The organism is Vibrio sp. M250220 (assembly GCF_036533795.1).
In the GTDB taxonomy this organism is placed as follows: domain Bacteria; phylum Pseudomonadota; class Gammaproteobacteria; order Enterobacterales; family Vibrionaceae; genus Vibrio.
In genome coordinates this window covers 1-57,671 of sequence record NZ_JATABI010000005.1, presented here as the reverse complement: position 1 = coordinate 57,671, position 57,671 = coordinate 1, and the positions used below count along the sequence as shown (strand labels likewise).

The 57,671-nt window shown below is 44.8% G+C and carries 55 protein-coding genes and 2 pseudogenes (1 of these 57 running past the window's edge); 17 read left to right on the top strand and 40 right to left on the bottom strand.

All coding sequences use genetic code 11. From position 1 onward, the window contains the following. The 11 genes from lpxD to rpsB form a co-directional block, all read right to left on the bottom strand. Positions 1 to 664 carry the 5' portion of a UDP-3-O-(3-hydroxymyristoyl)glucosamine N-acyltransferase gene (gene lpxD, locus QTN94_RS03240; protein WP_331416117.1) on the bottom strand. The gene continues 368 nt to the left of window position 1, outside the view, so only the first 664 of its 1,032 coding nucleotides appear in the window; the start codon lies at positions 662 to 664; its stop codon lies off the left edge, out of view. 6 nt (positions 665 to 670) lie between these two features. Continuing rightward, the gene (locus tag QTN94_RS03235; RefSeq protein WP_331416118.1) at positions 671 to 1,180 is read right to left on the bottom strand and encodes an OmpH family outer membrane protein; all 510 of its coding nucleotides are present in this window, start codon (positions 1,178 to 1,180) and stop codon (positions 671 to 673) included. Positions 1,181 to 1,196: 16 nt separating this feature from the next. Then, complete coding sequence (gene bamA / locus QTN94_RS03230) at positions 1,197 to 3,608, bottom strand: outer membrane protein assembly factor BamA (RefSeq protein WP_331426846.1); 2,412 nt, start codon at positions 3,606 to 3,608, stop codon at positions 1,197 to 1,199. Positions 3,609 to 3,646: 38 nt separating this feature from the next. Then, on the bottom strand, positions 3,647 to 5,005 hold the full coding sequence (rseP, locus tag QTN94_RS03225) for a sigma E protease regulator RseP (protein ID WP_331426844.1): 1,359 nt from the start codon (positions 5,003 to 5,005) through the stop codon (positions 3,647 to 3,649). After that, positions 5,002 to 6,210 (bottom strand): 1-deoxy-D-xylulose-5-phosphate reductoisomerase, encoded by a 1,209-nt coding sequence (gene ispC / locus QTN94_RS03220; RefSeq protein ID WP_331416121.1) that lies wholly within the window; start codon positions 6,208 to 6,210, stop codon positions 5,002 to 5,004. The genes rseP and ispC overlap by 4 nt, the downstream gene beginning before the upstream one ends. A 41-nt stretch (positions 6,211 to 6,251) precedes the next feature. Continuing rightward, complete coding sequence (locus tag QTN94_RS03215) at positions 6,252 to 7,094, bottom strand: phosphatidate cytidylyltransferase (RefSeq protein ID WP_138973454.1); 843 nt, start codon at positions 7,092 to 7,094, stop codon at positions 6,252 to 6,254. 11 nt (positions 7,095 to 7,105) lie between these two features. After that, on the bottom strand, positions 7,106 to 7,861 hold the full coding sequence (locus QTN94_RS03210; RefSeq protein WP_138973455.1) for an isoprenyl transferase: 756 nt from the start codon (positions 7,859 to 7,861) through the stop codon (positions 7,106 to 7,108). Positions 7,862 to 7,956: 95 nt separating this feature from the next. Further along, on the bottom strand, positions 7,957 to 8,514 hold the full coding sequence (gene frr, locus QTN94_RS03205) for a ribosome recycling factor (RefSeq protein ID WP_138973456.1): 558 nt from the start codon (positions 8,512 to 8,514) through the stop codon (positions 7,957 to 7,959). 97 nt (positions 8,515 to 8,611) lie between these two features. Next, positions 8,612 to 9,343, bottom strand: a complete 732-nt coding sequence (pyrH, locus tag QTN94_RS03200; RefSeq protein WP_138973457.1) for a UMP kinase — start codon at positions 9,341 to 9,343, stop codon at positions 8,612 to 8,614. 225 nt (positions 9,344 to 9,568) lie between these two features. After that, positions 9,569 to 10,411, bottom strand: coding sequence for a translation elongation factor Ts (gene tsf, locus QTN94_RS03195; RefSeq protein ID WP_269376689.1), 843 nt, complete (start codon positions 10,409 to 10,411; stop codon positions 9,569 to 9,571). Positions 10,412 to 10,542: 131 nt separating this feature from the next. Then, a complete protein-coding gene (gene rpsB / locus QTN94_RS03190) occupies positions 10,543 to 11,271 on the bottom strand; it encodes a 30S ribosomal protein S2 (RefSeq protein ID WP_269376688.1) in 729 nt (242 codons plus the stop codon). A gap of 362 nt (positions 11,272 to 11,633) precedes the next feature. Here rpsB and map point away from each other — a divergent pair, with 362 nt between their 5' ends. From map to QTN94_RS03175, 3 genes and pseudogenes are all read left to right on the top strand, one after another. Next, positions 11,634 to 12,512: a type I methionyl aminopeptidase gene (gene map, locus QTN94_RS03185; protein WP_138973459.1), complete on the top strand. Its 879-nt coding sequence runs from the start codon at positions 11,634 to 11,636 to the stop codon at positions 12,510 to 12,512. Between the two features lie 103 nt (positions 12,513 to 12,615). Then, positions 12,616 to 15,237, top strand: a complete 2,622-nt coding sequence (glnD, locus tag QTN94_RS03180) for a bifunctional uridylyltransferase/uridylyl-removing protein GlnD (RefSeq protein WP_331416122.1) — start codon at positions 12,616 to 12,618, stop codon at positions 15,235 to 15,237. A 138-nt stretch (positions 15,238 to 15,375) separates the two neighbouring features. Continuing rightward, positions 15,376 to 15,534 (top strand): annotated as a pseudogene (locus QTN94_RS03175) (DUF3461 family protein); the annotation flags it as partial. A gap of 319 nt (positions 15,535 to 15,853) precedes the next feature. Here the strand turns inward: QTN94_RS03175 and pgpA are convergent. The 14 genes from pgpA to QTN94_RS03105 all read right to left on the bottom strand — a co-directional run bounded on the left by pgpA (position 15,854) and on the right by QTN94_RS03105 (position 28,438). Continuing rightward, complete coding sequence (pgpA, locus tag QTN94_RS03170) at positions 15,854 to 16,360, bottom strand: phosphatidylglycerophosphatase A (protein WP_331416124.1); 507 nt, start codon at positions 16,358 to 16,360, stop codon at positions 15,854 to 15,856. A 13-nt stretch (positions 16,361 to 16,373) separates the two neighbouring features. Then, positions 16,374 to 17,339, bottom strand: coding sequence for a thiamine-phosphate kinase (gene thiL, locus QTN94_RS03165; RefSeq protein WP_331426842.1), 966 nt, complete (start codon positions 17,337 to 17,339; stop codon positions 16,374 to 16,376). A 77-nt stretch (positions 17,340 to 17,416) separates the two neighbouring features. Continuing rightward, positions 17,417 to 17,884 (bottom strand): transcription antitermination factor NusB, encoded by a 468-nt coding sequence (gene nusB / locus QTN94_RS03160; protein ID WP_138973464.1) that lies wholly within the window; start codon positions 17,882 to 17,884, stop codon positions 17,417 to 17,419. Further along, complete coding sequence (gene ribH, locus QTN94_RS03155; RefSeq protein ID WP_078534915.1) at positions 17,884 to 18,354, bottom strand: 6,7-dimethyl-8-ribityllumazine synthase; 471 nt, start codon at positions 18,352 to 18,354, stop codon at positions 17,884 to 17,886. Before ribH ends, nusB begins: the two co-directional genes overlap by 1 nt. A gap of 188 nt (positions 18,355 to 18,542) precedes the next feature. Continuing rightward, the gene (gene ribBA, locus QTN94_RS03150) at positions 18,543 to 19,652 is read right to left on the bottom strand and encodes a bifunctional 3,4-dihydroxy-2-butanone-4-phosphate synthase/GTP cyclohydrolase II (protein WP_331416126.1); all 1,110 of its coding nucleotides are present in this window, start codon (positions 19,650 to 19,652) and stop codon (positions 18,543 to 18,545) included. A 59-nt stretch (positions 19,653 to 19,711) separates the two neighbouring features. Next, entirely contained in the window at positions 19,712 to 20,365 is a 654-nt protein-coding gene (locus tag QTN94_RS03145) for a riboflavin synthase (RefSeq protein ID WP_331416127.1), read from the bottom strand. Positions 20,366 to 20,367: 2 nt separating this feature from the next. Beyond that, complete coding sequence (gene ribD, locus QTN94_RS03140) at positions 20,368 to 21,474, bottom strand: bifunctional diaminohydroxyphosphoribosylaminopyrimidine deaminase/5-amino-6-(5-phosphoribosylamino)uracil reductase RibD (protein ID WP_331426840.1); 1,107 nt, start codon at positions 21,472 to 21,474, stop codon at positions 20,368 to 20,370. A 12-nt stretch (positions 21,475 to 21,486) separates the two neighbouring features. Then, positions 21,487 to 21,936 carry a transcriptional regulator NrdR gene (gene nrdR / locus QTN94_RS03135; protein ID WP_138973468.1) on the bottom strand — a complete coding sequence of 150 codons (450 nt, stop codon included), beginning with the start codon at positions 21,934 to 21,936 and terminating at the stop codon, positions 21,487 to 21,489. Positions 21,937 to 22,040: 104 nt separating this feature from the next. Further along, positions 22,041 to 23,291, bottom strand: coding sequence for a glutamate-5-semialdehyde dehydrogenase (locus QTN94_RS03130; protein WP_331426838.1), 1,251 nt, complete (start codon positions 23,289 to 23,291; stop codon positions 22,041 to 22,043). An 11-nt stretch (positions 23,292 to 23,302) separates the two neighbouring features. Further along, entirely contained in the window at positions 23,303 to 24,436 is a 1,134-nt protein-coding gene (proB, locus tag QTN94_RS03125) for a glutamate 5-kinase (RefSeq protein ID WP_269376678.1), read from the bottom strand. Between the two features lie 168 nt (positions 24,437 to 24,604). Continuing rightward, positions 24,605 to 24,994, bottom strand: a complete 390-nt coding sequence (gene crl / locus QTN94_RS03120; RefSeq protein ID WP_331426836.1) for a sigma factor-binding protein Crl — start codon at positions 24,992 to 24,994, stop codon at positions 24,605 to 24,607. 103 nt (positions 24,995 to 25,097) lie between these two features. Next, on the bottom strand, positions 25,098 to 26,345 hold the full coding sequence (gene frsA / locus QTN94_RS03115; RefSeq protein ID WP_331426834.1) for an esterase FrsA: 1,248 nt from the start codon (positions 26,343 to 26,345) through the stop codon (positions 25,098 to 25,100). 99 nt (positions 26,346 to 26,444) lie between these two features. Next, positions 26,445 to 26,909, bottom strand: a complete 465-nt coding sequence (gene tet(34) / locus QTN94_RS03110; protein ID WP_138973473.1) for an oxytetracycline resistance phosphoribosyltransferase domain-containing protein Tet(34) — start codon at positions 26,907 to 26,909, stop codon at positions 26,445 to 26,447. 239 nt (positions 26,910 to 27,148) lie between these two features. Next, on the bottom strand, positions 27,149 to 28,438 hold the full coding sequence (locus QTN94_RS03105; protein ID WP_331426833.1) for an NCS2 family permease: 1,290 nt from the start codon (positions 28,436 to 28,438) through the stop codon (positions 27,149 to 27,151). Between the two features lie 1,018 nt (positions 28,439 to 29,456). Here QTN94_RS03105 and QTN94_RS03100 point away from each other — a divergent pair. From QTN94_RS03100 to QTN94_RS03085, 4 genes are all read left to right on the top strand, one after another. Then, positions 29,457 to 30,926, top strand: coding sequence for an aminoacyl-histidine dipeptidase (locus QTN94_RS03100; RefSeq protein WP_331426832.1), 1,470 nt, complete (start codon positions 29,457 to 29,459; stop codon positions 30,924 to 30,926). Positions 30,927 to 31,209: 283 nt separating this feature from the next. Further along, on the top strand, positions 31,210 to 31,650 hold the full coding sequence (locus tag QTN94_RS03095; protein ID WP_269376670.1) for an ATP-dependent zinc protease family protein: 441 nt from the start codon (positions 31,210 to 31,212) through the stop codon (positions 31,648 to 31,650). Then, on the top strand, positions 31,650 to 32,555 hold the full coding sequence (gene rimK / locus QTN94_RS03090) for a 30S ribosomal protein S6--L-glutamate ligase (protein WP_331416134.1): 906 nt from the start codon (positions 31,650 to 31,652) through the stop codon (positions 32,553 to 32,555). The genes QTN94_RS03095 and rimK overlap by 1 nt, the downstream gene beginning before the upstream one ends. Beyond that, positions 32,515 to 33,603 (top strand): succinylglutamate desuccinylase/aspartoacylase family protein, encoded by a 1,089-nt coding sequence (locus tag QTN94_RS03085; RefSeq protein WP_331426830.1) that lies wholly within the window; start codon positions 32,515 to 32,517, stop codon positions 33,601 to 33,603. The genes rimK and QTN94_RS03085 overlap by 41 nt, the downstream gene beginning before the upstream one ends. A 564-nt stretch (positions 33,604 to 34,167) precedes the next feature. On the opposite strand, the gene QTN94_RS03080 is transcribed toward QTN94_RS03085, so the two are convergent. Both QTN94_RS03080 and QTN94_RS03075 read right to left on the bottom strand, forming a co-directional pair. Next, positions 34,168 to 34,911: a YggN family protein gene (locus QTN94_RS03080; RefSeq protein WP_269376655.1), complete on the bottom strand. Its 744-nt coding sequence runs from the start codon at positions 34,909 to 34,911 to the stop codon at positions 34,168 to 34,170. A 56-nt stretch (positions 34,912 to 34,967) separates the two neighbouring features. Continuing rightward, positions 34,968 to 35,444: a GreA/GreB family elongation factor gene (locus QTN94_RS03075; protein WP_331426829.1), complete on the bottom strand. Its 477-nt coding sequence runs from the start codon at positions 35,442 to 35,444 to the stop codon at positions 34,968 to 34,970. 78 nt (positions 35,445 to 35,522) lie between these two features. Here QTN94_RS03075 and QTN94_RS03070 point away from each other — a divergent pair, with 78 nt between their 5' ends. Continuing rightward, entirely contained in the window at positions 35,523 to 37,457 is a 1,935-nt protein-coding gene (locus QTN94_RS03070; protein ID WP_331426827.1) for a RecQ family ATP-dependent DNA helicase, read from the top strand. Here QTN94_RS03070 and dinB read toward each other — a convergent pair. Further along, on the bottom strand, positions 37,454 to 38,545 hold the full coding sequence (dinB, locus tag QTN94_RS03065; RefSeq protein WP_331426825.1) for a DNA polymerase IV: 1,092 nt from the start codon (positions 38,543 to 38,545) through the stop codon (positions 37,454 to 37,456). The genes QTN94_RS03070 and dinB overlap by 4 nt on opposite strands. 129 nt (positions 38,546 to 38,674) lie before the next feature. On the opposite strand from dinB, the pseudogene QTN94_RS03060 reads away from it, so the two are divergent. Further along, a pseudogene (locus QTN94_RS03060) lies at positions 38,675 to 39,768 on the top strand (GGDEF domain-containing response regulator). A 33-nt stretch (positions 39,769 to 39,801) separates the two neighbouring features. On the opposite strand, the gene nqrM reads toward QTN94_RS03060, so the two are convergent. From nqrM to bolA, 9 genes are all read right to left on the bottom strand, one after another. Further along, complete coding sequence (gene nqrM / locus QTN94_RS03055; RefSeq protein ID WP_006878001.1) at positions 39,802 to 40,035, bottom strand: (Na+)-NQR maturation NqrM; 234 nt, start codon at positions 40,033 to 40,035, stop codon at positions 39,802 to 39,804. A 22-nt stretch (positions 40,036 to 40,057) separates the two neighbouring features. Continuing rightward, on the bottom strand, positions 40,058 to 41,062 hold the full coding sequence (locus QTN94_RS03050) for an FAD:protein FMN transferase (protein ID WP_331416143.1): 1,005 nt from the start codon (positions 41,060 to 41,062) through the stop codon (positions 40,058 to 40,060). Between the two features lie 141 nt (positions 41,063 to 41,203). Then, positions 41,204 to 42,430, bottom strand: coding sequence for an NADH:ubiquinone reductase (Na(+)-transporting) subunit F (nqrF, locus tag QTN94_RS03045; RefSeq protein ID WP_331426822.1), 1,227 nt, complete (start codon positions 42,428 to 42,430; stop codon positions 41,204 to 41,206). A gap of 33 nt (positions 42,431 to 42,463) precedes the next feature. Continuing rightward, positions 42,464 to 43,060: an NADH:ubiquinone reductase (Na(+)-transporting) subunit E gene (nqrE, locus tag QTN94_RS03040; RefSeq protein WP_004415327.1), complete on the bottom strand. Its 597-nt coding sequence runs from the start codon at positions 43,058 to 43,060 to the stop codon at positions 42,464 to 42,466. Positions 43,061 to 43,067: 7 nt separating this feature from the next. Then, on the bottom strand, positions 43,068 to 43,700 hold the full coding sequence (locus QTN94_RS03035; protein WP_331426820.1) for an NADH:ubiquinone reductase (Na(+)-transporting) subunit D: 633 nt from the start codon (positions 43,698 to 43,700) through the stop codon (positions 43,068 to 43,070). Continuing rightward, a complete protein-coding gene (locus QTN94_RS03030) occupies positions 43,700 to 44,470 on the bottom strand; it encodes a Na(+)-translocating NADH-quinone reductase subunit C (RefSeq protein WP_331416146.1) in 771 nt (256 codons plus the stop codon). The genes QTN94_RS03035 and QTN94_RS03030 overlap by 1 nt, the downstream gene beginning before the upstream one ends. Then, a complete protein-coding gene (locus tag QTN94_RS03025) occupies positions 44,460 to 45,704 on the bottom strand; it encodes an NADH:ubiquinone reductase (Na(+)-transporting) subunit B (RefSeq protein WP_331416147.1) in 1,245 nt (414 codons plus the stop codon). Before QTN94_RS03025 ends, QTN94_RS03030 begins: the two co-directional genes overlap by 11 nt. A gap of 6 nt (positions 45,705 to 45,710) precedes the next feature. Beyond that, positions 45,711 to 47,051: a Na(+)-translocating NADH-quinone reductase subunit A gene (locus QTN94_RS03020; protein ID WP_269376644.1), complete on the bottom strand. Its 1,341-nt coding sequence runs from the start codon at positions 47,049 to 47,051 to the stop codon at positions 45,711 to 45,713. Positions 47,052 to 47,482: 431 nt separating this feature from the next. Continuing rightward, entirely contained in the window at positions 47,483 to 47,791 is a 309-nt protein-coding gene (gene bolA, locus QTN94_RS03015; protein WP_331416148.1) for a transcriptional regulator BolA, read from the bottom strand. 137 nt (positions 47,792 to 47,928) lie between these two features. Here bolA and QTN94_RS03010 point away from each other — a divergent pair, with 137 nt between their 5' ends. The 4 genes from QTN94_RS03010 to QTN94_RS02995 all read left to right on the top strand — a co-directional run bounded on the left by QTN94_RS03010 (position 47,929) and on the right by QTN94_RS02995 (position 51,697). After that, positions 47,929 to 49,059 carry a methyltransferase gene (locus tag QTN94_RS03010; protein ID WP_331426818.1) on the top strand — a complete coding sequence of 377 codons (1,131 nt, stop codon included), beginning with the start codon at positions 47,929 to 47,931 and terminating at the stop codon, positions 49,057 to 49,059. A gap of 60 nt (positions 49,060 to 49,119) precedes the next feature. Continuing rightward, positions 49,120 to 49,689, top strand: coding sequence for a YajG family lipoprotein (locus QTN94_RS03005; RefSeq protein WP_331416150.1), 570 nt, complete (start codon positions 49,120 to 49,122; stop codon positions 49,687 to 49,689). Beyond that, a complete protein-coding gene (locus tag QTN94_RS03000) occupies positions 49,689 to 50,234 on the top strand; it encodes a peptidylprolyl isomerase (RefSeq protein ID WP_331416151.1) in 546 nt (181 codons plus the stop codon). The genes QTN94_RS03005 and QTN94_RS03000 overlap by 1 nt, the downstream gene beginning before the upstream one ends. 71 nt (positions 50,235 to 50,305) lie before the next feature. Further along, positions 50,306 to 51,697 carry an AmpG family muropeptide MFS transporter gene (locus tag QTN94_RS02995; RefSeq protein ID WP_331416152.1) on the top strand — a complete coding sequence of 464 codons (1,392 nt, stop codon included), beginning with the start codon at positions 50,306 to 50,308 and terminating at the stop codon, positions 51,695 to 51,697. Between the two features lie 52 nt (positions 51,698 to 51,749). Here QTN94_RS02995 and QTN94_RS02990 read toward each other — a convergent pair whose 3' ends face one another. The 3 genes from QTN94_RS02990 to QTN94_RS02980 form a co-directional block, all read right to left on the bottom strand. Next, positions 51,750 to 52,412 carry a ChrR family anti-sigma-E factor gene (locus QTN94_RS02990; protein ID WP_138973497.1) on the bottom strand — a complete coding sequence of 221 codons (663 nt, stop codon included), beginning with the start codon at positions 52,410 to 52,412 and terminating at the stop codon, positions 51,750 to 51,752. Further along, positions 52,409 to 52,993: a sigma-70 family RNA polymerase sigma factor gene (locus QTN94_RS02985; RefSeq protein ID WP_138973498.1), complete on the bottom strand. Its 585-nt coding sequence runs from the start codon at positions 52,991 to 52,993 to the stop codon at positions 52,409 to 52,411. The genes QTN94_RS02990 and QTN94_RS02985 overlap by 4 nt, the downstream gene beginning before the upstream one ends. Before the next feature lie 65 nt (positions 52,994 to 53,058). Further along, positions 53,059 to 53,631, bottom strand: a complete 573-nt coding sequence (locus tag QTN94_RS02980; protein ID WP_331426816.1) for an LON peptidase substrate-binding domain-containing protein — start codon at positions 53,629 to 53,631, stop codon at positions 53,059 to 53,061. Positions 53,632 to 53,976: 345 nt separating this feature from the next. On the opposite strand from QTN94_RS02980, the gene QTN94_RS02975 reads away from it, so the two are divergent. From QTN94_RS02975 to csdA, 4 genes are all read left to right on the top strand, one after another. Then, positions 53,977 to 54,786 (top strand): nucleoside-specific channel-forming Tsx family protein, encoded by an 810-nt coding sequence (locus QTN94_RS02975; RefSeq protein ID WP_331426815.1) that lies wholly within the window; start codon positions 53,977 to 53,979, stop codon positions 54,784 to 54,786. A 110-nt stretch (positions 54,787 to 54,896) separates the two neighbouring features. Beyond that, positions 54,897 to 55,784: a 2-dehydropantoate 2-reductase gene (gene panE, locus QTN94_RS02970; RefSeq protein WP_331426813.1), complete on the top strand. Its 888-nt coding sequence runs from the start codon at positions 54,897 to 54,899 to the stop codon at positions 55,782 to 55,784. Further along, the gene (locus QTN94_RS02965) at positions 55,784 to 56,383 is read left to right on the top strand and encodes a DJ-1 family glyoxalase III (protein ID WP_331418440.1); all 600 of its coding nucleotides are present in this window, start codon (positions 55,784 to 55,786) and stop codon (positions 56,381 to 56,383) included. Before panE ends, QTN94_RS02965 begins: the two co-directional genes overlap by 1 nt. Beyond that, positions 56,383 to 57,594 (top strand): cysteine desulfurase CsdA, encoded by a 1,212-nt coding sequence (gene csdA, locus QTN94_RS02960; RefSeq protein ID WP_331426811.1) that lies wholly within the window; start codon positions 56,383 to 56,385, stop codon positions 57,592 to 57,594. The genes QTN94_RS02965 and csdA overlap by 1 nt, the downstream gene beginning before the upstream one ends. Positions 57,595 to 57,671 lie beyond the last annotated feature (77 nt).

The window sequence follows — 57,671 nt, the reverse complement described above, 5'->3', positions numbered from 1 at the left end:
CATCCAGTGCACCACGATCAATCGTCGTACATGAGCCGATTTCAACACGGTTTCCAATACGAACAGTGCCAAGTTGAGGGATCTTAATCCACTCACCTTTTTCATTCGCATATCCAAAACCATCAGCACCGATCACTGTATTGGCTTGCACTAAGCAATCTGCACCTAGCTCAACACTGTGGTAAATGCTCACGTTTGACCAAAGTTTGGTATTCGCACCAATTTTGGCGTTTTTGCCAATAAAGCATCCAGCACCAATCACAACGTTATCGCCCAGTTCCACACCGGATTCAATCACTGCATTCGCACCAACAGAAACATTGGTACCCAACTTAGCGTCACTCGCAATCACAGCAGACGGAGCGATTGATTCCGCTGGCATCGGAGTGGTATCAAGCGCTTGAGCGACTCTTGCAAACGCGACATACGGATCGGCGACGACCAGTACATTACCCACGCACAGTTCACGTTGCGCTTCTTTTACCATTACAACTGTTGCTTGGCAGTCTGATAAGTGTTTTGCATACTTAGGATTAGACAGGAAGGTAACGTGACCTGCCTGTGCTTTATCCATCGGCGCTACCATGGTCACTGTCGCGTTCGCGTCACCATGTAGCTCGCCCCCGGTAATCGTCGCCAATTCGGCTAAAGAAAGTGTCGCCATAATCAATTATTTTAGTTGTTTAATTACTTTTTCTGTCACGTTGAATTCAGGTTTGCCGTATTGCATAGTTTGAATATCAACAATAATGTCGTAGCCTTCTTTTTCAGCCACTTTTTTCACTGCATCCTGAATAGTTATAAACAGTTTTTGCTTCTCTTCTGCTTCACGACGTGCGCTAGCTTGTTCCAAAGCTTGGCCCTTGATCTTGTACTTGCTATCAAGCTGACCAATTTCAATACGTAGTTTCTCTACTTCTTCCTGACCAAGTAGTTCACCATCACGCTGCAACTTCTCAATCTTCGTTTTTGCTTGCGCTTTGATCGCCTTTAGCTCGTCAGCTTTGTCCTTGAACTCTTCTTGCATTTTTTGCAATACGACTTCACGTTGAGGAAGCGCTTGAAATACTTGAGCTGTATTCACATAGCCGATCTTTTGCGCCGCTTCAGCAGCATTTGCAAAAAAAGAAGACGTCATCACAACAAGGCTTAGACCAGCCGCTTTAATCGTTTTATTCACTTTTATTTCCTCTAGATTAGAAGGTTCTGCCGATGGTGAAAGTGAAGAACTCTTCATCATCACCTTCGTAACTTTCAATAGGTTTCGCAATGGAGAAGACTAATGGTCCCATTGGAGACATCCACTGCAACGCCGCACCATAAGACGCACGATAGTTTGTCGGGTCAGAGAAGTCACCATAGTATGGATCATTCGCATACTTAGGATCGTAGACAAACTCAGTGTCCCATACACTCGCGGCATCAATAAACACACTGGTACGGATTTGACTTCTCACTTCTTCAGAAGCGAAAGGCGTTGGTACGATAAGCTCTAGGCTTGCAAGAGCAACTGCGTTACCACCGACTGAATCGTCGGTTGCTGACACACAACTGCTGCTATTACAGGTATCTGGGTTGCCGTTGGTTGTGTAAACCGCTTTAGGACCCGCACTGTTTGAGCCAAAACCACGTAGGGTTGTAAAACCACCCGCATAGTAGTTTTCATAGAACGGGAATAAGTTGTCGTTGCCGTCGGTTTTGCCATAGCCATTACCATAGCCCAAGCGACCACGCATCAGTAACGTAAACTCATGCTTCTTAGTGATCGGCACGTACTGCCTTACATCATACTGGAATTTGAAGTACTGTGCGTCTGAGCTCGGTACCGTTGCCTTAGCAAATGCACGTTGATAGTTACCAGCAGTCGGGAAGTAACCACGGTTAAGGTTATTTCGCGTCCACGCAATGTTCATATCAAAGTCATTGGTAATGATATCACCGTCGGCTTGACCGATACTTTGAGCAAAACGTTGGGCTTGGTCGTACGTCGGAACATTACCAATCTTGTTGTGAGTGTAGCCGACACCAATTTCAAAACGGTTCAGCTCATCGAATGGGAAACCCCAAGTTAAGCTGGCACCATAACTTTCGTTGGTGTAGTCAACGATACCCGCTTCCGATGCTTCAAACTCGTTGTAGAAGATCTTTCCGCCCAAACTAACACCATCAAGGTTCCAGTATGGATCACGGTAATCTAAGCTGATGTTTTTCTGGTAGTCGTTCATCATTGCATTGATACCAACGCGGTTACCACTACCCGCAAAGTTATCTTGCTGAAGACCAACCTGGAAACTCACACCAGACTCGGTACCATAACCGATACCAAAGTTAACGCTGCCTGAGTTCGCTTCTTTTACGCTGTAGACCAAATCCACTTGGTCTTCACTACCGGGTACGCGAACGGTCTGCACATCAACGGTTTCAAAGAAACCTAAACGGCTAAGACGGTTTTTACCCGTTTCAATCGATTTGGAGTTAAGCCAGCTGCCTTCCATTTGACGCATTTCACGACGTAAAACTTCATCTTTCGTCGCATTGTTGCCCACAAAACGGATATCGCGAACATAGATACGGTTACCCGCTTCCACGTTCACCACCAGCGAAACAGATTGGTTTTCATCATCGAATTCAGGAACGGTGCGAACTTGAGGATAAGCATAACCTGCTTCGCCTAGCAGGCGTTTAACGCCTTCTTCCAATCCAGTTACCGCAGAACCGTTGTAGGTTTCACCCGGTTCAAAAGTAACTAGATTTTCAAATTCTTGCTCTTTGCCTAGCAGCTCACCACGGAATTTCACATCTTTTACTGTGTAAGGCAGGCCTTCATTAAGGCCAAGGGTGATATAAACCCCTTTCTTGTCTGGTGAAATCGCAACCTGAGTAGAGTCGATCTGGAACTTCAGATAACCACGGTCTAGGTAATAAGATTTCAGCGCTTCAATATCACCAGCAAGCACTTGTTTTTGGTACTTGTCATCAGATAGGAAGTTCCACCAAGCGACATCCACATTAAGTTCAAAGCGGCTTAGGAGCTCTTCATCGGTGTATTGTGTATTACCAATAAAGTTAATCTGCTTGATCTTAGCTGAAACACCTTCAGTAAAGACAAACTTTAAGTCTGAACGGTTACGAGGCAGTGGCGTCACCACAGCTTTAACGTTCGCATTGTACTTACCTACGCTGTAATAGAAGTCTTCAAGACCTTTTTCAATCGTAGATAGCGTTGTGCGGTCAAGCGCTTCACCAACGCGGATACCTGATGCATCGAGGTTCTGCTGTAGTTGCTCTTCTTTGATTGCTTTGTTACCAGAGAAAGAGATACTTGCAATTGTTGGTCGTTCTTTAACTTGAACCACCAACACATCATTATCTCTTAAAACTTTGATGTCTTCGAAGTTACCAGTGGCATAAAGAGCACGAATCATTTCAGAGACATCTTGGTTATCAACCGTGTCTCCAATACGGACTGGCATTTTTAGTAATGCCGCACCGAGTGCAACACGCTGAAGGCCTTCAATTTTGATATCTTGAACTACAAAGTTCTCGGCACCATTTGCACTCACGCTTGTTGCTAACAAGGTGGCAAACAGAATATTTTTCATCGCCATATTTGTTTTAGTTATTCCTTACTTCAACCTTTACTCAGCTAAAGACGAGCAAAATCATTGAAAATTGCCACTGCCATAAGAGAGAAGATAATAGCTCCGCCTATGCGGAAACCCATTTCCTGTACCTTTTCTGGTACTGGGCGTCTGATTACAGCCTCAATAGCAAAAAACAATAAATGTCCGCCATCTAGCATAGGCAGCGGTACAAGGTTAATAATCCCTAAGTTCACACTGATTAATGCGAGGAACCCCAAGAAATAAACTAAGCCGTAATCGGCCGTCGTTCCGGCTCCTTTCGCGATAGAAATAGGTCCACTTAAGTTATTCAATCCCACATCACCTACTATCAGTTTCTTCAACATACTAATAGTCAGATTGATTACTTGACCTGTTTTCTCAACCGCTTTACCGACTGATTCAATTACACCAAATTGTAAGTCGAAGCGATAATTTTCTGGCCATTCTGCGACTTCAGGTGCGATTCCCGCAAAACCTATTACTTTATCACCTGATAGCTCACGACTATCTGGAATGATGGTCAGTAACAGAGTTTGACCATGGCGTTCAACGACGAGTTCAACCGGAGAGTTAGGGTGCTGCTGAATACTTGTCACCACCTGCTGCCAATCAGTGACTTCAACACCATCCACTTTGGCTAAGCGGTCGCCAATTTCTAGCCCCGCACGTGCACCTGCACCCTCAGGTGAGACACTGGTGAGTCGAGCCGTGATTTCTGGCGTATAAGGTACAAACCCTAACGCTGACATAGCAGACTCTTTCTCGGGGTCAAAGTTCCAATTACGCAGGTCAAAGTGCTTAATTTCTTCGATACCAACACCTTCAACCGGCGCAACGGTTATGGTGAGTTGATCATCGCCAATATGAGAAATCAAACCCATATTAACCGATTCCCAATCCGCAGTTTTGACGCCAGAAACGGCTTTTAGTTCCATACCAGGTTCTAAACCTGCTTCGGCAGCAATAGAATAAGGAGTAACTTGACCAACTACAGGCTTCACAGCGGGAACACCGATCAGAAAAACCAACCAGTATGCAAAGATAGCAAAGAGGAAATTAAATGCAGGTCCAGCGGCGACAATAGCAGTGCGCTTCCACAAAGGCTTTCTGTCGAACGCATATTGCTCGTCACCTTGAGCCAAATCATCGACTCGCCCATCAAGCATCTTCACGTAGCCACCGAGTGGAATAATAGACAGACTGTATTCTGTACCGTCTTTGTCCACCTTACTCCAGATAGACTTACCGAAGCCGATAGAAAACTTTTCGACTCTTACACCACAACGGCGTGCCACCCAAAAGTGACCAAACTCATGGACTGCGACTAATATGCCTAAAGCAACTATGAAGGAAACAAAGTTCCATAAAATACCGGTCATAGCTTACGCTCTCTTACCCAATTGGCCGCTAATTCTCTTGCCATTCTATCGACCTCGAGAATGCTTTCCAAGTCGTGACAGTGCGACTGGTTAGTATCAGCACAGACTTTGTTCAGTACTTTCTGATTAACCACTGCTATATCAGTAAACGACAACTGTCGACCAAGGAATGCGCTGACCGCAACTTCATTGGCCGCATTGACAGCGGTCGTGGCATGTTGACCTTCATAGCAGGCATCAATCGCCAGCTTCAAGCATGGGTATCGAGCATAGTCAGGCTCTAGAAACGTTAGCTGACCAACTTTCGTAAAATCAAGAGGTGCAACACCGGCTGATACACGATCAGGGTAAGACAAGGTTAACGCAATTGGCGTCGCCATATCAGGTTCGCCCATTTGCGCTAACACAGAACCATCGCGATATTGCACCATCGAATGAATAACCGATTGAGGATGAATCAGTACTTTCAGCTGTTCGCGTGATGTATTAAACAGCCACTTAGCCTCGATATATTCCAACCCCTTATTCATCATAGTCGCTGAATCTACCGAAATTTTCGGCCCCATAGACCAGTTAGGATGAGCGATCGCCTCTTCTGGTGTAACACGACTTAGCGTATCAATATCGCTGTAACGGAATGGGCCACCTGAACCAGTAAGCAGGATATTTGAGATACCATGCTGATTTAAATCACAGCGGCCTAAGTTGGTTTGAATCTCGCTCGGTAAACATTGGAATATTGCATTGTGCTCACTGTCAACAGGCATTAGCTCTGCGCCATGCTGTTTGACGGCATCAATAAACAGTTGCCCAGACATGACTAAGGCTTCTTTGTTGGCAAGCAGCACGCGTTTACCCGCTTTCACCGCCGCCATCGTTGGCAATAGACCAGCTGCACCAACGATCGCAGCCATAACGGTATCAACTTCATCAAAGGAAGAGACATGACACATTGCATTAACGCCTGAAAGTACTTCAGTAGCAATGTTCAGCTCTGCCAATTGCTGTTTTAGCGTCATGGCTGCACCGTCGTTTGCCATGACGGCATACTTAGGCTGCCATCTCTGGCACAATTCGCGCATTTTCGCGACGTTGTTACCCGCGGCAAGCGCGACAACAGAAAATTGTTGTGGGTTCTGTTCGATGACTTTAAACGTGCTTGCACCGATCGAACCAGTAGCACCTAAAATTGTTAGCTTACGCATAGCAATAAACCGATTGATGACTTAGGCAAGCCGAAGCTCGCCTAAAAAATGAAGTAAAGAAATGCAAAAACAGGGAATGCCGCTGTCAAGCTATCGATGCGATCCAGCACACCGCCATGGCCTGGGATAATATTACTACTATCCTTTATACCTGATACGCGCTTAAACATGCTTTCGACTAGGTCACCTAATACAGAAATCACTACCGTCACTAAAGTAATTGCAATCATGACCAGTGGACTGGAAAATTCTATATCGAACCAATCAGCAGCTAACCAGCCAATAACCACTGCAGTGATAATACCGCCGATCAGACCTTCAATGGTTTTATTCGGACTCACATGGGGAGCCATCTTGCGTTTGCCCAAGCTCTTGCCGGCAAAATAGGCACCGCTATCGGCAGCCCATACGATCAAACATACATACAACACAAGCTTGGCACCATGGTACGCATCACTATCAATGCCTTCAGCGCGCAGCAGTAACACGCTCCAGAAGAAAGGTAATAGTGTGAGAATACCAAATGCGTGTCGGAGTAATGTTGAGTTTTGCCACAACGCCGAAGACTTGGGATAGGTAATCGCTAATAAGCTTGAGACAATCCACCAAACACAGCCCACTGCTAATACCATATAGTGCGGCTCTACAACTTGGTTGAGACTGATGGCATCAAACGGAATAAAGGCCATACTTAGCGCACTAACTAGTACTGCAGGAATAAGTGCCATCCAACGAGATTTCGGCTCTACAAACTGAGTCCACTCCCAATAGCCAATCAACATTACAGCAGCAATGGCTAGTGTAAACAGTGGCAGCGAGAGTTCAAAAATCCCCAAAATCACTAAAGGAGCAAGGATAAGCGCAGTTATAATTCTTTGTTTCAAACTTAGGTCCTTTATTCACTTTCCATCAATGCCTTGATCTGTTCGCCAGTGCAACCAAAACGTCGCTCACGATTGACAAACCAAGTCACTGCTTCGATCAAGCTGTTTTCATCAAACTCGGGCCAGTATATCGGTGTAAAGTACATTTCTGCGTAGGCCATCTGCCAAAGCATGAAATTACTGATCCTACATTCACCGCTGGTCCGAATCATTAAATCAACTTCAGGTAAATCTGCCATGGTTAAGTGTTGAGTGATCAGCTCTTCGCTAATCTCATCACACGTTAGTTCACCGGCGGCAACCTTAGCTGAAATTGCTTTTGTTGCCTGCATAATATCCCACTTACCGCCATAATTGGCTGCAATGTTAATGACCATTCCTGTATTTGAGGCAGTCATTGCTTCAGCTTGAGCGATTTTCTTTTGCAAGCGGTCATTGAAACGAGAGGTTTCACCAATCACTCGTAGGCGTAAGTTGTTCTTATGCAGTTTTTTCACTTCCGTTGAAAGCACTGTAATGAACAGTTCCATCAAGACGCCAACTTCTTCTTCTGGCCTTCTCCAGTTTTCACTGCTAAACGCAAAAAGAGTAATAGCCTTGATTCCGAGCTTTGCCGAAGTCGCAATGGCTTTTCGTACCGCTGCAACACCATTTTTATGGCCAAACACACGAGGTTTACCTTGTGCCTTTGCCCAACGGCCATTGCCATCCATAATGATTGCGATATGTTTTGGAAGTAAATCAGGGGAGAGTTGTGAATTATGCATAAGACGTTGATAGATAATCGGCAGGGACAAAGAGTAGCATAAAAAAACGCTGTGCTGCGAGCACAGCGCCAATTATGCGTTAAGTTTATGGAGAATTAGACTTCCATCAACTCTTTTTCTTTTGCCGCTAGCACTTCGTCAACAAGTTTAACTGCTGCATCAGTAAGTTTTTGAATCTCTTCCTGACCTTTACGATCTTCATCTTCAGAGATTTCTTTGTCTTTAAGTAGTGCTTTTAGCTCACCGTTTGCATCACGACGGATGTTACGGATCGCAACACGACCACCTTCAGCTTCACCACGAACGATCTTAACAAGGTCTTTACGACGCTCTTCTGTTAGCGGTGGAAGTGGAACGCGAATGATAGTACCCGCAGACATTGGGTTTAAACCCAAATCAGACATCATGATTGCTTTCTCAACTTTTTGAGTCAGCTCTTTATCAAATACCGTGATTGCTAGCGTACGAGCATCTTCTGCAATAACGTTCGCTACTTGGTTAAGAGGTGTTGATGCGCCGTAGTACTCGACCGAGATACCAGATAATAAGCTTGGGTGCGCACGACCTGTGCGAACTTTAGAAAGGTTGTTCTTTAGCGCTTCAACGCTTTTTTCCATGCGCTCTTGAGCGTCTTGTTTGATTTCGTTAATCACAATATCACCTTAATGTGTAAATCTTTCTCGAAGAAAGCCTAATAGGGAGTCTTCAAAAGGCAATACCGCAGCATTAAATCTGCTGCGGCGATTGGAATTACTCTGCATCGCTGATTAGCGTGCCTTCTGCTTCACCCATAACCACGCGACGTAGTGCGCCTGGCTTATTCATGTTGAATACGCGAATTGGCATTTTGTGGTCACGAGCTAACGTGAACGCTGCCAAATCCATCACTTTCAGTTCTTTATCAAGAACAGCATTGAATGAGAGCTTATCATACAGTTCTGCGTCTGGGTTTGCTACAGGGTCAGCACTAAATACGCCATCCACTTTTGTCGCTTTTAGAACTACGTCCGCTTCAATTTCAATACCGCGCAAACAAGCAGCAGAATCCGTCGTGAAGAATGGGTTACCAGTACCTGCTGAGAAGATAACCACGCGGCCTTGGCGAAGTTCGCGGATAGCATCAGCCCAGTTATAGTCGTCACACACACCTTTCAAAGGAATTGCTGACATTACACGAGCATTCACGTAAGCACGGTGCAGTGCATCGCGCATTGCTAGACCATTCATTACTGTTGCAAGCATACCCATGTGGTCGCCCACAACTCGGTTCATACCCGCTTCAGCTAGACCTGCGCCACGGAAAAGGTTACCACCACCGATTACCACACCCACTTGAACACCAAGTTCAACCAGCTCTTTTACTTCTTGTGCCATACGATCAAGGATCGCAGGATCGATGCCGAAACCTTCATTGCCTTGAAGAGCTTCACCACTCAGTTTTAACAGAATACGTTGATACGCTGGTTTAGGGTTCGTTGTCATGGAGTTTACCTTCCAAAAAGAGAGTTATTGATTAACAGTCATGGATAGAGGAAAGAACCTAGTGATTCGTTCTAAGTCGCTAGAGAAGACCTTGGCACTCTAGGGACTTGACACTGACATCTAGGCGTTGTTTCCCCTATTCATCACGGCTAACCGTTTACTACCGTTATCGTAAAAAGACCGCAGCCAAGGCCACGGTCTAATATTTGCACAATTCGCTAAGGATTAACCTTTTTGAGCTAGTGCTACTTCTTCAGCGAAGCTTAGGCCTTCTGCTTTCTCGATACCTTCACCAACTTCTAGGCGAACGAACGTAGAAACTGAAGCACCTTTTTCTTTCAGCATTTCGCCAACAGTTTTCTTAGGCTCCATGATGAAAGCTTGACCAGTTAGAGAAACTTCGCCAGTGAATTTCTTCATGCGGCCTTCAACCATTTTCTCTGCGATTTCTTTTGGCTTGCCTTCGTTCATAGCGATTTCTACTTGAACTTCACGCTCTTTCGCTACTACTTCAGCTGGTACGTCTTCTGGGTTCACGTATTCTGGACGTGAAGCAGCAACGTGCATTGCAACGTGCTTAAGAGTTTCCGCGTCGCCTTCACCAGCAACAACAACACCGATTTTCTCGCCGTGACGGTAAGAAGCTAGTGCAGCACCTTCAACGTATTGTACGCGACGGATGTTGATGTTTTCACCGATTTTAGCAACTAGAGCTACACGCTCTTCTTCGAACTTAGCTACTAGTTCTTCAACAGATGATTTAGCCGCTAGAGCTTCTAGAGCTACTTTTTCAGCGAATGCTGTGAAGTTACCATCTTTAGCAACGAAGTCAGTTTGGCAGTTAACTTCAAGAAGAACAGCAACACCGTTTTCTTCTTTGATGATGATTGCGCCTTCAGCCGCTACGTTACCTGCTTTCTTAGCAGCTTTAGCAGCACCTGATTTACGCATGTTTTCGATTGCTAGTTCGATGTCAGCGTTTGCTTCAACAAGCGCTTTCTTACATTCCATCATACCTGCGCCAGTACGTTCGCGCAGTTCTTTAACTAGAGCAGCAGTAACAGCCATTCTCTATTCCTCAGTTGATTCTGGATTTGGTAAAAAACAGGGGCCTACATTTTCGGCCCCTGCTGATAACTATAACTCAGTTTATGCTACAACTTGGTTGCACATAGACTAAGTGTGACTCGGAGCCGCTATTATTCAGCTTCTACGAAACCGTCTTTCTCAGCAACAGCAGCTACGTCTTTGTTACGACCTTCAGTTACTGAAGCAGCAGCAGCGTTTAGGTAAAGCTGAACTGCACGGATCGCATCGTCGTTACCTGGGATGATGTAGTCAACGCCGTCTGGGTTAGAGTTAGTATCTACTACAGCGTAAACTGGGATACCTAGGTTGTTAGCTTCTTTAATCGCAATGTGTTCGTGATCAGCATCGATTACGAATAGAGCGTCTGGTAGGCCGCCCATGTCTTTGATACCACCAAGAGATTTCTCTAGCTTCTCCATTTCACGAGTACGCATTAGAGCTTCTTTCTTAGTTAGTTTGTCAAAAGTACCGTCTTGAGCTTGAGCTTCAAGTTCTTTTAGACGCTTGATTGATTGACGAACAGTTTTGTAGTTTGTAAGCATACCGCCTAACCAGCGGTTGTTTACGTAGTACTGGTTGCTTGCGATTGCAGCTTCTTTAACAGCTTCAGATGCAGCGCGCTTAGTACCTACGAATAGAACTTTACCTTTCTTCTCGCCAACTTTAGCTAGTTCAGCTAGAGCTTCGTTGAACATTGGTACAGTTTTTTCTAGGTTGATGATGTGAACGCGGTTACGAGCACCAAAGATGAATGGCTTCATTTTTGGGTTCCAGTAACGAGTTTGGTGACCGAAGTGAACACCAGCTTTCAGCATATCGCGCATTGATACAGTTGCCATTTTAAAATCCTCTATGGGGTTAGGCCTCCACATCCCCCATAACTCCGACTAGGCTTCTGCCCAGCACCCCGGAATATGTGACGGAATGTGTGTGATTTAAAGATATAAGTTAGTCGGAAGTAATCAGTTTCGCCACCTGATAAACGTTCAGCTAGAGAGAACAGACCACATTTCCGGCGCGCTTTATACCATATTTTTGCCTATCATGGCTAGTAAAAAAACGATTGTTAGGGATGAGAGTGCACTATTTTCATTCCCACACGTACTATCAAAAGATGAAGAATAATTCTCATTATGTTGTGTTCCTGATAGAATGCGCCGATTCGCACTCACTTGTGCACAAGAACAAATAGAGAAAGCCGATGTCAATCAAGATTAAAACAGCTGAAGAAATCGAACGTATGCGACTAGCGGGCGCGTTGGCCGCTGAAATCCTAGAAATGATCGAACCGCACATCAAAGAAGGTGTGACAACAGATGAGCTAAACCAAATCTGTCACGATTACGGGATTGAAAAAGGCGCATATTCTGCACCTCTTGATTACCATGGATTCCCTAAATCAATCTGTACGTCCATCAACCACATTGTATGTCACGGTATTCCAGCTTCAGCAGACGAAGTAGGCAGCAATGGGCAACTGAAACCTGCTGTGCTCAAAAATGGCGACATCATTAACGTTGATATTACCGTTATCATCCCTAACGATGCTGACGCTGATTTGTCTGTCCGCCCAGAGGGTTACCATGGTGATACATCGAAGATGTTCTTTGTCGGCGAAGTATCTCCTGCTGACAAACGTCTATGTATGGTCACCCAAGAAGCGCTATACATTGGTATGCGTCAAGTGAAACCAGGCGCAACCGTTGGTGATATTGGTACGGCAATTGAGAAATACATCAAAACTAACAACAAGAACAATCCACGCAATAAGTTCTCTATTGTTAAAGATTTCTGTGGTCACGGTATTGGTAACGAGTTCCACGAAGAGCCTCAAATCGTTCACTACAAAAATAACGACCGCCGAGTACTAAAAGAAGGCATGTGTTTTACCATTGAACCAATGATTAACGAAGGTAAGTTTGGTGTGACTGTTGATGCCGAAGATGATTGGACGGTTTACACTGGTGATGGTAAGAAGTCAGCCCAGTATGAACACACCATCTTGGTGACGAAAAACGGCTGTGAAGTGTTAACGCTGCGTAGCGATGACACCATCCCTCGCCTAATGAACAACGCATAATCAACGCAAGTTCCTCAAATATCCCCGCCCAGTCGGGGATATTTTTTTATCCTTATAAGTCTGATAGATTGGTCATCAGGACTGTTTTGCATGGATTCGCTGTATGCCGTTTCAATCACCACTCACTTTTGACGATCAACAGCTCACAATTGCTGAGTTAAAAAACCAGCTAGAAAAATTTGCTGATTACCAGAAACAAGAGTTTCTTGCCCATCACCCAGTGACCGACTTGGTATTAGGTCGAGCTGAATATATCGACCTACTTCTCAACCGTTTGTGGCAACATTTTGGCTTTACCGCCTTACCTAATATTAGCCTTGTCGCTGTTGGCGGTTATGGTCGAGGTGAACTACACCCACTGTCAGACATCGATATCCTGGTTGTATCGCGTAAGGCACTGCCTGATGCACTTGCCAGCAAAGTGAGTGAATTCATTACCCTACTTTGGGATTTACGTTTAGAAGTCGGCCACGCGGTACGTAGTGTCGAAGAGTGTGCTGCCATAGGACGTGAAGACCTCACGGTGGCGACGAACTTACAAGAGGCTCGTTTGCTATGTGGTTGCGAAGATACCTTTCACCAGCTAAAAATGGTGATTCATTCAGAATCATTTTGGCCAAGTGAGATTTTCTACAAGGCCAAGGTTCAAGAGCAGCGCGACCGACATGCTCGTTACCACGATACGACTTACAATTTAGAGCCGGATATTAAGTCTACGCCAGGTGGTTTACGTGACATACACACTCTGAGTTGGGTCGCACGTCGTCACTTTGGTGCAACGTCTCTACTCGAAATGAGTCGCTATGGATTTCTAACCGATGCCGAGTACCGAGAACTGGTCGAGTGTCAGGATTTTCTATGGCGCGTTCGCTTCGCGTTGCACATTGAGTTAAAACGCTATGATAACCGCCTCACCTTTGCTCATCAGCCTCAGGTGGCTGAAAGCCTTGGATATACTGGGGAAGGAAATCGAGGCGTTGAGATGATGATGAAAGAGTTTTATCGTACGCTTCGCCGCGTAGCAGAACTGAATAAAATGTTACTCAAGCTGTTTGATCAGGCGATCCTCGACAACGGTATCGAAGATAAGCCAGAAGTTCTCAGCGAGGATTTTCAGCGTCGCGGTCATCTTATTGAAGCGCGTAAACCTGCGTTATTTCAGGCGCGTCCTGAAACTATCTTAGATATGTTCCTGCATATCGCGAATGATTCAACCATTGAAGGTGTCTCGCCACCGACCATGCGCCAACTAAGAACCGCTCGTCGACGCCTGAATAAATTTTTACACACCATTCCAGAAGCTCGTGAAAAGTTCTTAGAGCTTTGTCGTCATCCAAATGCACTACACAAAGCCTTCAGTCTGATGCACAAACTTGGAGTACTAGCGGCCTATCTGCCTCAATGGAGCCAAATCGTCGGCCAGATGCAGTTTGATTTGTTTCATGTCTATACCGTTGATGAACACAGCGTGCGACTCCTAAAACATATCAACACCTTCGGCTACGCTAAAAACCACGATAAACACCCTATCTGCTGCGAAGTCTATCCGAGAATTCAGAAAAAAGAGTTATTGATCATCGCAGCCATTTTCCATGACATAGGCAAAGGTCGTGGGGGAGATCACTCGGTTATTGGTGAAGGTGAAGCGTACGATTTTTGTATCGAACACGGTTTATCTAAGCCTGAAGCAAAGCTAGTTTCTTGGTTAGTTAGAAACCATCTACTGATGTCTGTGACCGCTCAGCGCCGTGATATCTATGATCCGGAGGTGATTACTGAGTTTGCGAAACAAGTTCGTGATGAAGAGTATTTAGAGTATCTGGTTTGTCTCACGGTCGCGGATATTTGTGCCACCAACCCAGAATTATGGAACAGCTGGAAGCGTACCTTGCTTGCGGAGCTTTTTTACTCAACGCAACGAGCACTGCGCCGCGGCTTGGAAAACCCTGTCGATGTTAGGGAACGTATTCGTCACAACCAACAATTAGCCTCGGCTTTGCTGCGCAAAGAAGGGTTTAGTGCCCGAGAAATTGAAGTATTGTGGCAGCGCTTTAAGGCAGATTATTTTTTACGCCATACACACAAACAGATCGCTTGGCACTGTATGCACTTACTTCGCCATGAAGACCATACCAAGCCACTGATCCTTATGTCTAAAAAAGCCACTCGTGGTGGTACAGAAGTGTTTGTCTATAGTAAAGACCAGCATGCGCTTTTCGCCACTGTGGTCGCAGAACTTGACCGACGTAACTTCAACGTTCATGACGCGCAAGTCATGACCAGCAAGGATGGTTACGTACTCGATACTTTTATGGTTCTAGATCAGCATGGTGAAGTGATTGACGAAAGCCGCCATAAAGCAGTGATTAAACATCTGGCACACGTACTTGAAGATGGTAGACCAACCAAAATCAAGACACGCCGGATTCCGCGTAACCTGCAACATTTTCAGGTCAAGACGACGGTCGATTTCCTACCGACAAAGAGCAAAAAGCGTACCTTACTCGAGTTTGTCGCTCTGGATACTCCTGGATTGCTGGCAACGGTAGGAGCAACCTTTGCCGATTTGGGGATTGATCTGCACGCTGCGAAGATCACAACCATTGGCGAACGTGCCGAAGACTTGTTCATCATTACTAGCCAAAATGGTGGCAAATTAACAGAGGAAGAACAGCAAGAATTGCGCGAAAACTTGATTAAAAACATCGCTGAACTGGCACCGTAAGCGATCTCGACCACAAGTTATTAACTTGGTTAAAAAAGCGCTGTCTACCACGAATATTGACTGCTACATTAATAGTGAATTGTTAATCCCTACTCGCTTTGAGTAGGGATAGTCACTGCAACACAATAGAGGTAGCCTATGTATCCACACCTCACTGGTTTAGGTATTCACGATCCTAAACAAATTGAGCGCTATTCCCTTCGTCAAGAAGCGCACAAGGATGTGTTAAAAATCTATTTTCACAAACAAAAAGGTGAGTTGTTCGCGAAAAGCGTCAAGTTCAAATACCCACGACAAGAAGCGAGAAGCGAGAAGCGAGAAGCGAGAAGCGAGAAGCGAGAAGCGAGAAGCGAGAAGCGAGAAGCGAGAAGCGAGAAGCGAGAAGCGAGAAGCGAGAAGCGAGAAATTTTTGGAAGGTTGACGTGAAAGCGTCAACCTTTTTTTCTGGATTTTAGAACAAAAAACTCTGTATCAGATACCTGCACCTCTCGAAGGGCGCAGCCCGTTCTAAATTCTCGTAGGACGAAGTCCGTTCTCGAAGCGCAGCGTTCTAATTTCTCGACTCTCGGAGCGAAGCGTTCTAGATTCTCGTAGGGCGAAGCCCGGTCTCGAATCTTTAAACAAGCCAACCCGCATATTTGCCAACCAGATAAAGCGCCACACCCGCCATCACACCAGCGACAATATCATCCAGCATAATACCTAACCCACCATGTACTCGCTTATCCAACCAGCCGATAGGCCATGGTTTTACCATGTCGAAGAATCGGAACAGAACAAAGCCCGTTAACAGCCATTTCCAGTCATATGCCGACAGGTTTAGTACTGGGACCACTAACATGGTAATCCAAAAGCCAGCAAACTCATCCCATACAATTGAGCCATGATCATGAACCCCCATATCATCCGAGGTGACTTGGCAAATTTTTACACCGACGATGCAAGCAACGACGAGTGCAACAAGATACAAAGGCAGAGGTAATTGCACCAGCAGCAAATAGAAGGGGATCGCCGCTAGCGTACCCATCGTACCCGGCACGATGGGCGATAGACCACTACCGAAACCAGTCGCAAGTAGGTGCCATGGATTTTTTAATGAGATAAGAGAAAGAGGATTTGTCATAACTGATTATATCTTACTTAAAGTGATCGTAGCCGCTTAGGTGCCAGTCGATTGGTTGCCCATTACTGTGCAGTTCAAAGGTTCCCTGAGGACGAATCTGGCCGATACATGTTACCTTAGCGCCACAATGTGCGAGTGCACTTTCAATCGATCCCTTGTTCTGCTCAGGGACGGTAAAGCACAGTTCATACTCTTCACCACTTGATAACGCATATTGCAGAGCAAGCTCTGCACTGCCTACAAACTGAGTAAGTTCATTAGAAACAGGAAGTTGTGCTACGTCAAGGCTTACCCCAACGTGTGAGCGATTCAATATATGCTTGATATCAGAAATCAGTCCGTCAGAAATATCGATAACGGAACTAGCCAAATTGAGTAGTGCTTGCCCCACCAGCACTCTTGGTGTTGCTAGGTAATGACGCTGCTCCAGTTGCTCGGCAAAAGGCTTACGACGCAAACTGTTATCAAGCACCACATCTAAGCCTGCTTTGCTGTCACCGAGCACCCCGGTAACGTAGACCCAATCGCCAACCTGAGCACCATCTCGACGTAATGCTTTATCTGCATCCACTAAACCCTGCACGGTTAAAGTGATACTTAAAGGCCCTTTAGTGGTATCACCACCAATTAACTGGATTCCGTAGTAATCCGCCAACTCAAAGAAAGCATCACAGAAGGGCGCCAGCCATAACTCATCTGGGCTCGGCATAGTTAACGCAAGTGATACCCAACTCGGGGTCGCCCCCATTGCTGCAAGATCACTAATATTGGACGCTAATGCCTTGTGCGCAACCCAGCTAGGGTTTGCATCAGCCAGGAAGTGTGTCCCTGCAACTAAAGTATCGGTACTGATCGCCACAGAAAGGTTCTCTGGTACTTTTACCAATGCACAATCGTCACCTGCGGCAAGCACAACGTCTTTCCGTTGCTTCTGACGATTAACAAAATATTTTTCAATCAGATTAAATTCACCAGACATACTATGACCGTTAAATTATTGAATGTTTGGACATAAAAAAGGTCAGCATTTGCTGACCTTTAGATAATCAAAACCGATTATTTCTTACGTACATGAGGTGCCGCTTTATCTAGCACACCATTGACGAATTTGTGGCTATCTTCCGCCGCGAACACTTTTGCAAGTTCAATCGCTTCGTTAATGACCACTTTGTAAGGCACGTCTTCACGACGTGTCATTTCATACATTGCTAAACGAAGAAGCGCTAGCTCCATCATATCCAAATCTTGCATTGGACGAGCAGTGTATGGACGAATCTTACTATCTAGCTCTGTGTGACTTAGCACAACACCTGTTAGTAGGTCACGGAAGTATGCGACATCTGTATCCGGAGTAGATAGTGCAGGTTCTGATGCATGATGTTCTTCTTCATCATACTTGCCACCTGACAAAAACTGCTCCTCAATCGTAGCAACATTTTCTTTAGTAATTTGCCAAGAGTAGATCGCTTGTAGAGCGAATCGACGTGCATTACGACGTGCGGCTGGTTTCACACTGGCCCCCATTAGGAATCGATTTCTGAAAGAACGTTAATCATCTCAAGTGCGCTTAGTGCAGCCTCTGCACCTTTATTACCAGCCTTGGTTCCTGCGCGCTCAATTGCTTGGTCAATTGTATCAACAGTCAGTACACCAAATGCGACTGGAAGACTGTATTCCAGAGACACCTGCGCAAGACCCTTGTTACATTCACTACAAACATAGTCAAAGTGTGGTGTACCACCGCGAATTACTGTACCTAGTGATACAATCGCATCGTACTTACCGGTTTTAGCTACGCGCTGAGCAACAAGTGGAAGCTCTACTGCACCAGGACAGCGAACGATAGTGATATTATCTTCGCTTACTTGACCGTGACGCTTTAAAGTATCGATTGCACCAGACAATAGACTTTCGTTAATAAAACTGTTGAAACGAGAAATAACGATAGCAATTTTTGCGTTTGGCGCTGGGAAGCCACCCTCGATCACTTTCATAAGCCTTCCTTTAACTATGTTCATCAAGTGAGAATCGCCGGATTCTAGCACAAATCTGTGAGCAATATCTAATAGAAATTTAACAGAACGAGTACCCAGCAGCTAAAGCATTTGGCTAGTACAAGTTTTAGGCCTTGCACTAACGACAAGGCCTGATTGAGTAGGTAGAACAAGGTCAGTGACCAAGATTACTCACATACATATTCAACGACGTTCAGGCCAAAACCGCCAAGCGCATGGTACTTTTTGTTGGTTGATGACAATAGACGCATATCATGCACACCAAGATCCGCAAGAATCTGCGATCCCACCCCCACGCGGCGAGAGGTACCTTGTTTTTTCGCTAATGTTGGTGCTTGACCTTTGTCCTGTGCTTCGAACATTTTAACGCGGTGGATCAACAGTTCCGTTGACTCCTCGTTACCAAGAATAACCAAAACACCGCCCTGTTCACCGATACGTTTCATGGCCGCATCAAGCGTCCAACTGCGCTCAGCATTTCTATCGCTATGCAGTAAGTCAGTAAAAGTATCTTGCAAATGAACACGGACCAACGGTGCATCTGCGGTTAACTCACCTTTGCAAAGTGCATAGTGGATTTGGTTGTCTATGGTGTCACGGTAAGTCACTAAGTTAAATTCACCAAACTCGGTAGGCAATTGACATTCAGCGACACGCTCAATGGTCGTTTCCGTGTTATTGCGGTATTCAATCAGATCTGCAATCGTACCCAGTTTAAGGCCATGCTTTTCAGCAAAAACTTCCAAGTCAGGACGGCGTGCCATAGTGCCATCGTCATTGAGAATCTCGACAATCACACCCGCTGGCTCTAGCCCAGCAAGACGAGCTAAATCACAACCTGCTTCTGTATGCCCGGCACGTGTTAAAACTCCGCCTTCTTGCGCCGCTAAAGGAAAGATGTGGCCTGGCTGAACAAGATCTGCGGCTTTGGCATCTTTCGCAACTGCCGCCTGAACTGTACGCGCGCGGTCTGCGGCAGAAATACCCGTCGTTACGCCTTCCGCAGCTTCGATTGAAACCGTAAAGTTGGTGGTGTACTGAGCATTGTTGTCTTGAACCATAGGAGGCAAACCAAGACGCTCACAACGCGCTTTAGTCATGGTTAAGCAGATCAAGCCACGACCGTGAGTCGCCATGAAGTTAATCGCTTCTGGAGTCACATGCTCAGCAGCCATGATTAAATCGCCTTCATTCTCACGATCTTCGTCATCCATCAGGATAACCATTTTACCTAAACGAATATCATCAATAATTTCTTGTGGCGTACTAATTGGCATCTTTATATTCCTATCTTGGCTTCTAGCGGCTAATTAAATCGGTCAGACCATTGCCTAACCTAGGCAAATCCATTTTGCTGTAAAAATTCCATGGTGATGCTGGATTGTGTTTGTTGCTCTTCTCGACTGGTCAGTAAACGTTCCATATAGCGAGCAAGTACATCAACTTCGAGGTTCACTTTTCGACCCACATGGAAATCGGCAATTGTCGTCTCTTCGCCCGTATGCGGAACTATGGTGAGTTTGAACGCGTTCTTGCGTAGAGCGTTCACTGTCAAGCTGATACCATCAACCGTAATCGAACCTTTTTCCGCAACGTATTTCGACAGCTCCTCTGGCATTGATACCCAGAATTCAATCGCACGCCCTATCATATTTCTTTCAACGATTTGGCCGACTCCATCAACATGCCCAGAGACAATGTGCCCGCCAAACCGGGTCGTTGGTAACATCGCCTTTTCTAAGTTAACTTTGTCACCCGCTTGGTAATCAGTAAATCCTGTTTTATCAAGGGTTTCTAGTGACAAGTCTGCGGTATAACTGGTGGAAGTAAAGGCGACGACCGTTAAGCAGACACCATTGGTGGCAATACTATCGCCAAGCTTCACATCACTCATATCAAGCTTGCCAGCATCAACCGTCACACTAATGTCTTCGCCCTTTGGCGTGATTGCAGTCAAGGTACCGACTGCTTCTACAATACCTGTAAACATGATTAGGATTCTTTCTTTTCAATTGTGGCAACGATGCGTACATCGCGACCAACGAGTCTGATATCTTTAAAATTAAGATCAATGACATCGGCCATTGACGCCAGCCCAAGTGCGCCGAGCAATCCTCGACCATCACTTCCCATAATCTTAGGAGCCAGATAGAGCACCAGCTCATCAACTAGATTTTGCTGAATAAGACTAGACGCTAATGTCGCTCCAGCTTCGACCCAGAGATGGTTAATGTTATGAGCAGTCGCCAATTGAGAAAATGTCGCGGCTAAATCCACTTGCTGATTTGAGTTTAGCGTTGGCTGCACATCACCTTGTGGTGAAACAATTAAACGCTCCCCTTCAGTATGAAATAACTTTAACTCTGGTGTCAGTTGGCTTTGTCTATCGAGAATAACTCTAACTGGCTGGCGCAATTGCTGATGTGGGTACTTCGTCTGTACTGAAATAGGTAACTCTTCCCAACGCACATTCAATGAAGCATTGTCTTCAATAACGGTTTTGCTGGTTGAGAGTATCGCGCCGCTTTGTGCGCGGTAGTTTTGTACGTCCTGACGCGCTTGCGCAGATGTGATCCACTGACTTTGGCCATTAGACAAGGCTGTCTGACCATCTAAGCTAGCAGCCATTTTTAATTGAACAAACGGCATTCCGCTTTTCATTCGTTTGATAAATGCCGGATTTAGATTGATCGCATCTTGTTCTAGCAGGCCGACTTCAACTTCTATGCCCGCATCGCGCAGCATTTTAATCCCGCGCCCTGCGACTTGGGGGTTGGGGTCTTGCATCGCGCAAATGACTTTAGCCACTTTGGCCTTGATCAGCCCCTCTGCACATGGTGGAGTTCTGCCGTAATGAGAGCAAGGCTCTAACGTCACGTATGCAGTGGCACCCACTGACTTTTCACCTGCCATTCGAAGGGCGTGTACTTCAGCATGGGGGTCACCAGCGCGCAAGTGAAAGCCTTCACCCACGACTTCACCATCAAGGGTGATAACACAGCCTACATTGGGATTTGGAGCCGTGGTATAGATGCCCCCTTTTGCTAACTCAATAGCGCGGGACATCATGATAAAATCTTGCTGAGTAAAGGTAGTCATAGAGAAACGGCCTTAATCTTCTAACCTTGCAATCTCTTCACCAAATTCTCGAATGTCTTCGAAGCTACGGTAAACAGAAGCAAAGCGAATGTACGCAACCTTATCTAGCTCTTTGAGTTGATCCATCACCAAGTTACCTATCATTTCACTAGGTACTTCGCGTTCACCTGTTGCGCGAAGTTGTGACTTAATCATACTAATCGCAACATCGACTGCGTCGGCACTTACTGGGCGTTTTTCTAATGCTCGCTGAAGACCACCCACCATTTTGTCTTCATTAAATGGTTCACGATTCCCGTTAGATTTAATCACACGAGGCATCACCAGTTCAGCGGTTTCGAAAGTTGTGAAACGTTCATTACACGCAAGACACTGCCTACGGCGACGAACCTGATGGCCATCAGCAACCAAGCGAGAATCGATCACTTTAGTATCATTCTCAGAGCAAAAAGGACAATGCATATCACCTCCATATAAGTGACAGACAGTTTAGCGGATTAAGTATTCTGAATAAAAGCAAAAGGGGCCCGTTAGCCCCTTTTTCAACCAATGTTAACCGATATTTGTTAACTGCGCGGCAAGTAGTTCGCCTTACCAACCCATTTATAACTGGTTAGCTCTTCTAGACCCATTGGACCACGAGCGTGAAGTTTTTGGGTTGATACAGCAACTTCCGCACCCAGACCAAACTGAGCACCGTCAGTGAAACGCGTAGAGGCATTCACATAAACCGCAGCCGAACCAGCAGAGTTTATAAACAACTCCGAGTTAACAAGACTGTTGGTCATGATGGCATCTGAGTGGCTAGCATTGTGCACACGCATGTGGTTAATCGCTTCTTTAACATCCGCCACTACCTTAACACCCAGAGTGTAGCTCAGCCATTCAGTATCAAAGTCACCCTCTACCGCATCGCGCTGCTGTTTGGCTGCACTCATAAAAGGCTTCGCACTTGCTTCGACAACAAAGGTAACTTGGTCGTTGATTCGCTCGATCAGCATTGGCAAGAATTCGGCCGCCACTTTCTCATGTACTAACAGAGTATCAAGTGCATTACAGGCGGAAGGACGTTGAACTTTAGCGTTTTCTACCACATCCAGAGACTTCACCAAATCAGCGCTCTCATCCACAAAAATATGGCTGATACCAAAACCACCGATGATCACTGGAATCGTGCTGTTCTCTTTACACATTTTGTGTAGACCGGCACCACCACGAGGAATAATCATATCAACGTAATCGTCCAGTTTTAGTAGCTGAGAAACCAATTCACGATCTGGTTTTTCAATGTACTGTACTGATGCAGCCGGAAGTTCAGCTTTCGCTAGCGCAGATTGAATAACCTTAACCAACTCCATGTTAGAGAAAAAAGTCTCTTTACCGCCACGTAAGATACTGGCGTTACCTGTTTTTAAGCACAATGCAGCAATATCGATGGTCACGTTTGGACGCGCTTCATAGATAACACCCACGACGCCAAGAGGAACACGGCGACGAGACAGCGTCATTCCGTTTTCCAACACTTTACTATCTAGCTCGCTACCCACTGGATCATTAAGGCTGATAACGTTACGTACGTCATTGGCAATCCCCGATAGACGCTCTTGGTTAAGAAGAAGACGATCAAGTAATGCGTCGCTCAAACCTGCATCACGGCCTTTGGCGATATCCTTAGCGTTGGCAGCTAGAATAGTGTCTGCATTCGCTTCAAGTTCATCAGCGATGATAGCTAGGGCTTTGGTTTTTTGCGCTGTCGAAGCAGTCGCGAGTTGGAACGCCGCATCTTTTGCCGCGATCCCCATTGAAATCAGTTCCACTTTGTTTTTCCTTATTCTTGGATGACGACCATATCATCACGGTGAAGCACTTCGTTGCCGTAATCGTACCCAAGTATTCCGATTATATCTTTACTATGCTTGCCAACGATCTTCGCCATATCTTGACTGGAGTAGCTCGCGATACCACGCGCAATCAGCTTGCCTTTGACATCAGTTACTCGCACGACGTCTCCGCGAGCAAACTCACCACTTACTTTAGTTAAGCCTTTAGCCAATAGACTGCTGCCCTTTCCGACTACAGCATTCACAGCACCATCATCAATAACAATATCACCAGACGCAGCAGGCCCCGCCAATATCCAGCGCTTACGGTTCTCTAGTGCCTCTTCACAAGGTAGGAATCGAGTTCCTTGTGGATGTTCGCCCAATGAGTCAAATACTACGTTCGGTGCACTACCAGCCGCAATAATGACTTCTATACCAGCTCGGCGTGCAATATCCGCTGCTTGCAGTTTTGTTGCCATACCACCGGTACCGAGTGTCGTACCACTGCCACCTGCAATTTTACGCAGCGTGTCATCAATGGTTTTTACTTCCTTAATCAACTCAGCATTAGGGTCTTTGCGAGGATCCGCAGTAAACAGACCTTTTTGATCGGTAAGAAGTAACAGTTTGTCAGCACCACAAAGAATGCCAACTAAGGCAGACAAATTGTCATTGTCACCCACTTTGATTTCACTGGTTGCCACCGCATCGTTTTCGTTAACAACAGGAATAATATCGTTTTCAACTAACGCATTGATGGTGTCACGCGCATTTAAGAAGCGCTCACGGTCTTCAAGATCGGCACGTGTTAACAGCATTTGTCCGATTTTTAGTCCATAAATAGCGAACAATGACTCCCAAGTCTGAATTAACTGACTTTGTCCAACAGCCGCTAGTAGCTGTTTACTTGCCATTGAGTTGGGCAGTGCGGGGTATCCTAGGTGTTCGCGTCCTGCTGCAATCGCGCCAGACGAGACCATCACGACAGAGTGGCCTTGCTTTTTCAGTTCTGCACATTGACGAACCAACTCAACCATATGAGCTCGGTCCAAAGCCAGAGTGCCACCAGTTAAAACACTTGTACCTAATTTAACCACCACGGTCTGAGACTGTGATGCTTTTCCGCTTTCTTGATTCATTGCCTTTCTACTATGAAATAAATAAAAAACCGTCACGACCCTAGCGCAAGAAGATGGGCTAACAAGATCGATTAGACCTGATGTTTTAGCAATCAAATGGCAAATTCACAAGCAGAAAAGGCGCTAAAAAGCGCCTTTTTGGTGAACAACAATAATAAGCAACGAAAATTAGACGAATTCTACCGACTCTTTATGCATTGCCACTGGTATTTCGAACTCCTTACCCAGTGTTTCTATCAGTTTCTGATGGAAGGCCTCCTGAGTGCGCGTCACATCTTCGACCGTTTTTTTCGGTAATGCTTTCTCCTGCCACTCACCTGCCACATCGTACAATCCAGTTCGATAGCGAGCTTCAAATAGATCGCCGTTTTTCTCGAGCTCTAACCACCAGCCCCAAAACTCCCTTTGTTCAGGAGATTTTTTGTCGTTTACACACACAGACAAGCAATCAAAGATATACATGCCATCCGTGCTCTGTGATTCTCGTAGATAAGGACCAATAGCTCTTAGGGTTGATAACAAGCGGTAGTGCGTTGGACTTTTCGTCGGTTCAGACATAATGAATCTCCATATTCATTGACTTATTATAATCGCCTACTAGAAAGGACTTAAAAGTCTGGGTAGTCGATATGATTAAGTGTTGTCTAAATTAGCTGAAATGTCATCTAATTAGCTCGTCTTCCAACCACTTTATCGCTAAATCGAGGGATTGCTCATAGCCTTGTGTAATTGTTTTAGCACTAATTTTCTTAGCTTTACCGTAATCACTAAAAAGTGCCACTAACTGATTGTCACTATAGGGTGAGACTGGATCATTCTCTAAACTCATGGCGAGAATCGGTACACGAGTTTTACGGCTAGACAAAATCCCCTGAACCTTAAGAGACCATGCCATCAACTGACCTGCGAGACTATTAATATCCACCACACTTTTGCCCAGACGCGATGCCAAGACATCTAAATACATTTTGGGCATCTGCTTTAACTTGGCTGGCGAAGACAAGACATCGTGAATAGGTGCTCCTAATGATACGCACGCTTTGATTTTATCTTGCTCCATAAATGACAAACGCACCATCGCATTGCCGCCAAATCGAAAACCAATCAGACCAACTCTATGATGATCGACCCACGGGATACTGTACAACTCATTCAGCACTGCCTGATGCAAACACGACGTGTCCTCAGTCAGGTTCCAATGGATGTTGTGTCCAATCGAAGGCATATCGACAGTGAGCATTGCGATGTTTTTCTTCGCCAAATGATCGCGGAACAAACTCCACAAATCTGTTTGTAGGCTATCTAAGCCAGCACTGACCATCACTACAGGCTGAGGCTTTTCCGTACTGGTCAGATGGAGATGAGCAACGATACTCTTCTTCTGATATGGCACTTCAATCCGCTTAACGATAAATCCGGTCTTTTTAGTGGCTTCAGTATAAGCGCTACTTGCCAGTACCTGCGCTTGAGTCGCAAGGCGGTCATTTTTCAAATGTGGGTAACCAGCGATACTAAAACAGAGCGATGCATTAAATAGCTCATCCGCCGCCATTTCACCCTTTAGCTCGGCCGAACGCTTCTGGTGTAGCATCCCCAATTTCGTCCACTCGTATGTCCAGTTACCACTGTGATATCCCATCACAGTGTCGAGCCACTCATCATGAGTACGAGAATGTTTTGAAGCCGCAATTTTAGCGAGGACAGATTCTATTTCGATAGGATCTAATCCCTGCCACGCCCACTGCATTCTGCGCAAGTTTCGGTACCACTTGTAACTATCTTCCAACTGTTTCTCTTCAAGAAACTTCTCGCTTGTTGGCATGTATTGGGTCAACGCAGAAGTCTCTTTCGCTTGCTTATGGTTAGCGAATAAGGTTTCTGAGAGGTTCTTACTGACTTCCTCGGACATTAGTACAACCTAATTAAAATCATTTTCTAAATAGTAATAAAAAAAATGACCCAATAAAGGGTCATCCATCAATTATTTGCCGAGATATCAATCTAGCGACTACTTTTGCTTACGGTTGATTGGCTCTACGTACTGAATTGACATATCCCAAGGTTGCTCAATCCATGTGTCTTGAGCAATATCGACAACGTAGTCATCCAGCAGTTCAACACCCGCTGGTTTAGCACATACTGCGATCAGTTTGGCTTTTGGGTACATTTCACGCAGTTTACGCGCCGTGTCACCGCTATCGACAAGATCTTCAACAATAAGGAAGCCTTCACCATCGCCTTGAGGTGCTTTAACAACCGTCATATCACGCTGGTGATCATGGTCGTAGCTAGAAATACAGATAGTATCAACATGACGAATACCCAGCTCACGAGCTAGGATTGCACCAGGAACAAGACCACCACGGCTCACTGCCCAAATTCCTTTCCACTGCTCTGCTGGCATCTGTTTTTCAGCAAGTTCGCGACAGAACGTGTGCATTTGGTCCCAAGTGATGATGAATTTTTTACTCATTGTAATAACCTAATAATTTTTAAAATCTGCATCCCAGCAACGCGTCAAGAATCTCAGGACGATTGCACCAGACATATCTGGGGAAAAGCTACGCAAACGATTATTTTAACGGATGCGACATACAATACCAATGGGGAATTTGTCTCTACTACAAAAATAATCGCCATAACAGAGCAACTGTTATGGCGAAAAATAGCGTATTTGAGGTTAACTAGCGAACTAAATCACTGAGTTAGCGCTTAAGCTACTAGGTATTTAATAATGAATACCGCAGCAAGAACCCAAACACTCATAGAAACATCACGACCTTTGCCACTTAGCAGTTTGATCGCTGCGTAAGAGATAAAGCCAAGAGCAATACCTTCAGCAATGGAATAAGTCAGTGGCATAAGAAGACAGGTCACAACAACCGGAGCCGCTTCTGTGAGGTCACGCCAGTCAACGCTTACTAAACCTGACATCATTAGAATCGCAACGTAGAACAGAGCTCCAGCCGTTGCGTAGGCAGGGATCATACCAGCCAATGGTGAGAAGAATAACGCCAGTAGGAACAACACACCAACAACCACAGCAGTAAGACCAGTACGGCCACCGGCCGCCACACCTGCTGTTGATTCAACGTACGAAGTCGTGCTTGAAGTACCGATCATTGCACCAACAGACGTAGCCGTTGAGTCAGCCAAAAGCGCTTTGCTCAAACGTGGAAGCTTGCCATCTTCTTTAATAAGGTTTGCTTTGCTTGCAACACCAACGAGTGTTCCCGCCGTATCGAATAGGTCAACGAAGAGGAACGCGAATACAACTGAAATCATGCCCACTTCAAAAACATCAACGATATTCATCTGCATAAATGTTGGTGCAACACTTGGTGGCATAGACATGAAGCCGCTCCACTGAACATCACCCACGATTAGACCCAATGCAGTGATAATAAGAATCGCGATCATAACCGCGCCGCGCACACCGCGGTACACCAAACCAATGGTCAGGAAAAAGCCCAGAGCAGCAAGCGCTGGTTGTAAACCTGTAATATGTCCTAGACCCACAAGTGTTGCTGGGTTATCAACAACGATACCTGAATTTTGTAGACCGATGAAAGCCAAGAAGAGACCGATACCCGCAGAGATACCTGTACGCAGTGACATTGGGATTGAGTTGATAATCCATTCACGGATCTTAAATACACTCAACGCCATGAAAATCAGACCCGATACAAATACCGCGCCTAAAGCAACTTGCCACGAATGGCCCATGCCTAACACTACGCCGTAGGTAAAGAAGGCATTCAAGCCCATGCCCGGAGCCAGTGCGATTGGGTAGTTAGCGACAAAGCCCATGATGAAACAGCCGATCGCAGCTGCAAGACAGGTTGCTACGAACACAGCACCTTTGTCCATACCTGCATCTGCAAGCATTGCTGGGTTGACAAAAATGATGTAAGCCATCGTCAGGAAAGTAGTAATACCAGCGATGATCTCAGTTTTAACGTTGGTGCCGTTTTCACTGAGCTTGAACAGTTTTTCGAACATGATCGAATCCTAAAAGGGTAAAAAGTAAACGGTTGCGTAATCGATTGGCTCGAATTATAAAGTCATCAAATAGTAAATTCCAGATAGAATTATGACTCTAATCAATATTTCTAACTGTAAAACGACATTTCAAACAAACAACAATGAGAGGCAAGCGTGTTTTCTTGTTTTATTTCAGTCAATAAACATCATTGAGTAGAGAGTTTTCAAAAGACACTTTTTTACTCTAACGGAAAACTCTTCTTAGGAAACTCGCGCGAAGAAGCAAACAAATATGTGCCTAAATGCGTAATAACTAGGTAGATAGGTCGATACACCTAAATCAAGAAATATATCGAGTAGAGGAAAAGGATAGATAAAAAAACGCCACTCAGATTGAGTGGCGGTTGAATCATGTCAGCTATATAGGAGCCGTAAAGAATTCCAATAATAGGGGTGAACAAACTGTTCGAGAGTGACAAGCTTAGGGTTAGTAACCGAAGCTTGTTGGGTAAGTAAAGCTGCCTGTGTAAACAGAGCTGTTTAGCCAGAACGCTGCACTTGGTAAACCTTTCATAACTATCACCTTCTAAATCAATTAAAACAGATTACAAATATTGATTTCTCGGTTCCTTGGAGGCGACAAATCGGACTCATCCTTTGAGCATTTCTTTCTTCGCTTGGGAAGTTGGTTACAAATATACCTCAAAGAAATTTAATTACAAGCATCAAAGTGATTAAAGTCACAAAAAATTTAAAACCTAGTAGAAATTATTATAATTCCGTAATTAAATTACAGAATTATCAGCTTATTGTTTTATTTTCCTACATTTTATACGAATCTAGCCACATAGCGTAGTCGAAACAATTCCGTATTCTGTGATAGCCACAAGATAATTCAGCTGCGGTTTCACTACACCCGCGACTCTGGGAGTGATATTCTGTGCCTCTACTTAATAGGCCAGATGCAGATTAATTCTCTACATTATTAAGATTACAAATCATATGATCTGGCATTATTCTTAAAAAGGAGTCATCCGTGTCTGAATTCCATTCTGAAATCAGCAACTTATCACCTGCTCCACTTTGGCAGTTTTTCGATAAGATCTGCTCTATTCCTCACCCTTCAAAGCATGAAGAAGCCCTTGCCCAGTACATTGTTAACTGGGCAACAGAGCAAGGCCTAGATGTTCGTCGTGATCCAACAGGTAACGTGTTCATTAAAAAGCCCGCGACACCAGGTATGGAAAACAAGAAAGGTGTAGTTCTCCAAGCACACATCGATATGGTGCCGCAGAAGAACGAAGACACAGATCATGACTTCGCAAAAGATGCTATCCAACCTTATATAGATGGGGAATGGGTTACCGCAAAAGGCACGACGCTAGGTGCTGACAACGGCATTGGTATGGCTTCTTGTTTAGCTGTGCTTGCTTCAACAGAGATCAAACATGGTCCAATCGAAGTTCTGCTTACTATTGATGAAGAAGCAGGAATGACTGGCGCATTTGGTTTGGAAGCGGGTTGGTTGGAAGGCGATATTCTTCTAAACACAGACTCTGAACAAGAAGGTGAAGTCTACATGGGTTGTGCGGGCGGCATCGATGGTGAAATGACGTTCAATATTACTCGTGAAGCGATTCCTGCTGGTCTTGTTACTCGCCAACTGATCCTGAAAGGACTTAAAGGCGGTCACTCTGGTTGTGATATCCACACAGGTCGCGGGAACGCCAACAAATTACTTGCTCGATTCTTAGCGGGTCATGCTCAAGAGTTAGATCTTCGCCTCATTGAGTTCCGTGGTGGTAGCTTACGTAATGCGATCCCTCGTGAAGCATTTGTTACCGTCGCAATTCCAGCTGAAAACGAAGCTAAACTGGCTGAACTGTTTGACTTCTATTCCAACTTGATAAAAACCGAACTGGGTAAAGTTGAAACTGACGTTGTCTCATTTAATCAAGCAATCGAAACTCAGTCAGAAGTGCTTTCCATTGCTGACCAGCAACGTTTTATTGCGGCATTGAACGCTTGCCCGAATGGCGTCATTCGTATGAGTGATGAGATAGAAGGCGTTGTTGAAACGTCGCTAAACGTTGGCGTTGTAACGACTGAACAAGATCACATCAACGTACTATGCCTAGTACGATCGCTGATCGATTCTGGTCGCCAACAAGTTGAAGGTATGTTGACTTCTGTTGCAGAGCTCGCTGGTGCAAATATCGAGTTTTCTGGTGCATATCCAGGTTGGAAACCAGATGCTGATTCAGAGATCATGGCCATCTTCCGCGATATGTATGAAGGTATCTACGGACACAAGCCAAACATCATGGTCATTCACGCAGGTCTTGAGTGTGGTTTATTCAAAGAACCTTACCCTAATATGGATATGGTTTCTTTTGGCCCAACCATTAAGTTCCCACACTCTCCAGATGAAAAGGTTAAGATCGATACAGTCACTCTATTCTGGGACCAAATGGTGGCATTGTTAGAAGCAATTCCGAATAAATAACATTCACCAATCCATTAGTAAAAGTAATTCAAAAAGCCAGCTCACATTAGCTGGTTTTTTTTGTTTTATATGCTACTGTTTAATAAGTATAATTTGTTGTGACGGCAATTTTAATTCGTTAGTCACACCATAGCATGGTTGCTACAGTCGCCGTCCTTGAAGCGCCTTAGGGTAAATTCTCATACCCTCTTCAAGCCATATAATCGGTAGTCAACCGCGTTATGTCGGGGATGCTCACTTCATTAGAGTGTCTTAAATTCTCTCTAAATATATTGTTACTGCGATGAAAGAAAAACTATTAGTAGGTTGGCGAGAAACCCTCAGCCTGCCGGGTTTAGGTATTGAAGAAATTAATGCAAAAATTGATACCGGAGCCAGGACCTCATGCTTACACGCATTCAAAGTAGAGAGCTTTAAAAAGGACGAAGCTCTTTGGGTTAGATTCTGGATCCACCCAATGCAACATAACACGGACTTCGAAACTGTATGTGAAGCGAAAGTTATTGATGAACGTATAGTTCGTGATTCGGGCGGACATGAAGAGTCACGCTATGTTATCGAATCAGAAATAAAACTTGGCGGAAAAAGTTGGCCAATAGAAATTACTTTAACTAATCGCGAAAATATGGCTTTTCGCATGTTATTAGGTCGAACAGCAATGCATAATCGTATCATCGTCGACCCTGTAGAATCGTTTTTAGTCCCTTTCGAGGAAAACAAATAATGAAAATTGCTATTCTGTCTCGCAACTCGACTCTTTACTCAACGAAGCGTCTAATTGAAGCAGCAAAAATCCGTGGTCACGAAGTAAAAGTGATTGATGCGCTACGTTGTTATATGAATATCAACTCAGACAAACCAGAAATTCACTTTAAAGGTGAAGAGCTATCTGGCTTTGATGCTATTGTTCCTCGAATTGGTGCTTCAGTTACATTTTATGGCACTGCGGTATTACGTCAGTTTGAGATGATGGGCGTATATCCAGTTAACGAATCGGTCGCAATCACTCGCTCGCGTGACAAATTGCGTTCGATGCAGCTATTATCACGTAAAGGCATTGGCATGCCTATTACTGGCTTTGCAAGCAAACCTGACGATGTAAAAGACCTTTTAGACATGGTTGGTGGTGCTCCAGTAGTGATAAAACTACTTGAAGGTACTCAAGGTATTGGTGTTGTTTTAGCTGAAACTCGTAAAGCGGCGGAAAGTGTTATTGAAGCCTTTATGGGTCTTAAAGCAAACATTATGGTGCAAGAGTACATTAAAGAAGCCGGCGGTGCTGACATTCGCTGTTTCGTCATTGGCGATAAAGTGATTGCGTCTATGAAACGTCAAGGTGCAGAGGGTGAATTCCGCTCCAACCTACATCGTGGTGGTAGCGCATCATTAGTAAAAATCACCCCAACTGAACGCCGTACAGCAGTTGCAGCCGCTAAAATTATGGGTCTAAATGTGGCCGGTGTGGATCTATTAAGATCAGATCGCGGTCCATTAGTCATGGAAGTAAACTCATCTCCAGGTCTTGAAGGTATTGAGACCGCAACTGGTAAAGACATTGCTGGAATGATTGTCGAATTCATAGAGAAAAATGCGGCAAGTAAAAGGACTAAAACTCGTGGCAAAGGCTAAAATAAATAGCGTTTTTGAATTTCTCGGTGAGTCTATCTCACCGGGAGAACGTAAGGTCATAGAGTTAGATGCAGCAAGACTTTATACCCACTCGCCACTATCAATTCCGGTTGAGGTCATCAACGGCAAGCTAGCAGGACCAGTACTGATGGTTAATGCGGCGATCCACGGTGATGAACTCAACGGCGTTGAAATCGTAAGACAACTGATTAACACCATTGACGTTAACAAGCTAAAAGGAACACTCATTGCTGTGCCTATAGTTAACGTTTTTGGTTTTATTCACAAATCACGTTATTTACCTGATAGACGAGATTTAAATCGCTGCTTCCCTGGTAGTGAAAAAGGTTCACTCGCATCACGTATGGCATACACATTTTTCTCTCAGGTAGCCAAACGTTGTGACTACATACTCGATCTCCACACCGGTGCCATCCATCGAACCAACCTACCTCAACTGCGTGCCGACTTGAGTAATCCTGAAACACTTCGTATTGCTCAGGCATTTGCGACTCCTGTGATCATTGATGCTCCTCTACGAGATGGTTCTTTACGCAGTGAGGCTGAACGTCTGGGTATCCCTGTTCTTACCTATGAAGCAGGCGAAGCATTACGCTTCGAGCCAATCTCTATCAGTGCTGGATTTATTGGAGTTCAGCGAGTAATGCAGGCTATCGGTATGCTACGCTCAACTCGCAAAAAACTGCCAACACACGTTATTGCCAAGTCAACCAGTTGGCTGCGTGCGGAAAGTGACGGCATTCTTCGCACTGTGGTGACTCTGGGCGAGAAAGTCGAAAAAGGGCAAGTATTGGCATACATCAGTGCTCCACTGGGACACAGTGAAATCGAACTCATCGCCCGTAAAGGCGGTATTGTTATCGGTCAACAAACACTGCCGCTGGTCAATGAAGGTGATGCCATATTCAACCTAGCCTACTTTGAACAAGATGACGAAGAAGTAGAACAGGTGGTAGAGGAATTCATTGAGAAAGTGAATGATCTGGATGTAGACCCTCTTACAACGGGTCAAATTTCTTCTTCATAAGCGTTATTTAGGTATCTCAACTTGTTGCAAATACTGACGTTGAGATACCTTTATCCACTGACATTCAAGTGGGTTTCATTATCAACGTTAAACACTCTGAGTACATCCAAAAGACTAGCGACCTTTCTTTAACACAAAGAGCCGTCACCTTGTGCCAATCATTTTCAGGCTTTGATGTGATGGACACTCCTCCCTTCTAACATTGTTGTACCAAACTACAGGTACAGCCATTAAGATCAGAAGTAACGGTGGCGTTACTCCCTAACGTAGCCTGCCGCAGCAAGAATGAAACCGAGACGAGAACCAAAATGCTCACGTGTTTGTGTGTTATTTGTTTGAGCCATACAACCTATTCGCACCAATGAACCAGTCAACTAGTACAAAAGTACAAAACACTAGCCAAAACTAAACAATCAACACACACGGGTAGTTCTCAGGGTATTTACAACAAATTAGTCTCAAATGAGCAAAAATCAAACAACAATTCACTATTCCAGTGCTCAAGACATAAAAAAGCGCCATACAGGCGCTCTTTATTCAATACAATCGAAAAAGTAAATTGGATTAGATGGTGAAGATTTGGTAATCCTTCAATTGCGGGATCTTATCGTGAAGTTGCTGCTCTTGTTCAGCCATTTGATCAAGAGAATCACAAAAGTCTTCACTTTGTTGCTCAACTTCAGCCGCATGCTCGGCAAGACGTTTAGCAACTCGTTCTTTAAGTTCCGCCATTGAGTTGGCCATTTCAGTTAAGTTAAGTCCACCCTCTGCCTTCATTTTCGCTGACATTGCATCAAAGGCACTCGTAATGAACTCTTCATTAAACAGTGCTTTGGCTTTTTCTAAGTCTTCAGCCCATGTTTCATTTAGCGATCCAAAGCTTTCGGCAGGTAAAACCAAATCACCATTCTTGTAGTATCGAGCTTCAATATCGGCATAAAACTGCTTCATAGCCTCTTTGACGCTATCAAACGCCTCTGGCGCGTCAAAGCTCTCTGCCACATCATCAACAATATCATTCGCGAGTGCTAAGCCATCTTGGGCGATTTGCTTCGCTCTAGGCAAATAGTCATTAATATTCTCTCGATATTGGGCAATAGCTTGTTTCTGGCTATCATCCAACTCAATTTTTTCACCATGAATCGTTAGGCCATTGTCTGCATCGACAACCGCGGTTTCACCACCAACTTGGTGAATTTCAATTCTCTCACCATTCAAGTGAATTTCGTTTTTTAAGTCAACTTTGCACTGTGCAGCATAAACTTGGCTGGAAAGTAATAAAGGTAATGTCAGTAATACTTTTTTCATTGTTACCTCTCGATCAGTTATTGATGCCTATCATAGCAGAAATCGTTTGATGTTTGTCAGCTTATGGTTTCAATCTCGTAACAATGTTCTACACTGGCAACCTTGTAAGTCACTTCCTCTCCAACTTTCTTTGACTTGAGAGCCTGACCTAATGGCGAATCAAACGTTACTAATGTGACGCTCTCATCGTCGATTGACACTTTTAAACCACCCGCACATGGTGAGATAAAAAAGCGTTTGCTCTGATCGTCATCGTCCAGTAATGAAATCACACATCCAAGTACCACTTTTTCGGGCTCGATAGGCAAAACAAGTTCTTTCATCACGCGAATTTCTTGTTCACATTCCTGTAAGCGCATTGCCTGACCATGGGCAAGATAAGATGCTTCAAGGGCTAAAGTGTCATACTTATGCTCAGGAACCGTTTCTTCGTCCGTCGCCGATTCAATTGCCCTTTGAACAGAGCTTTGCGCGATTTGCCATTTTCGTTCTAGCAAATCCAGAATAATGCGTTTTAGTTCCAACTTATTCATACTAAAACCATGTTCCAATCATTTTAATGCCCTTAGAATAGAGCTCGTTACCCTTTAAAGATACCGGAATCAAGTATTATGTTTAGCCCCAACCAAGAATTCGATCTTCAGCAGACACTCCATCACACCTTTGGTTTCGAATCACTTCGTACAGGGCAGCAAGCGGTTATCGAAAAAGTGATGCAAGGCCAATCATGTGCAGCAATTTTCCCTACCGGTTCAGGTAAATCTCTCTGTTATCAACTTCCCGCTGTCGTCTTGCCTCATCTGACCTTGGTGGTTTCTCCTCTGCTGGCATTGATGAAGGATCAGCTCGCCTTCCTAAGCAGCAAACAAATTCCTGCGGCATCCATTGACTCTAGCCAAACCCGTGAAGAGTCCTTACAGATCATGAATCTGGTAAAACAAGGACATACCAAGGTTTTGATGATTTCTGTCGAAAGGCTGAAGAATGAACGCTTTAGGCAGTTTATTTCCCAAGTACCGATATCTTTGCTGGTCGTCGATGAGGCTCATTGTATCTCTGAGTGGGGCCACAATTTCCGCCCGGACTACCTCAAACTGCCGCACTACCTGAAAGAATTAAACATACCTCAAGTCCTATTGCTTACCGCGACAGCCACACAAACGGTTATCGAGGATATGCAGAGCAAGTTCTCCATTGAACCTGATGATGTTGTTGTCACTGGCTTTTATCGTCCTAATCTCGATATTTCTGTCTCACCATGCTTGGACGAAAACAAGCCTGAAGCGCTACTGAGTTTAATTAAATCAAACTCCAAACTGCCCACCATTGTCTATGTGACCCTGCAAAATACCGCCGAGCAGGTTGCCCGCTTACTGGCTGATAATAACCTTAACGTCAGTGCCTATCATGCAGGCATGGGCAATGAAACGCGTGAGCAGATTCAAAATCAATTTATGCAGGGGCAGCTAGATTGTATTGTCGCAACCATCGCTTTTGGAATGGGAGTGGACAAATCTGATATTCGCCGAGTCATTCACTTCGATCTGCCTAAATCCATCGAAAACTATGCGCAAGAAATAGGTCGAGCAGGACGAGACGGGCATCCGTCTCAATGCGTATTACTCGCGAACCAAAATAGTATCAGCACCTTAGAGAACTTTATTTTTGGCGACACGCCTGAGACAAGCGAAATAGAGTTTGTCCTCAAACAAGCGATTGACTCTTCTCCTCAATGGGAAGTCGTGCTAAGCAGACTCTCGACAGAAAGTAATATTCGCCAGCTTCCGTTGAAAACGTTATTAGTGTACATGGAGATGGAAGATGTCATCGAGTCACAATACAGCTATTTCGCAGACTATCGTTTTAAGTTTCTCATCGATAAACAAAGCATTGTGAATCATTTTGATCCACAACGTAGTGCGTTTATTACCGCTCTATTTAACTGTTCACCCCAAGCTCGTACTTGGTGTCAGGTCGATTTTGAGACCTTATGGCAAGAGTTCCAAGGCGATCGTTCAAGAGCCATAGCCGCACTCAACTATTTCAACGAGAAAGGCTGGATAGAGCTAGAAAGTAAACTGATGACTGAGGTCTATCGAGTTTCGTCAAAAGCCAACACTACCGCTGAACTCGCTGAGAAACTATCCTCTCTGTTTAAAAATAAAGAAACCAATGATGTAAGTCGTATTCGCGAACTGCTGGATTTCTTTGAATCAAGTCAATGCCTTAGCGCAAGGTTGGCCAAGTATTTTGGCGATAAACACGCACCTTCCAATTGTAACCACTGTAGCGTCTGTCGTGGCGAAGTCGCACACTTACCCAAGTTAGTACAACGCGAGACTGATCAAGAACAAGTTCGTGAATGGTTGGTTCAATTGGAAACCAAAGCTCGTGCGCCTTTGTCGCTCAATCTAAGAACGAAATTTCTTTGTGGGATCACTACACCAGTATTTACCAAGATCAAAGCACGCTCTTTAGCTGGGTTTGGTCAACTTGAAGCCATCCCCTTCAGTAAGGTTAGGCTGTGGGTAGAAAGCCTAGATTAAAAAAAACTCAGTTGTTTACTCTGTTCCTCGGGTTTAAGCATCACGCTTAAACCCAGTAATCGGATTTCTCGGTCTTGTTGACGTTTAAGAATGTCATGCAATAGCTGTTTAAAATACTCCAACTCCAACTGCGAGTGAATATGTTCTATCGTCGTTAATTGAAAATCAGCAAATTTAACTTTAATCCCCTGCTTGATGATCGCCTTGTCTGGCGATGCTCTTTCTAGCCTTTGTTCTAATTCAGGAAACAACTTGTCTTCTATGACACGCCAACATTCATCATATGAAAAAATATTTTCGGCAAATGTACGCTCGACCCCAACCGATTTTCTTTCCCTTTCAACCACGACTTCACGATCATCAACACCATGGCTCTTGTTCCACAACGAGGCTCCAAGCCGGCCGAACTTGAGTAGTAAATCGCGATAGTCACTGTTTTTGACGTCTTGCCCTACATACAACCCAGCTTGATGGAGTTTTTCCAGACTCACTTTGCCAACCCCCGGAATTTTCTCTAACGGCAAATTGTCTATCTCACTTTGAACTCTATCCGGAGGAATCACATACTGACCATTGGGCTTATTCATATCAGAAGCAATCTTGGCGAGAAACTTTACTGGCGCGATACCCGCAGATGCCGTTAGCTGTAGCTCATTCCAAATATCGCTACGAATAGCATCAGCAATCAGGGTTGCCGAGCCTTTATGTAAAGGACAATCCGTCACATCGAGGTACGCTTCATCAAGAGACAGGGGCTCAATAAGTGCTGTGTAACGCGAAAAGATAGCGTGTATCTGTTTTGAAACCGCTTTGTAGACATGCATTCTTCCCGGTACGACAAGTAACTGTGGGCATAACTGCAATGCTCTAGAGGTTGGCATGGCACTGCGGATGCCGAACTTTCTCGCTTCATAATTGCAGGTACTTAACACGCCACGTTGTTTTTCATGTCCCCCGACGGCGAGTGGCCGTCCACGATATGAAGGGTTATCACGCATTTCCACTGCCGCGTAAAAACAATCCATGTCTATATGTATGATTTTTCGCGTTTTCTTATCCACTTTCGATGACCGGAATAGACTGTACATATAAACAGTATAATAAATCACATATATATCTCAAAGTACAAATTGTCTGCAAATTTGTCCTGTTCGACACTCGCAAGTTTGTTGGATGCAGTTATTATTAATTCTATAGGTAACAAAAGAGGCACCGCTTTGAACAATAAAGTCTTGGTTGTAGAGGATAGTCGCGCTTACCAAAATTTCTTAAAACAGCAGCTCACTACTTTAGGCTGTCATGTCTGCTGTGCAGAATCTTTTGCACAGGCCGAACAGTTATTGCAAAGGGGGTTCTGGACTACATATTGAAAGACAGCATGGCATCCATCTCCTATCTACTTCCTCTAGCTAAACGGCTTATTAATAACAGCAAACACCATGCCCTCATTGTTGATGACTCAGCGACAGTCCGACGCCATGTGACACAGTTGCTCGAACATCAGTACATTCGCACCACGCAGGCGGAAAACGGTCAAGTTGCACTCGAAAAACTGCAAAGCTGTTCCGATATCACGTTTGTTATCACTGATCACGACATGCCGGTTAAAGATGGCATATCCATGACTCGTGAAATGCGCCAGATGTACGATAAGAACCAACTCGCCATCATAGGGCTATCTGGCAACGAATCGAAAACCCTTACCGCCCAGTTTCTAAAAGCGGGAGCGAATGACTTTCTCACCAAGCCATTTAATCAAGAAGAGTTTTACTGTCGGGTTCACCAGTTGCTTGATATGAAGGAAGCAACCGATGAGTTACACAAACTCGCTAATCAAGACGTTCTCACAGGGTTGTGGAATCGAAGATTTCTCTTTAGTCAGGCTTGCTCTGGTTGTCAGCTACGTAACATTGCAATGATTGATATCGACCTATTCAAACAGGTCAATGACAATTATGGTCATGACGGGGGCGATGCTGCTCTTAAAACAGTCGCAAATATCCTGAAGATATATTTTCCTGATGATATCGTGGTGCGTTTTGGTGGTGAAGAGTTTTGTATTCAATCATGCACGCCATACGATGATTTCATCAATCGCATTGAAAACATGAGACAACGTGTCGAGAAAACCCCCGTAAAGCATAATGGAAATATCATACTTGTTACTGTCAGCATAGGCATAAGTAGTATCACTGGGGACATTCATGACCAAATTAAGATCGCTGATGATCGCTTATATGTGGCGAAGAAGCTGGGACGTAACCGGACTATTTTCACCGACGAAATGTTAAAAAAAACACCAGTCGAGTGACTGGTGTTTGTGTTTTGTATTAACAGGACGGGACTAAGCGATGCGGTCTTTTTCCCATGCAGCTAGCTTTTCTTGACGCGCCGCTTCACGTGCTTCTCGTTTCTTACGTGCATCACATGGTTCAGGACAGTTACATACCTTATCGATACCAACCGCTCCTAGTCCACCACAACTGCCTTTTACAACTTTCTTCTGGATGATATAGCCAATTGACATCGCTGCAATTACGGCCATAAACACACCAAATGTAATCAAAAATGTACTCATAATGACATGCTCGCTCGAGTTATTATTTATTCGTATAAGGCTTATATGCAGAAGAGGCTAGTTCTTTAAAACCCTCTTCCGTTTTGACGATCATAAGCACAGGAATGTTGTTTTCTTCAGCAATCTGCATGCCTTTCTCTTCGCCTAATACCATCAGTCCAGTCGCTAACCCATCCGCCGTCATAGACGATTGGTCAAGAACCGTTACCGATACAACCTTATGGCTAATCGGCTTACCCGTTTCTGGATTGATAATGTGTGAGTATCGAATTCCGTCATGCTCGAAGTAGTTACGGTAATCGCCGGATGTGGCAACAGCCATATCGCCTGGCTCAATAATGTCTTGAATCGCACGCTCTTCAACCGATGGTTTTTCAATGGCAATTCGCCACGCAACACCTTCACGGTTCAAGCCTTTTAGGCGCATTTCACCACCTACTTCAACCATATAGTTCTGAATGCCTTGCGACTGGATGTAGTCAGCAACAACATCGACCCCCCAACCTTTTGCAATTGTAGACAAATCTACATACAAGTTAGGAATATCTTTCACTAAAGCATCATCATTCACACTCAGATGCTGGATGCCCGTCATTGCTTTACGCGCCGCGAGCTCTTCAGTTGTTGGAACAACCTCCGGTCTGCCTTCTGGGCCAAAACCCCATAGGTTGACGAGTGGACCAACAGTGACGTCCAATGCACCTAAAGTAAGACCGTTAAGTCGAATCGCTTCTTTCACCACTGTCGCTGTTTGAGGTGAAACGGCAAATGCTTCAGCTGACTGACTCTGGTTGAAGCGACTTAATTCGGAGTCTTTACGGTAAGTCGACATTTGGTCGTTAACTTCTTCGAGTAGACGATCAACTTCTTTCTGAATCGCTTCAGGTGTAGGTTGCCCTTCAGCCGAAATATACTTGATATTGTATGTGGTACCCATAGTTGGGCCACTGAGATGGATCTGCTCAACTGGTTTTTCACAACCAGCTAGTACTAACAGAGAAGCAAATGCAACAAGCCACTTTTTCACTTGTTAGACTCCTGTATATTGAGGAACGGGAATAGCGCATACGTTACTTTACAACGTATCGACTATTACCACTCTAAAACAACAATGGCTGACTTTAAGCAGTCAGCCATCTTATATATGTAATTTCAAATACGCTGAAATTTAGCCGCCGAAGTCATCCAGTAGGATATTCTCATCTTCCACACCTAGATCTTTCAGCATACCGATTACGGCTGCGTTCATCATAGGTGGACCACACATGTAGTATTCACAATCTTCAGGAGCGTCATGATCCCTTAGGTAGTTTTCGTACAATACGTTGTGGATGAAGCCTGTGTAACCATCCCAGTTATCTTCTGGCATTGGATCAGACAGAGCACAGTGCCATACGAAGTTGTCATTTTCTGCTTGTAGGCCATCGAAATCTTCTACGTAGAACATTTCACGCTTAGAGCGCGCACCGTACCAGAACGACATCTTACGAGTAGACTTAAGACGCTTAAGTTGGTCGAAGATATGTGAACGCATTGGCGCCATACCCGCACCACCACCGATGAAGACCATCTCGTTGTCTGTATCTTTAGCAAAGAACTCACCAAATGGACCAGAAATAGTACACCTGTCGCCTTCTTTTAGAGACCAGATGAACGAAGACATGATACCTGGTGGTACATCAGGATTATTAGGCGGCGGCGTAGCGATACGCACGTTCAGCATAATAATACCTTCTTCTTCAGGGTAGTTAGCCATTGAGTAAGCACGGATTGTCTCTTCACTTACCTTAGACTCGTAACGGAACAGGTTGAATTTGTCCCAATCTTCACGGTATTCCTCAGGAATATCGTAATCAGCGTATTTAATGTGGTGAGCAGGCGCTTCAATCTGGATGTAACCACCAGCACGGAAAGGTACTGATTCGCCATCTGGAATTTGCAGCTTAAGCTCTTTGATGAATGTCGCTTTGTTATCGTTAGAGATAACTGTACATTCCCACTTCTTAACACCGAAGATCTCTTCAGGTAGCTCGATGTCCATGTCAGTTTTCATTGCAACCTGACACGCTAGACGCTCACCTTCGCGCGCTTCACCTTTAGTAATATGGTCAAGCTCGGTTGGTAGAATGTCGCCACCGCCTGATTTAATTTTTACGCGACACTGACCACATGAGCCACCGCCACCACAAGCAGAAGATACGAATACACCAGCACCTGCTAGAGCACCCAGAAGCTTACCGCCTGGCTGAGTAACGATCGCCAAAGAAGGGTCATCGTTCACAGAAATTGTAATGTCACCTGATGGTACTAGTTTAGATTTAGCGAAAAGAATCACTAAAACTAGCGCCAAAATAATCAGGGTAAACATCACTACACCAAAAATAATAGTATTCATGACTATTCCTTTAATTGCTGCCGTTTACCCGACTTACAGTTGAACACCAGAGAAAGACATAAAGCCTAACGCCATAAGACCAACTGTGATGAACGTAATACCAAGACCGCGTAGACCTGGAGGTACATCAGAGTACTTCATCTTCTCGCGGATACCTGCTAACGCAACGATAGCTAGCATCCAGCCCACACCAGAACCAAAGCCGTAAACAACAGATTCAGCAAAGTTGTAGTCACGTGTAACCATGAAAGACACGCCACCAAAGATTGCACAGTTTACTGTGATCAGCGGTAGGAAGATGCCTAGCGCGTTGTACAGAGGTGGGAAGAAACGGTCTAAGATCATTTCTAAAATCTGTACAAGTGCTGCGATTACACCGATAAAGGTGATGAAGTTCAGGAAGCTAAGGTCCACGCCTTCAACTAACGCATTCTCTTTAAGAATGAAAGTGTAAAGCAGGTTGTTCACTGGTACTGCAACTGTCAGTACAAATACAACCGCAACACCAAGACCGAAAGAGGTCTTAACTTTCTTAGATACAGCAAGGAATGTACACATACCTAAGAAGAACGATAGTGCTAAGTTTTCGATGAAAATCGATTTAACTAGCAAGCTAATGTAATGTTCCATGACGTCCTTACTCCTTCGCTTCTACTTGTTCTGGTTTCAGAATACGGATTGCCCAGATTAGGAAGCCGATTAGGAAGAATGCTGATGGCGCTAGAAGCATCAGACCGTTTGGTTGGTACCAACCGCCGTTGCTCACTAGAGGAAGCACTTCCATACCGAACAGCTTGCCTGAACCAAACAGTTCACGGAAGAAGCCAACAGTGATAAGAACGAAACCGTAACCAAGGCCGTTACCGATACCATCGATTAGAGATGGGATTGGCTCAGACTTCATTGCGAATGCTTCAGCACGACCCATTACAATACAGTTTGTAATGATTAGGCCTACGAATACCGATAGCTGCTTAGAGATATCGTATAGGTATGCTTTCAACACTTGGTCTACCACGATTACTAGCGATGCGATGATTGCCATCTGTACGATGATACGCACGCTGTTTGGAATGTGGTTACGGATTACTGAAACGAAGAAGTTAGACAGTGCAGTTACAAAGATAACCGCTAGTGTCATTACAAAAGCCGTTTCTAGTTTGGTGGTTACTGCAAGAGCAGAACAAACACCAAGAACCTGAAGCGCGATTGGGTTGTTATCCAATATTGGTGCTAACAGACTCTTCTTAACGTTTTGTGCGCTAGACATTAGTTCAGACCTCCGTCACGAACTTTTGCTAGGAATGGACCAAAGCCCATATCGCCTAACCAGAAATCAAATGTACCTTGAACACCGTTACCTGTTAGTGTCGCACCTGATAGGCCATCAACACCGTGTTCAGAACCGGCTGGGGCACCACCTTTAACAACTTTGATAGCTGGCTTGAAGTTTTCATCATAAAGCTTCTTGCCAATAAATTGATCACGCCAAGATGGGTTCTCAACTTCACCACCAAGTCCAGGAGTTTCACCCTGCTCGTAGTAAGTGATCGCAGATACCGTATTACCGTCAGTTTCAACCGCAACAAATGCATACATCATTGACCAAAGACCATTACCATGTACCGGTAGGATGATCTTAGATACAGCGTCGCCATCTTTCACTAGGTATACAACACCTGTGTTAGCACGACGTAGGATCTTAGCTTTGTCTTGGTCAGCTGTTAGCTTGATAGACTCTGCTGGATCTTTTGCTGCTTTACGCTGATCGTAAGTTGCAGCATCGCCGTCAACAAACGCACCAGTTTCAAAGTTAACTAGGCGCGGTTCGATGAACTCAGCAAATAGCTCAGGTACTTTTTTACCCTCAGCTTCAATGCCAGCTACTTCAACGATCTTAGTTTGCTTATCTAGTACAGCGTTAGCTTTTTGCTTGTCGCGTAGACCCACGGCTGCTGTTGATACGATGATTGAACAAACAAGGCTCAACCCGATAACAACACCCAGCGTCTTTTTAATGCTATCGTTATTACTTGCCATAGCGTGCTTGTCTCCGCTTGATGTTCTTCTCGATAACTATGTGGTCTAACAGAGGTGCAAACAGGTTCGCAAATAGGATCGCCAGCATCATACCTTCTGGGTACGCTGGGTTTACTACACGAATCAGAACACACATCGCGCCGATCAGCGCGCCGTACCACCATTTACCTTTGTTAGTAAATGAAGCCGATACAGGGTCTGTTGCCATAAAGAACATACCGAATGCAAAACCACCTAGGACTAGGTGCCAGTGCCATGGCATGTTGAACATTGGGTTAGTGTCAGAACCGATCACGTTGAACAGGGTTGCTGTTGCAATCATACCGATCATTACACCTGCAATGATGCGCCAAGAAGCGATTCGCATGTAAACGATCATCGCTGCACCGATCATCAGTGCGAGTGTTGAAACTTCACCAATTGAACCAGGAATGTTACCGATGAATGCGTCCATCCAAGTGATTGGAGCGCCTGTCACTGCATTAACCAGTGCACCGTTACCACCTTGAGCCCACTGGCTTAGTGCGGTTGCACCAGAGAAGCCATCAGCTGCAGTCCATACTACATCACCTGAGATTTGCGCAGGGTAGGCGAAGAACAGGAACGCACGGCCAGCAAGAGCTGGGTTTAGGAAGTTACGACCCGTACCACCAAAGATCTCCTTAGCAACAACAACACCAAAGGTAATACCTAGTGCCGCTTGCCATAGAGGAAGTGTCGGTGGAACGATCAGTGCAAACAGGATAGAAGTTACAAAGAAACCTTCGTTAACTTCGTGCTTACGCACCATACAGAACAGCACTTCCCAGAAACCACCAACGATAAATACCGTTGCGTAGATTGGTAGGAAGTAAGTTGCACCAAGCATCATCTTACTGCCAACGCCAGCATCAGCCGCTAAAGTGCCGCCAAGCATTTCCGTTAACCAGTAGTGCCAGTTACCAGCAACAACCGCTGCTAGCTGATCACCAGCGTACATGTGATTTAGTGCTGCAATAGCTTGGCCACCTGCGTTGTACATACCCCAGAACATTGCTGGGAATACCGCAAACCAAACCATGATCATGATGCGTTTTAGGTCAACGCTATCACGAACGTGCGAGCTTTTCTTTGTCACTAGACCAGGCGTGTAGAACAGAGTCGCTGCTGCTTCGTAAAGCGCAAACCACTTCTCATGTTTACCACCAGGCTCAAAGTGATGCTCGATGTCTTCAATAAACTTTTTAAGACCCATGGAAAATTACCCTTCCTTCTCAATGATATCTAGGCATTCACGTAGTAACGCACCGTACTCGTACTTACCAGGACACACAAAGGTACACAATGCTAAATCTTCTTCGTCTAGTTCAAGCAAACCTAGTGCGATAGCACTATCCGTATCACCTGCACATAGATCACGAAGTAGCAGAGTAGGCTCCATATCAAGAGGCATTACGCGTTCGTAGTTGCCAATTGGAACCATAGAACGGTCACTACCATTCGTTGTCGTTGTCATGTTGAACAACTGACCTTTGAATAGATGACCAAGGAATGAGCGAGTAATCGAGAACTTGTTCTTGCCAGGAGTAGCCCAACCGAACAGCTCTTTTTCGCGGCCTTCACGTAATACAGAAACCTGCACGTGGTAACGACCAAGGTAAGCGTGAGGACCAGTTGCATGAGTACCTGTTAGTACTGAACCAGAAATCACACGAACTTCACCTGGCATTAGCTCGCTATCTGTTACGTCTTCTAGGCTTGCACCAATAGAAGTACGAACTAGACGAGGGTTATTCACCACTGGACCAGCCAGAGAGATAACACGGTCAGTGTAAAGTTCACCAGTTAGGAACAACTTACCAAACGCAATAACATCTTGGTAGTTGATGCTCCACGCCACATTTTCTGCATTCACGGGGTATAGGAAATGCATGTGGGTGCCAGCGAGACCTGCTGGGTGAGGGCCATCAAATACATGCTCTTCAACATTAGACTGAGAAGAACGAGGAAGACTTGTACCAGATTTACATACGTAAACCTTGCCATCAGTCAGAGTCGAAAGCACATCTAAACCAGCAACAAACGCTTCTTGTTGCTCATTGATGATCAACTCAGGCTGAGCCGCTAAAGGATTAGTATCCATAGCAGTTACGAAAATAGCCTTCGTAGAAGATTCGATTGCAGGAACCTTGCTGAACGGACGAGTACGTAAAGCAGTCCAAAGACCTGAGTCAACAAGCTGAGTTTTAACCGCTTCACGGTCAAGACCTGCTAGTTGGCCAGCTTCAAACTTATCGAATGTCACCTGCTCTTCACCTGCAACTTCAATCACAATAGACTGAAGCACACGCTTAGCGCCACGGTTAATCTCGATCACTTTACCAGCTGCTGGTGAAGTAAATTTCACTCCCGGATTCTTCTTATCTTCAAAAAGAACTTGAGCTTTCTTTACTTCATCGCCTACGCGGACATGCATAGTAGGACGCATGCCGACGTACTCTTCGCCAAGCAAGGCGACTTTTTTGATGGTCTTACCATCATTAATCACCTGGGTAGGAGTTCCTGCGATAGGAAGGTCCAAACCCTTCTTTATTGTAATCATACGCACTTGCACTACTTTTATCGGGAAAAAGATTCTTTGATTGCGTAACTTTTAGACACGACACTAGTGTCCGGTTTCGGTGCTGTTTTAAACACCAAAATCGCAACATCCTATTAAAAATCTCGTCACAAGAAATCGGCGAGATTTATCAGGTGCGGTAGTTTAGCATCTTTTAGGAAGTTGATGCCATGACCAATGCAGGGAATAAGGTACATATTTCGAAGGAATTGAGTTTAAAAGACTAAGGAATAGTCATAAGTTTGAGCCATCGCACAAACAGAAATAGCCGCAAAAAGAGTAATGACACTACATATTCACATCGTGAAACAATCTTATTTAAAACTAACCACTGTATTTATTGTTTCTATGTTGTTAACAATACCTTTTTTGGACTAACTAAAAAGGGCAGCCATGCTACCCTTTTTCAGCAGTTATTTGTCACCACCCATACACATAGGGCTGTCCGGCGCGATTTGATTGTGTTGCTGCCATTCGTGCTCTGTGTAGGTGTGCATCGATAACGCATGTATGTAGTTTGCCAGTTCCTCAGCCAGTGTTTGATTCACTTGACGGTGGCGAGCAATCAGCCTTAATCCCTCAAACTTCTCACTCACAATCACCACTTTAAAGTGGCTTTCTGAACCGGCTGGCACATTGTGCATATAGCTCTCGTTAACAACACTTAGGTAGCTAGGTTCAAATGTATCTGTAAGTTTGCTTTCTATTATTTCCTGAAGCATTGCACTTTACCATCAGACTAAACAACATAATGGGCTAGATAATAGTCGCCTTAAGCGAAAAGCTAAAGGTTTTAGTTTTCACGACCGCAGCGTTTTGCGACAATTCCCCCAATGACCGATAACCTTGCGTTGCTATTATGATCACTGAGCTTTCACTGCATGAGCGAACCCTTTCTTTATTCCGATACCCAAAGAGAAACAACGAAACTCTTCAGGCATGGGATGCGGGAGACGAATACCTAATCAACCATGTTGAAGATATGGGACTAGAGCCCAACCAGCATATCTTAATCGTCAACGACAACTTTGGAGCACTCAGTTGCTGGTTTAGTGACAAACATCGCATCACTATGATGAGTGACTCGTTTATTTCTCAGCAAGGTACTCTTGCAAACATGCAACACAATCAGTGCCCTAGCGTCGGCTTCATAACAACTATGGATGAAGTACCAGCCGATGTAGATTTGGTTTTGATTCAGTTACCCAAAAGCAATAGGCACTTAATTTGGCAACTCAGTCAGTTGCGTCAAACACTGAACGAGATAATTCCTGTTATTGCTGTCAACAAAGCAAAAGAGATCCACTCCTCGACACTTAAGCTTTTCGAGAAACATTTGGGTGAAACAAAAACCTCACTTGCTTGGAAAAAACACCGTCTAGTCTTTAGCTCAGCAAATAACGCTAATGCCACCCAAGTCTCTGCCAATACTCAATGGTCAGTAGAAAAAGAGAACATTACGCTAAACAATCTACCAAATGTCTATTCAGGAGAAAGCTTAGATTTGGGTGCGCGCTTTATGCTTGAGCACTTACCAACAAACCAAAATCTTAAACATGTGGTCGATCTAGGTTGTGGTAATGGTGTCCTTTCCGTAAAAATGGGGCAATTAAACCCACAAATTAAATTAACCTGTGTTGATGAGAGCTTTATGGCGGTCGAGTCGGCTCGACAAAACCTCCTGACCAATCTTGGTAGTGATAGAGAAATAGAGTGCGTTGCGAATAACTGTTTAGATGGAATGACGGCGAGCGATGTGGATATGATCATGTGTAATCCCCCATTTCATCAGCAGCAAGCTATCACCGATCATATTGCATGGCAGATGTTCTGTGATGCAAAGCAAATTCTTACTGTTGGTGGGCAATTATTAGTTATCGGTAACCGTCACCTCGGCTACGATGGAAAGCTATCTAGGCTATTTGGTAAGTCAAACGTCAAAGTGGTCGCTGCCAATAAGAAATTTGTTATTTTACAAGCGACTAAATAGTCCTCTATTATCTGTTTACGTTTGTATAAGCTCGCAGAGTTACAAAGAAAGGAAATTACAATGAGAAAACTGGTTCTAGTCGCGTCAATGGCACTACTTACTGCGTGTTCAGCTCCGCAGCAAGAGCAAATTAATTTTATGCCTAAAGCTGTCCTTAGCAACAGCAATCTGGTTCAAGGTGCGGCATTTACGCTAACCAGTAAAGACGTGCGTTCTGCACAATACGTTGCTCTTGTCGATAGCGGTCGTTCAAATATTGAACCGATTCATTCTAAACAAAACATACGTATCTCAATTGAAAATGCGCTATTGGAGCAATTCCAGTCACAAGGTTTCCGCAGTACCGTCAATAGTGAAAGCTCAATTGAAGTCGAAGTTCAAGAAGCCTTAGTGTCCGTTCAGCACACTGTGATGGAAAACCAGATGGATGGTAAGGTAGTCATTGAAATTACGGCTGAAACACCACAAGGTAAACTGGTTAAGACCTACACTGGTACAGCCAAGCGCACGGGGGCGCTCAGTGCTTCTAACGAAGAAATTGAAGTTGTTCTTAATGACGTCATCAACTTAGTTCTTCAAGAAGTGGCCAACGACCGTGAACTTCAGAACTACATGCAGGAGCGTTTCTAATGTTGAAAATGACATTTGCCTCACTCGCATTAGTCAGTTCACTTGCGCTAGCGGGTCCGAAGGTAGAATTTGAAACAAACCTAGGCTCTTTTACAGTCGAGCTAAATGAAAACAAAGCACCGATTACCGTTGCTAACTTTATTAAGTATGTCAACGATGGCAGCTATGTCGGTTCTCAGTTCCATCGAGTCATTCCTGGCTTTATGGCTCAGGGAGGAGGTTTTGATGAGAATATGAACCCCCTACCGACATACGCTCCGATCAAAAACGAAGCGTATAACGGGCTTAAAAATGATAGTGCGACCATTGCCATGGCACGTACTAATAACCCGGATTCAGCGACTCGACAGTTCTTTATCAATTATAACGACAATAGCTTCTTGGATTATGATCAACGTCCACCTGGCTACGCTGTATTTGGCAAAGTGACTCAAGGGTTTGACGTTATCCAAACTATGGCGAGCAAGCCAACAACAACCAAAGGGCGCTACCGCGATGTACCAGTAGAACCCATCATTATCACCAAAGCCACACTCATCAAATAATCATATTAGGCTCTACTTTGTTAGAGCCTTCTGTTTTCTTGCTGACCAAACACTCAAACAAGGATTTGTGTATGTCTTCAGACTCTCCTTCTATGTCTTGGCTAGAGACGATTCGCAGTTATATGGACAAGCGCCTAATGTGGGTATTTATGCTTGGCTGTTCGAGCGGCTTTCCTTGGGTTCTGATCGGTTCAAATATGTCAGGTTGGTTAAAAGACGCCGGACTCACACGTGCAGCAATAGGCTACTTTGGTAGCGTATTTGCCGTTTACGCCATTAATTTCCTGTGGGCACCACTCGTTGACCGAGTCCGTATTCCTCTTCTGCATGCAATGCTCGGACAGCGAAGAAGTTGGGTCTTTGTTTGTCAATCAATCGTGCTAGTTTGTACCCTATTAATAGCCGGTGTCGACCCATCACAAAACCTAATGCTCACTTCAATGCTTGCTCTGGGTATCGCTATCTCGTCGGCAACTCAGGACATCGCCATTGATGCCTTTCGTATCGATACATTCCCTAAATCAGAGCCCTCTAAATTGCCACAAGCGTCAGCGATGGCGGTTATCGGTTGGTGGACGGGCTATTCGGTGCCAGGTTACTTAGCTTTTATCAACGCTGACTCTATTGGCTGGAATGGGGTTTACTATGGAATGGCGGCGATTGTCGTCCTATTAATGATTTTCACGCTCTTAGTTGGTGAACCCAAAACTCAACGTGACGCGTTGCAAGCGCAAGCCGAACAACGTCACAGTAAAGTCGTTGGCAATCGTATCGTCGCATGGATCACGGTCACTGTCGTTGAACCTTTCCTCGATTTCTTCAGAAGTAACGGATTTAGAGTCGCAATCACCCTACTACTGTTTGTTTTCCTCTTTAAGATTGGAGAAGCTTTCTTAGGTCGAATGTCGATTACCTTCTATAAAGAAGTAGGCTTTACTAACGAGCAGATTGGTTACTATTCAAAACTGATTGGTTGGGGGCTCACAATTGTGTTCACCTTGATCGGCAGTATGGTTAACGTGAAGTTCGGTATCGTACGTGGCTTAATGATCGGTGGTATTGCCATGGCGTCAAGTAACCTCATGTTTGCTTGGATAGCAAAAGTAGGGCCGAGCGAGCAATTATTCTTAGCCACTTTGGTTGTCGATAACTTCACTTCTGCATTCTCAACCGTTGCCTTTGTGTCATTCTTGACAGTGGTCACAGGTCAAGCGTTCTCTGCTACTCAGTACGCTTTACTCGCCTCTTTAGGCAACTTCGGTAGAACAACACTCGCCTCTTTCTCGGGAGAACTGGTTGACTACCTCAACGACTGGTCAACCTTCTTCGTCCTGACGGCACTGATGGTAATACCGAGTTTGATTATGCTCTATTCGTTGCGTCATTATTTCACGGATATGTTAAACAGAGCTCAGCAGAGAGATTCTCAACAGGCAGATCAACAGGACACAGCACAACAATAAAAATAAAGGCTTGGTTTCTCACCAAGCCTTTTTTCTCGCATCAATTTTCTGACTAGGGATAAAGCCCCTTACCAAATAAGTTGAATACTCTGGCGACACCTTGAGTGAATATCATCGGCTGTGTGAGTACAGTCAAACACAAACAATCTTCACCCTGTTTAGTGTATGGACTGTGTTTTACTGTTCCATCTTTGAACAAGAAGTCCCCCACTCCATAGTGCCCATCTTCATCGCTAAAGCTACCGTGAAGAACCAAGGTCGACTCCGTGCCTTTATGAGTGTGCTGGGGAATAGCCACATTTTCGCTAATGTACATCAGGTTAATTCTAGCATCTGGCGAGATATCTATTGCCGCGCTAAATACCTTACCTCCATAGCTCTTCCAATCGCTGATCCGGTCTCTAAAACGCGATAGCGACAGAGGAAGACGAAAGGACTTGCCATTCACTTCAACAAACGTCGGCATACGAGGAAGCCTCATAGGGTCACTGTTTTGTTCAAGAGCGACAATTTTGTCGAACATAGCATCGAAGTCATCTTTGACGCTAATATCGCTCGCCATTAGCTCTTCGCCGTATAGCTGTTCAAACCCGTTAACTTGGCTTCGACAGCGTGGACAACTTTCGATGTGGGTGGCTATCGTAAAAGCGCTCACATCATCCAACGTGCCTTGAGCGTATGCTTGCAAAACGGATGCATCTGGATGGTAACTCATAGTGTATCTGCCTCTATCGAAATTCGAAGTTTCTCTACTGCTAAGCGCAACCGTGACTTAACCGTTCCAAGGGGAATATCAAACATCTCTGCGACTTGCTGATGCGGTAACTCTTCCAAGTAAACTGCCTGTACGACTTTGCGTTGAGATTCCGGCAGCAAATCCAAATATTTAACCACCTGTAGTTTAAGTAGTTCGGCCTCAGGAGAATAATGTTCCACCATATCTGGCGGACAATAATCATTAGGCCAAAGATCCTCAGAATGTATATGCGCATCCCTACCTTTCTGTTTGCGCAAAATGTCAAAACAAAGGTTACGGGCTATCGTAAAAATCCATGTAGAAAGCGAACTCTTACTGCTATCAAATAACGCGCTTTTTTGCCATACGGTTGTCATCGCTTCTTGAACGACTTCTACGGCAATCTGCTCATTGCCCATATGCCTGAAGGCAAATTGCTTGAGACGTGGAGAAAAATGACTAAAAACCAATGCAAACGCATGTTTGTCCTGCTGTTTCACTTTTTCCATACACTCAGCCCAATCTGCTTTGGTGAAAGCTTGGCTATCTGAATTGGCCATTTCGATATCCTTAAACGGTACCCTTAGACAGTATATACGCTTCAATTCATGGAAAGATCATTTAGCTATTGGCTAAAGAGCGCTTTATTTAAAAACTGTATCGCCTCACGACAATCACGCGCAGCAGCAAGATGATCAAACTGGCCTTTGGACAGCGGCAATATCTCAAGCCATCTTTGACTAACCCAGCTTGCATCATCCAGAAACTTTTGGTCATACAAGTTGCTCACTTCGGGAAAACGCTCATAAACCTGCGCGAGATGCTGAGCGACAGACTCCGTCTCGATACTAAGCTGTTCAACTTGCCAGTTGGGTAGCTTAGTCACTTTCGCATAGCGAAGACCATCATATTCAACACGCACCTGATCTATCTCGAATCTTTCTAATCCTGTCACTGTGATTCCTAATAAACCCGCGTCTAGCACTTCAAAATCGGCGATTTGTGCCAGCGTCCCAATCTTAGATAGCTCATTTTCACCAGACTCTTTCGCCTTTTCAAACATACAGATGCCAAAAGTGCCATCCGCACGCATCGCTTGAGAGACTAAACGTTTATATCTCGACTCAAAAATTCTTAGTCGCATTTTTCCCTCAGGGAGAACTATTGAACTTAGAGGGAAAAGCATTACTTCGGCCATATAAAATCACTCCCAACCATTTTATTAACAGTTACGTTACAGGTCGCAAAAGCGATCATTAACCGAATATGTTGAATAGTTGATAGACATTAAATTTAGAGTGAACGCTTGCGTAATCGATACCTGTTTCACTTTTTGTGCAACGGGATGAAAGTTCCATTGGAACGTTATTTTTTGCCTGTTAATGAGATACAGATCACCTGTTTTATATTTTTTTACATCATTTGCACATGGATTTTGAGATTTTTATCGATATTATTCACATCCATTAAGCACAGCTAAGATTGTGCAACTAAGTAAATATCGAACAAATATTGAAATTAACAAACATAGAGAGTTCCCACTATGCGTAAATCACTTTTAGCTCTAGGTGTTGTTGCAGCAATGTCTGCACCTGCAATGGCTGCTGACTATTCAGACGGCGACATTCACAAGAACGATTACAAATGGATGCAATTTAACCTAATGGGTGCATTCAATGAGAAACCAGGTAACTCAACTCATGATTACATGGAAATGGAGTTTGGCGGCCGTTCTGGTATCTTCGACCTATATGGTTACGTTGACATATTTAACCTAACAAGTGACTCTGGTAGCGATAAAGCTAATGCAAGCAGCAAAATCTTCATGAAATTTGCTCCTCGTATGTCTCTAGACGCAGTAACGGGTAAAGACCTATCTTTTGGTCCTGTGCAAGAACTATACGTTGCTTCAGAGATTACTTGGGATGGTGCGACCTCTAAAGTAGACGCGTTCGCTGTAAACCAACAAAAAATTGGTTTGGGCTCAGACGTAATGGTTCCATGGTTAGGCAAAATAGGTCTTAACCTATACGGTACATACGATTCAAACAAGAAAGACTGGAACGGTTACCAAATCTCGACTAACTGGTTTAAACCTTTCTACTTCTTTGAGAACGGTTCATTCATCTCTTACCAAGGTTACATCGATTTCCAATTTGGTATGGATACAGACAAAAAATACGCTACATCAAGCACTGGTGGTGCAATGTTTAACGGTATCTACTGGCACTCTGACCGCTTTGCAGTTGGTTACGGCCTGAAAGCATACCAAGACGTTTACGGTATCGAAGATACAAAAGCATTTCGTTCTTCTGGTGTAGGTCACTACCTAGCAGTTACTTACAAGTTCTAATTGAACTCATAAGTAAAAGCATTCGAAATGGCACCTTAGGGTGCCATTTTTATTTGCTTTCTCTCTGTATAGCCTTATTCTCTTTGCCAAACCCACCGACTTGCGAACAGATGAATATTGTAGTTCTCGGCCCTGGCGCTATTGGCTCTCTTTGGGCGTCTCATTTGCATACCGCCGGACACTCGGTCTCCGTTTGGTCCAGACAAACGACCTCAACGCTGTCTATTCAACTCGAACAGTATTCTCCCGTTCGTTTTGATAACAACGTCATCGACTCACTAAGCAATGCTGATCTCATACTGGTGACACTTAAAGCACCTCAAGTAGCAAAGAGTTTAGCTTCCTTGACGCAACACATTGCCGATGAGGCCATGATCGTACTCATGCACAACGGTATGGGAACCGCAGAGAAAATATTGACCTTGCTGCCGAATAACCCACTGCTTATCGCCACAACGACTCACGGTGCGCTTCGAGATAGTCACGGCACTGTCCGCCATACTGGCCACGGCAATACCCAAATAGGCGGATATAATATCGCAGGCAAACGCTGCGAATTCCTCGCCGAAGTGCTTCAACACAGCTTGCCGGAAGTCAGATGGAATCCAAATATTCTTAGCGCATTGTGGAACAAATTGGCGATTAACTGTGCCATCAATCCCCTATCGGCGATAAATCAAGTTCCAAATGGGAGACTTGCCGACCAGCAGTTTGCACTAACCATAGATGCAGTGGTGGAAGAAGTCGCCCAAGTCATGTCGGCAGAAGGGGTAGAAACCACCAAAGAGGAAGTTGCAGCCAACGTTCGCAAAGTGATAGAAGCGACGGAAAATAACTTATCGTCGATGAATCAGGATATTGTTCATAAACGCCAAAGCGAGATAGACTTTATCACAGGATACTTGCTCGAAAGGGCACAGTGTCATGGTATCCCTACACCAGTAAATCGTACTCTCTATGACGAAATCAAAAACATAGAACAAAGTTGGAATCAATAATGACAAAGAAAGTCCTCGTCCCTATCGCACCCGGCACAGAAGAAATGGAAGCCGTTACCATCATCGATACGATGGTCAGGGCTGGCTATGAAACCATTGTTGCGAGTGCAGATTTCGATGGTCAGTTAACCATGAAAGCATCACGAGGAGTGACACTGACTGCTGATTGCAAGTTGGTTGATATCGCTGACGATGAATTTGATGCGGTGATCTTACCAGGCGGAGTGCAAGGCGCAGAAACATTCCGTGACAGTACGGTGCTGGTTGAAATCGTTCGACAACAAATGTACGAAGGCAAGCTCGTCGCTGCGATTTGTGCTGCACCCGCTTTAGTCCTTGCCCACCATGGTCTTTATCCCGACGCACTCATGACTTGCCACCCTAGTTTTGAAAGCCACATCCCCGCTCAAAACTGGCGTGTAAAGCGCGTGACTTACGATACCAATCATAACCTTTTAACCAGCCAAGGACCGGGGACCGCACTTGAGTTCGCGATGGAAGTAATCATTAATCTCTCAGGTAAAGCACACGCATGGAGTGTCGCAGAACCAATGGTCACTATGCCTACCTTGCAGTACCACAATCTAGGTGAAGAGTAATGTTTGATGTCCAGCAAATCGCGGCGCAGTTTCCTGCACTGAAGCAGCAGATCAATCAACAAAGGCTGGTTTATCTAGATAGTGCAGCGACTACACAAAAACCTCAATGTGTCATAGACGCCATCTCTCACTATTACAGCCAGCAAAATGCCAACGTTCACCGCGGCAGCCACAGCTTGACCGCTCAAGCCACCAGCCAATTTGAGAGTGCTCGTGAAACAGTGGCCCGCTTTATCGGAGCGAACTCAAGTAAAGAGATAATCTGGACTCGTGGGGCAACTGAAGCGCTCAATCTCATCGCTCAAACTTATGCGCGAAGCACACTCAAGCCAGGTGATGAAATACTGGTTGGTGAGATGGAACATCACGCCAACATAGTACCGTGGCAAATCGTGGCACAACAGACTGGCGCCAAAGTCGTTAAAATTCCCATGACAGCACAGTGTCAACTGGATCTCTCTGCATTTGATTCTTTGCTAAGCGCTAAGAGCAAAATCGTCGCTGTGGCTCATATCACCAACGTAACAGGGACTCGACAACCAATCGAAGAGATCATCACGCGCTCTCACACAGCAGGAGCTGTGGTGGTGGTTGATGGTGCTCAGGGAATTGTCCATGAGTCTGTCGATGTGTCTAAACTGGGTGCCGACTTTTACGTTTTCTCTGGTCATAAGCTCTATGCACCAGCAGGGATCGGAGTGCTATTTGGAAAGCAGGCTCTGTTAGAGGCGATGCCCCCTTGGCATGGTGGCGGAAAAATGGTTGAACGTGTCTCTTTTGAAGGTACGACATTTAGCGAACTACCAGGTAAATTTGAAGCTGGCACGCCTAACGTAGCAGGTGCGATCGCACTGTCCACCGCCATCGATTGGTATCGAGGATTAGATCATCAAAAACTTGAGGGGCATATTCATCACTTAGTGACTCTGGCTAAATCAGGGTTACAACAACTTGATGATGTCCGTATCCTCGGCTACCAAGACCATTCATCGGTGATCTCGTTTATTATCGAGGGAGTCCACCATCAAGACGTTGCCACTCTACTCGATCAGCAAGCTATCGCGGTAAGAGCAGGTAATCACTGTGCTCATCCGCTTATGGATGCCCTCGGAGTTAAAGGCACCATTCGCGCTTCTTTTGCCGCCTACAACACTGAAGAAGATGTCGAGAGACTCGTTGCAGCTGTAGCGAAAGCGGTAGATATGTTGTAGCGAGAAGCGAGAAGCGAGAAGCGAGAAGCGAGAAGCGAGAAGCGAGAAGCGAGAAGCGAGAAGCGAGAAGCGAGAAG

Coding starts and splice junctions, on each gene's coding strand:
- bamA (WP_331426846.1), bottom strand. CDS start 3,608: ATGGCGATGAAAAATATTCTGTTTGCCACCTTGTTAGCAACAAGCGTG.
- rseP (WP_331426844.1), bottom strand. CDS start 5,005: ATGACCGGTATTTTATGGAACTTTGTTTCCTTCATAGTTGCTTTAGGC.
- ispC (WP_331416121.1), bottom strand. CDS start 6,210: ATGCGTAAGCTAACAATTTTAGGTGCTACTGGTTCGATCGGTGCAAGC.
- QTN94_RS03210 (WP_138973455.1), bottom strand. CDS start 7,861: ATGCATAATTCACAACTCTCCCCTGATTTACTTCCAAAACATATCGCA.
- pyrH (WP_138973457.1), bottom strand. CDS start 9,343: ATGACAACGAACCCTAAACCAGCGTATCAACGTATTCTGTTAAAACTG.
- tsf (WP_269376689.1), bottom strand. CDS start 10,411: ATGGCTGTTACTGCTGCTCTAGTTAAAGAACTGCGCGAACGTACTGGC.
- rpsB (WP_269376688.1), bottom strand. CDS start 11,271: ATGGCAACTGTATCAATGCGCGATATGCTGAAAGCTGGTGTTCACTTC.
- map (WP_138973459.1), top strand. CDS start 11,634: ATGTCAATCAAGATTAAAACAGCTGAAGAAATCGAACGTATGCGACTA.
- glnD (WP_331416122.1), top strand. CDS start 12,616: ATGCCGTTTCAATCACCACTCACTTTTGACGATCAACAGCTCACAATT.
- pgpA (WP_331416124.1), bottom strand. CDS start 16,360: ATGACAAATCCTCTTTCTCTTATCTCATTAAAAAATCCATGGCACCTA.
- thiL (WP_331426842.1), bottom strand. CDS start 17,339: ATGTCTGGTGAATTTAATCTGATTGAAAAATATTTTGTTAATCGTCAG.
- nusB (WP_138973464.1), bottom strand. CDS start 17,884: ATGGGGGCCAGTGTGAAACCAGCCGCACGTCGTAATGCACGTCGATTC.
- ribH (WP_078534915.1), bottom strand. CDS start 18,354: ATGAAAGTGATCGAGGGTGGCTTCCCAGCGCCAAACGCAAAAATTGCT.
- ribBA (WP_331416126.1), bottom strand. CDS start 19,652: ATGCCAATTAGTACGCCACAAGAAATTATTGATGATATTCGTTTAGGT.
- QTN94_RS03145 (WP_331416127.1), bottom strand. CDS start 20,365: ATGTTTACAGGTATTGTAGAAGCAGTCGGTACCTTGACTGCAATCACG.
- ribD (WP_331426840.1), bottom strand. CDS start 21,474: ATGACTACCTTTACTCAGCAAGATTTTATCATGATGTCCCGCGCTATT.
- nrdR (WP_138973468.1), bottom strand. CDS start 21,936: ATGCATTGTCCTTTTTGCTCTGAGAATGATACTAAAGTGATCGATTCT.
- proB (WP_269376678.1), bottom strand. CDS start 24,436: ATGAATCAAGAAAGCGGAAAAGCATCACAGTCTCAGACCGTGGTGGTT.
- crl (WP_331426836.1), bottom strand. CDS start 24,994: ATGTCTGAACCGACGAAAAGTCCAACGCACTACCGCTTGTTATCAACC.
- frsA (WP_331426834.1), bottom strand. CDS start 26,345: ATGTCCGAGGAAGTCAGTAAGAACCTCTCAGAAACCTTATTCGCTAAC.
- QTN94_RS03105 (WP_331426833.1), bottom strand. CDS start 28,438: ATGTTCGAAAAACTGTTCAAGCTCAGTGAAAACGGCACCAACGTTAAA.
- QTN94_RS03095 (WP_269376670.1), top strand. CDS start 31,210: ATGAAAGAAAAACTATTAGTAGGTTGGCGAGAAACCCTCAGCCTGCCG.
- rimK (WP_331416134.1), top strand. CDS start 31,650: ATGAAAATTGCTATTCTGTCTCGCAACTCGACTCTTTACTCAACGAAG.
- QTN94_RS03085 (WP_331426830.1), top strand. CDS start 32,515: ATGCGGCAAGTAAAAGGACTAAAACTCGTGGCAAAGGCTAAAATAAAT.
- QTN94_RS03080 (WP_269376655.1), bottom strand. CDS start 34,911: ATGAAAAAAGTATTACTGACATTACCTTTATTACTTTCCAGCCAAGTT.
- QTN94_RS03075 (WP_331426829.1), bottom strand. CDS start 35,444: ATGAATAAGTTGGAACTAAAACGCATTATTCTGGATTTGCTAGAACGA.
- QTN94_RS03070 (WP_331426827.1), top strand. CDS start 35,523: ATGTTTAGCCCCAACCAAGAATTCGATCTTCAGCAGACACTCCATCAC.
- dinB (WP_331426825.1), bottom strand. CDS start 38,545: ATGTACAGTCTATTCCGGTCATCGAAAGTGGATAAGAAAACGCGAAAA.
- nqrM (WP_006878001.1), bottom strand. CDS start 40,035: ATGAGTACATTTTTGATTACATTTGGTGTGTTTATGGCCGTAATTGCA.
- nqrF (WP_331426822.1), bottom strand. CDS start 42,430: ATGAATACTATTATTTTTGGTGTAGTGATGTTTACCCTGATTATTTTG.
- nqrE (WP_004415327.1), bottom strand. CDS start 43,060: ATGGAACATTACATTAGCTTGCTAGTTAAATCGATTTTCATCGAAAAC.
- QTN94_RS03035 (WP_331426820.1), bottom strand. CDS start 43,700: ATGTCTAGCGCACAAAACGTTAAGAAGAGTCTGTTAGCACCAATATTG.
- QTN94_RS03030 (WP_331416146.1), bottom strand. CDS start 44,470: ATGGCAAGTAATAACGATAGCATTAAAAAGACGCTGGGTGTTGTTATC.
- QTN94_RS03025 (WP_331416147.1), bottom strand. CDS start 45,704: ATGGGTCTTAAAAAGTTTATTGAAGACATCGAGCATCACTTTGAGCCT.
- QTN94_RS03020 (WP_269376644.1), bottom strand. CDS start 47,051: ATGATTACAATAAAGAAGGGTTTGGACCTTCCTATCGCAGGAACTCCT.
- bolA (WP_331416148.1), bottom strand. CDS start 47,791: ATGCTTCAGGAAATAATAGAAAGCAAACTTACAGATACATTTGAACCT.
- QTN94_RS03010 (WP_331426818.1), top strand. CDS start 47,929: ATGATCACTGAGCTTTCACTGCATGAGCGAACCCTTTCTTTATTCCGA.
- QTN94_RS03005 (WP_331416150.1), top strand. CDS start 49,120: ATGAGAAAACTGGTTCTAGTCGCGTCAATGGCACTACTTACTGCGTGT.
- QTN94_RS03000 (WP_331416151.1), top strand. CDS start 49,689: ATGTTGAAAATGACATTTGCCTCACTCGCATTAGTCAGTTCACTTGCG.
- QTN94_RS02995 (WP_331416152.1), top strand. CDS start 50,306: ATGTCTTCAGACTCTCCTTCTATGTCTTGGCTAGAGACGATTCGCAGT.
- QTN94_RS02990 (WP_138973497.1), bottom strand. CDS start 52,412: ATGAGTTACCATCCAGATGCATCCGTTTTGCAAGCATACGCTCAAGGC.
- QTN94_RS02985 (WP_138973498.1), bottom strand. CDS start 52,993: ATGGCCAATTCAGATAGCCAAGCTTTCACCAAAGCAGATTGGGCTGAG.
- QTN94_RS02980 (WP_331426816.1), bottom strand. CDS start 53,631: ATGGCCGAAGTAATGCTTTTCCCTCTAAGTTCAATAGTTCTCCCTGAG.
- QTN94_RS02975 (WP_331426815.1), top strand. CDS start 53,977: ATGCGTAAATCACTTTTAGCTCTAGGTGTTGTTGCAGCAATGTCTGCA.
- panE (WP_331426813.1), top strand. CDS start 54,897: ATGAATATTGTAGTTCTCGGCCCTGGCGCTATTGGCTCTCTTTGGGCG.
- QTN94_RS02965 (WP_331418440.1), top strand. CDS start 55,784: ATGACAAAGAAAGTCCTCGTCCCTATCGCACCCGGCACAGAAGAAATG.
- csdA (WP_331426811.1), top strand. CDS start 56,383: ATGTTTGATGTCCAGCAAATCGCGGCGCAGTTTCCTGCACTGAAGCAG.